The sequence below is a fragment of the Psychrobacter sp. Sarcosine-02u-2 genome, assembly GCF_002836335.1.
Lineage (GTDB): Bacteria > Pseudomonadota > Gammaproteobacteria > Pseudomonadales > Moraxellaceae > Psychrobacter > Psychrobacter faecalis.
This window is the reverse complement of record NZ_PJBX01000169.1, coordinates 1-46,874: the sequence shown is the minus strand read 5'-3', so window position 1 is coordinate 46,874 and position 46,874 is coordinate 1. Positions and strand designations below refer to the sequence as shown.

At 43.9% G+C, this 46,874-nt stretch carries 36 protein-coding genes and 1 pseudogene; 8 read left to right on the top strand and 29 right to left on the bottom strand.

All coding sequences use genetic code 11. The features are described from left to right. The first annotated feature begins 1,062 nt into the window (after nucleotides 1-1,062). Complete coding sequence (locus CXF58_RS09700) at nucleotides 1,063-1,683, top strand: septal ring lytic transglycosylase RlpA family protein (RefSeq protein WP_102077360.1); 621 nt, start codon at nucleotides 1,063-1,065, stop codon at nucleotides 1,681-1,683. Between the two features lie 166 nt (nucleotides 1,684-1,849). Here the strand turns inward: CXF58_RS09700 and radA are convergent, their stop codons facing one another. From radA to CXF58_RS09630, 14 genes are all read right to left on the bottom strand, one after another. Further along, the gene (radA, locus tag CXF58_RS09695; protein WP_068404223.1) at nucleotides 1,850-3,286 is read right to left on the bottom strand and encodes a DNA repair protein RadA; all 1,437 of its coding nucleotides are present in this window, start codon (nucleotides 3,284-3,286) and stop codon (nucleotides 1,850-1,852) included. Between the two features lie 288 nt (nucleotides 3,287-3,574). Further along, entirely contained in the window at nucleotides 3,575-4,285 is a 711-nt protein-coding gene (gene lptB / locus CXF58_RS09690) for an LPS export ABC transporter ATP-binding protein (RefSeq protein ID WP_180952568.1), read from the bottom strand. Between the two features lie 205 nt (nucleotides 4,286-4,490). Then, the gene (lptA, locus tag CXF58_RS09685; protein ID WP_180952567.1) at nucleotides 4,491-4,979 is read right to left on the bottom strand and encodes a lipopolysaccharide transport periplasmic protein LptA; all 489 of its coding nucleotides are present in this window, start codon (nucleotides 4,977-4,979) and stop codon (nucleotides 4,491-4,493) included. Between the two features lie 141 nt (nucleotides 4,980-5,120). Continuing rightward, the gene (gene lptC / locus CXF58_RS09680) at nucleotides 5,121-5,705 is read right to left on the bottom strand and encodes an LPS export ABC transporter periplasmic protein LptC (RefSeq protein ID WP_068404219.1); all 585 of its coding nucleotides are present in this window, start codon (nucleotides 5,703-5,705) and stop codon (nucleotides 5,121-5,123) included. After that, nucleotides 5,702-6,268: a KdsC family phosphatase gene (locus CXF58_RS09675; RefSeq protein ID WP_068404217.1), complete on the bottom strand. Its 567-nt coding sequence runs from the start codon at nucleotides 6,266-6,268 to the stop codon at nucleotides 5,702-5,704. The genes lptC and CXF58_RS09675 overlap by 4 nt, the downstream gene beginning before the upstream one ends. A 126-nt stretch (nucleotides 6,269-6,394) precedes the next feature. After that, complete coding sequence (locus tag CXF58_RS09670; RefSeq protein WP_068404216.1) at nucleotides 6,395-7,387, bottom strand: KpsF/GutQ family sugar-phosphate isomerase; 993 nt, start codon at nucleotides 7,385-7,387, stop codon at nucleotides 6,395-6,397. 249 nt (nucleotides 7,388-7,636) lie between these two features. Next, nucleotides 7,637-8,173: an RNA chaperone Hfq gene (gene hfq, locus CXF58_RS09665; protein WP_068404214.1), complete on the bottom strand. Its 537-nt coding sequence runs from the start codon at nucleotides 8,171-8,173 to the stop codon at nucleotides 7,637-7,639. A 372-nt stretch (nucleotides 8,174-8,545) separates the two neighbouring features. After that, the gene (miaA, locus tag CXF58_RS09660) at nucleotides 8,546-9,739 is read right to left on the bottom strand and encodes a tRNA (adenosine(37)-N6)-dimethylallyltransferase MiaA (protein ID WP_068404212.1); all 1,194 of its coding nucleotides are present in this window, start codon (nucleotides 9,737-9,739) and stop codon (nucleotides 8,546-8,548) included. A 61-nt stretch (nucleotides 9,740-9,800) separates the two neighbouring features. Then, nucleotides 9,801-11,564: a DNA mismatch repair endonuclease MutL gene (gene mutL, locus CXF58_RS09655; RefSeq protein WP_068404211.1), complete on the bottom strand. Its 1,764-nt coding sequence runs from the start codon at nucleotides 11,562-11,564 to the stop codon at nucleotides 9,801-9,803. 51 nt (nucleotides 11,565-11,615) lie between these two features. Beyond that, nucleotides 11,616-12,140, bottom strand: a complete 525-nt coding sequence (gene tsaE / locus CXF58_RS09650) for a tRNA (adenosine(37)-N6)-threonylcarbamoyltransferase complex ATPase subunit type 1 TsaE (protein ID WP_102077359.1) — start codon at nucleotides 12,138-12,140, stop codon at nucleotides 11,616-11,618. Next, nucleotides 12,133-12,768 carry a 6-pyruvoyl trahydropterin synthase family protein gene (locus CXF58_RS09645; protein WP_102077358.1) on the bottom strand — a complete coding sequence of 212 codons (636 nt, stop codon included), beginning with the start codon at nucleotides 12,766-12,768 and terminating at the stop codon, nucleotides 12,133-12,135. Before CXF58_RS09645 ends, tsaE begins: the two co-directional genes overlap by 8 nt. A 153-nt stretch (nucleotides 12,769-12,921) precedes the next feature. Continuing rightward, entirely contained in the window at nucleotides 12,922-13,251 is a 330-nt protein-coding gene (locus CXF58_RS09640; protein ID WP_102077361.1) for a YnfA family protein, read from the bottom strand. Between the two features lie 11 nt (nucleotides 13,252-13,262). Beyond that, nucleotides 13,263-14,069 (bottom strand): PhzF family phenazine biosynthesis protein, encoded by an 807-nt coding sequence (locus CXF58_RS09635; RefSeq protein ID WP_102077357.1) that lies wholly within the window; start codon nucleotides 14,067-14,069, stop codon nucleotides 13,263-13,265. Nucleotides 14,070-14,123: 54 nt separating this feature from the next. After that, nucleotides 14,124-14,585, bottom strand: a complete 462-nt coding sequence (locus tag CXF58_RS09630; RefSeq protein WP_102077356.1) for a methyltransferase family protein — start codon at nucleotides 14,583-14,585, stop codon at nucleotides 14,124-14,126. Between the two features lie 279 nt (nucleotides 14,586-14,864). Here CXF58_RS09630 and htpX point away from each other — a divergent pair, with 279 nt between their 5' ends. Then, nucleotides 14,865-15,779, top strand: a complete 915-nt coding sequence (gene htpX, locus CXF58_RS09625; protein WP_068404200.1) for a protease HtpX — start codon at nucleotides 14,865-14,867, stop codon at nucleotides 15,777-15,779. 86 nt (nucleotides 15,780-15,865) lie between these two features. On the opposite strand, the pseudogene CXF58_RS09620 reads toward htpX, so the two are convergent. The 3 genes and pseudogenes from CXF58_RS09620 to nspC all read right to left on the bottom strand — a co-directional run bounded on the left by CXF58_RS09620 (nucleotide 15,866) and on the right by nspC (nucleotide 21,051). Continuing rightward, nucleotides 15,866-17,751: pseudogene (locus tag CXF58_RS09620) on the bottom strand (BCCT family transporter). Between the two features lie 556 nt (nucleotides 17,752-18,307). Next, a complete protein-coding gene (locus tag CXF58_RS09615; protein WP_068404196.1) occupies nucleotides 18,308-19,579 on the bottom strand; it encodes a saccharopine dehydrogenase family protein in 1,272 nt (423 codons plus the stop codon). A 257-nt stretch (nucleotides 19,580-19,836) separates the two neighbouring features. Next, nucleotides 19,837-21,051 carry a carboxynorspermidine decarboxylase gene (nspC, locus tag CXF58_RS09610; RefSeq protein WP_102077355.1) on the bottom strand — a complete coding sequence of 405 codons (1,215 nt, stop codon included), beginning with the start codon at nucleotides 21,049-21,051 and terminating at the stop codon, nucleotides 19,837-19,839. A 90-nt stretch (nucleotides 21,052-21,141) separates the two neighbouring features. Between nspC and CXF58_RS09605 the strand changes: the two genes are divergently transcribed. Continuing rightward, nucleotides 21,142-21,807: a DUF924 family protein gene (locus CXF58_RS09605; protein WP_102077354.1), complete on the top strand. Its 666-nt coding sequence runs from the start codon at nucleotides 21,142-21,144 to the stop codon at nucleotides 21,805-21,807. A 163-nt stretch (nucleotides 21,808-21,970) separates the two neighbouring features. Here the strand turns inward: CXF58_RS09605 and CXF58_RS09600 are convergent, their stop codons facing one another. Both CXF58_RS09600 and lpxB read right to left on the bottom strand, forming a co-directional pair. Then, nucleotides 21,971-22,816 (bottom strand): ribonuclease HII, encoded by an 846-nt coding sequence (locus tag CXF58_RS09600; RefSeq protein WP_228706590.1) that lies wholly within the window; start codon nucleotides 22,814-22,816, stop codon nucleotides 21,971-21,973. 141 nt (nucleotides 22,817-22,957) lie between these two features. Continuing rightward, entirely contained in the window at nucleotides 22,958-24,268 is a 1,311-nt protein-coding gene (gene lpxB / locus CXF58_RS09595) for a lipid-A-disaccharide synthase (protein WP_228706594.1), read from the bottom strand. 611 nt (nucleotides 24,269-24,879) lie between these two features. On the opposite strand from lpxB, the gene CXF58_RS09590 reads away from it, so the two are divergent. Next, nucleotides 24,880-25,962 carry a 3-deoxy-7-phosphoheptulonate synthase gene (locus CXF58_RS09590; RefSeq protein ID WP_068404188.1) on the top strand — a complete coding sequence of 361 codons (1,083 nt, stop codon included), beginning with the start codon at nucleotides 24,880-24,882 and terminating at the stop codon, nucleotides 25,960-25,962. A gap of 109 nt (nucleotides 25,963-26,071) precedes the next feature. Here the strand turns inward: CXF58_RS09590 and pepN are convergent, their stop codons facing one another. Further along, the gene (gene pepN / locus CXF58_RS09585; RefSeq protein WP_228706593.1) at nucleotides 26,072-28,687 is read right to left on the bottom strand and encodes an aminopeptidase N; all 2,616 of its coding nucleotides are present in this window, start codon (nucleotides 28,685-28,687) and stop codon (nucleotides 26,072-26,074) included. A 395-nt stretch (nucleotides 28,688-29,082) separates the two neighbouring features. Here pepN and pal point away from each other — a divergent pair, with 395 nt between their 5' ends. Both pal and CXF58_RS09575 read left to right on the top strand, forming a co-directional pair. After that, nucleotides 29,083-29,601, top strand: a complete 519-nt coding sequence (gene pal / locus CXF58_RS09580) for a peptidoglycan-associated lipoprotein Pal (RefSeq protein ID WP_102077351.1) — start codon at nucleotides 29,083-29,085, stop codon at nucleotides 29,599-29,601. A gap of 95 nt (nucleotides 29,602-29,696) precedes the next feature. After that, nucleotides 29,697-30,494, top strand: coding sequence for a 4'-phosphopantetheinyl transferase family protein (locus CXF58_RS09575; RefSeq protein WP_102077350.1), 798 nt, complete (start codon nucleotides 29,697-29,699; stop codon nucleotides 30,492-30,494). Between the two features lie 114 nt (nucleotides 30,495-30,608). Here CXF58_RS09575 and CXF58_RS09570 read toward each other — a convergent pair whose 3' ends face one another. After that, nucleotides 30,609-31,490 (bottom strand): hypothetical protein, encoded by an 882-nt coding sequence (locus tag CXF58_RS09570; RefSeq protein ID WP_102077349.1) that lies wholly within the window; start codon nucleotides 31,488-31,490, stop codon nucleotides 30,609-30,611. A gap of 615 nt (nucleotides 31,491-32,105) precedes the next feature. Here CXF58_RS09570 and CXF58_RS09565 point away from each other — a divergent pair. Continuing rightward, a complete protein-coding gene (locus tag CXF58_RS09565) occupies nucleotides 32,106-32,864 on the top strand; it encodes an IclR family transcriptional regulator (protein ID WP_068404183.1) in 759 nt (252 codons plus the stop codon). A 285-nt stretch (nucleotides 32,865-33,149) separates the two neighbouring features. Here CXF58_RS09565 and mmsB read toward each other — a convergent pair whose 3' ends face one another. The 8 genes from mmsB to CXF58_RS09525 all read right to left on the bottom strand — a co-directional run bounded on the left by mmsB (nucleotide 33,150) and on the right by CXF58_RS09525 (nucleotide 45,108). Beyond that, on the bottom strand, nucleotides 33,150-34,124 hold the full coding sequence (gene mmsB, locus CXF58_RS09560) for a 3-hydroxyisobutyrate dehydrogenase (RefSeq protein ID WP_102077348.1): 975 nt from the start codon (nucleotides 34,122-34,124) through the stop codon (nucleotides 33,150-33,152). Nucleotides 34,125-34,220: 96 nt separating this feature from the next. Then, nucleotides 34,221-35,453 carry an enoyl-CoA hydratase/isomerase family protein gene (locus tag CXF58_RS09555; protein ID WP_102077347.1) on the bottom strand — a complete coding sequence of 411 codons (1,233 nt, stop codon included), beginning with the start codon at nucleotides 35,451-35,453 and terminating at the stop codon, nucleotides 34,221-34,223. A 57-nt stretch (nucleotides 35,454-35,510) separates the two neighbouring features. After that, nucleotides 35,511-36,293, bottom strand: a complete 783-nt coding sequence (locus tag CXF58_RS09550; protein WP_102077346.1) for an enoyl-CoA hydratase — start codon at nucleotides 36,291-36,293, stop codon at nucleotides 35,511-35,513. A 79-nt stretch (nucleotides 36,294-36,372) separates the two neighbouring features. Beyond that, on the bottom strand, nucleotides 36,373-37,533 hold the full coding sequence (locus CXF58_RS09545) for an acyl-CoA dehydrogenase family protein (RefSeq protein WP_102077345.1): 1,161 nt from the start codon (nucleotides 37,531-37,533) through the stop codon (nucleotides 36,373-36,375). Nucleotides 37,534-37,727: 194 nt separating this feature from the next. Then, the gene (locus CXF58_RS09540) at nucleotides 37,728-39,212 is read right to left on the bottom strand and encodes a CoA-acylating methylmalonate-semialdehyde dehydrogenase (protein WP_102077344.1); all 1,485 of its coding nucleotides are present in this window, start codon (nucleotides 39,210-39,212) and stop codon (nucleotides 37,728-37,730) included. 322 nt (nucleotides 39,213-39,534) lie between these two features. Next, nucleotides 39,535-41,631: a propionate--CoA ligase gene (locus CXF58_RS09535; RefSeq protein ID WP_227514919.1), complete on the bottom strand. Its 2,097-nt coding sequence runs from the start codon at nucleotides 41,629-41,631 to the stop codon at nucleotides 39,535-39,537. 312 nt (nucleotides 41,632-41,943) lie between these two features. After that, nucleotides 41,944-43,608: a fatty acid--CoA ligase gene (locus CXF58_RS09530; RefSeq protein ID WP_068404173.1), complete on the bottom strand. Its 1,665-nt coding sequence runs from the start codon at nucleotides 43,606-43,608 to the stop codon at nucleotides 41,944-41,946. A gap of 315 nt (nucleotides 43,609-43,923) precedes the next feature. Continuing rightward, the gene (locus CXF58_RS09525; RefSeq protein ID WP_068404230.1) at nucleotides 43,924-45,108 is read right to left on the bottom strand and encodes an MFS transporter; all 1,185 of its coding nucleotides are present in this window, start codon (nucleotides 45,106-45,108) and stop codon (nucleotides 43,924-43,926) included. Nucleotides 45,109-45,546: 438 nt separating this feature from the next. Between CXF58_RS09525 and CXF58_RS09520 the strand changes: the two genes are divergently transcribed. Further along, nucleotides 45,547-46,590 (top strand): dienelactone hydrolase family protein, encoded by a 1,044-nt coding sequence (locus CXF58_RS09520; protein WP_068404171.1) that lies wholly within the window; start codon nucleotides 45,547-45,549, stop codon nucleotides 46,588-46,590. Nucleotides 46,591-46,874 lie beyond the last annotated feature (284 nt).

Sequence of the window (46,874 nt, the reverse complement as noted above, 5' to 3'; positions counted from 1 at the left end):
GTGCTTGCCATAGCTTTTTTTGCCGTGTATCGAAAAACTGGGACTGTGACAGTCGGGGCAATTGATCTGTATTTGTGTCTTCATAACCTCAAATATATCATCTTGCTTTGGCTGTCACCCTCCTTTTATTTCCTCAGCATACTTTTTGATACACTACCCATTTTTAATAACCAATATTACATTCGATAATCACTATAAACTTGGGTTGAAATGTCTATATAACTCCCTTATATAGACAGGGTTAAAATGATACGTTAACAAATCAGCCTAGAAACTGAAGAAAAATGTACTGGGCTAAGTAATCGAATGTAACAACGAAATTGCTCAAATTAAATGAATATCTACTTTTTTAAGCCTTTCTTATTTGTCATTAATTCTACATAAATTACTATTAAAACCTTAACTTTCTTGCTTCAAAAATAACCATAAGTTGTTGTTATCTATAGCTATTACCCTCTTAATTTTTTGTCAAAACACTGGTAAAGCTCTATTAGTGACCGATTAGTACTGTTAGGTTTTATTCCTTGTTTTTTACAAATAATTGCGTTACCCTCGTTTTATTGTAGTTTGATACACAACGCGTACATAGCTACTAAGAAAGATATCATTTAATTATATTGCAGTTGTAGCTCGTCCGTATAGTTAGCAAATTGTAGATTTTGGGCTTGCAAAGTCACTACTTAATTAACGGTTTAATAACAAAGTAATACGCAACATACTTTAAACCCTTTATTAACTTAGCAATGCAAAAAAGTCCTTTATCGATTGGTGCAACCTTACTTTAGTTGTTTGATTACTATTGTTAACTATCATTTGAGCGTGTCATAAGTGGGTTTTGCGAGTCGTATATAACGATAATTCCCGAGCCACTTATGATGATATAAATGAAAATTACCATATGTTAGAGCTTATAAAAGCCCATCTTTACTATCATCGTGATAAAACAGATAGATGATAGAGCGGCTTTCGAGTTTGCGACACTGTTAGAGTGGTCTAATATTGTCTCGCTCCCTCTAAGAGGTTTTAGAGTTAGGTTCTAATGTATATGCTATAGAGGTATTTATGAATAAGCGTTTATCTGGTTTACTTACAATGTCAGCGGTTTTATTTGCTGGCTCTGCAATCGCTACTAATGCAAATGCTGTAGAATCAAAAACCTCCCTTGCAACGATTTCGCAAGATAACGCCTCCCGTATTGACCGTGTACTCGGTGAACTTAGTCGTCAACATGACGGCGCATCAAGCTTAGTTAAGTCTGCTCGTCAGCCTACTTCATTAGCCCTTAGCAGCTCATTGCTCGCCAGCGACACTGCCCAAGTATCTAATGATGAAGATGTTTTAGAGCGCTTAACGGCAGTAGCTTCTAACTCTGTAAGCAAATTTAAACAAACTGGTTTGGCTTCTTGGTATGGTCGTCAATTTCATGGCCGTAAAACTGCCAGTGGCGAAACCTTTGATATGAATGGCTTAACCGCTGCTCACCGCTCGTTACCCTTAAACTGCTACGTTAAAGTTACCAATAAAACCAATGGCAAAAGCGTTGTCGTTAAAGTAAACGATCGTGGTCCATTCCATGGTAACCGTGTGATGGATTTATCTTACGGTGCTGCCAAGCAACTTGGTATTACCAATAAAGGTGTGGGTAACGTCTCTATTGAGCGTGTTTCAGGCCCCTCTTCTTAAACCATTAACGTTTTAGACCATTCGCGGTTTAAACCTTTAACGGTTTTTTATCGAAAAGACTGCTTAACGTTAGTTTTAAAAAAAGCGCCTAACTCATTTAAAGTTAGGCGCTTTTTCGTTTTTAACGTTTAACGCTAAATAGTTAACATAGGATAGCTTTTAAAAACTATAACTCAAATGCGCTTTCAATCGCATCATCGAGGCGCTCGACCGCGATGACATTGATACCCTTAAACTGCGGCGCATCTTTGGCAGGCGCATTGGCTTTAGGGATAATCGCGTGTTTAAAGCCGTGTTTCATTGCCTCTTTTAGGCGCTCTTGTCCGTTAGGAACCGGTCGAATCTCCCCTGATAAGCCGACTTCACCAAAAACGGCAAGTGATGAGGGTAAAGGCTTTTCTTTGATACTAGAAGCACAAGCCAGTAGCACGGCCAAATCAGACCCGGTTTCAATCACCTTAACGCCACCAACGACGTTTACATACACATCTTGTCCGCTGGTATGAATACCGCCGTGACGATGCATGACCGCAAGCAGCATTGATAGGCGCTGAAAGTCGAGCCCTAAAGCCATACGCCTTGGTGAGCCTTGTGAGTCATCAACCAAGGCTTGTACTTCGACCAGCAGGGGTCTGGTGCCTTCACGGCTTACCATCACCACAGAACCCGCTACGGGCTTATCATAACGGCTTAAGAATATCGCTGAGGGATTGGCGACTTCTTTGAGTCCCATATCGGTCATCCCAAAAATGCCCAGCTCATTAACCGCACCAAAACGGTTTTTTACCGCGCGAATCATACGAAAGCGTGAATCGGACTGACCTTCAAAATATAAAACCGTATCAACCATGTGTTCGAGCACACGTGGCCCTGCCAGCGTGCCTTCTTTGGTCACATGCCCGACTAAAAATAGGGCCGTGCCAGTTTGCTTCGCATAACGGGTCAAAATGGCTGCCGACTCACGAATTTGACTAACGCCGCCTGGGGCAGAATTAATGGCATCGGTATAAATAGTCTGAATCGAGTCAATAATAGCAATCGCCGGCTGCTCTTGGGTTAAAGCCGCACAAATGGTTTCAACATTGGTCTCCGCGAGCACACGCAATCTATCCGCTGGCAAATCTAAACGCTTGGCGCGCATCGCTACTTGGGCGAGCGACTCTTCACCTGTCACATACAGCGCGCTACCTGCCAATGAATCAGCCTTTGCCATATTGGTCGCAGTTTGCAAAAGAATGGTTGATTTACCGATTCCTGGGTCACCGCCGATCAAAACGACCGAACCGGCCACCAGTCCGCCGCCCAACACTCGGTCAAACTCACTAATGCCCGTGGGCAGGCGTGTATCTAGCGTCACGCTTACCGCATTGAGTGGCATGACCGCACTGTGCGTACCCGAATAATTGCCAGCAGGTGCACCCGCACTACGAGAAACCGCTCGGCTAGCATTCGCTTTTGCGCTACTCTTATTATGGTGCGGCATACTGACATTTGGCGCTTCGACCAAACTGTTCCATTCACCGCAGTCTGTACACTGCCCCGCCCATTTGCCAAAATGCGCCCCGCACTGCTGACAGACATAACTGCTTTTATTTTTTGCCATAACGTATGAACCTTATTGAACTGGTCAATCGAAAGTAATAAATTGCGAATAATAAGTAGAATTTTAGAATGCTCTATACGAGCTTAGGTGTAAGACTAAGAGAAAGAATGAACGTGCCTTTTTTAATAACCAGGCATTAGATTATGAGAGGTAGATAGCAATTTATAGTGGGCATGGATGTTAAGAGAAAATAGCCAAATATCCGTTGCATCATGCAGTAATTAGATATTTGGCTAAAGTTTCAGATAAAGCTTTATACAGACTCACCTCTACTAAATAGCGAAGTACTTATACGCGAAAGTCTTTACCAAGATAGACAGATTTTACCAAGTCATTCTCTAACACTTCAGACGATGTCCCTTCCGCAATGATGGCGCCTTCTGAAACGATATAGGCTTTTTCGCAAATCGCTAAGGTATCGCGCACGTTATGGTCGGTGATGAGTACACCAATACCGCGATTTTTTAGGGTTAAAATAACGTCTTTAATATCACTAACAGAGATAGGGTCAACACCAGCAAACGGCTCATCTAATAGGATAAATTTTGGATTGGCCGCCAACGCGCGCGCAATCTCACAGCGGCGACGCTCACCACCTGAGACACTCATACCCAATGATTTGCGTACATGTTCTAAATGGAACTCGCCGATCAATTTTTCAAGCTCTTGACGCTGCTCAGCGGTACTTAATTCTTTACGGGTTTGCAGAATGGCTAAGATATTATCTTCAATGGATAATTTACGAAAAATAGAAGCTTCTTGCGGCAAATAGCCAATACCAGCACGCGCGCGCTCATGCATGGCATATTTTGATAAATCCATTTTTCCTAGAGTGACACGGCCCTTATCCATATTGACCAGTCCAACCACCATATAAAAGCTAGTAGTTTTGCCCGCGCCATTTGGTCCTAATAACCCAACAACTTGCCCTTGCTCAACAGAAAATGATACATCTTTTACCACCCAGCGTTTGCCGTAGCGTTTGCCTAAATTTTGCATCGTTAAACGGGCGACAGGCTCGGAGCTATTGGTTGCCGCTACAGAACCATTATTAGGCTCGTTGCTATTAATTTCGTTGCTATGAATTTCATTAGTCTTAACAACGTTGTTTTTAATATCGCTCATCACTTACCTGTCAATTACTGTTAAAGTTGCAAAGTTTTTAGTATTACTATCGCTTACTTTTATATTAAAAATACTGTGCTTAGCGTATGCTGCTTCGGTTGCTGCCGCTATTGGGCGGGAAGACCAATTCTACGCGCTGACTGCCACCAGCAGTTGCTTCTACATCGCCAGCTTTTAAGCTATAACGAATGACGTTACCGGCAAAACTGGCGCCATTTTGTACCAATTTTGCATTACCCGTAAGCGTCACTATACCCGTGACCGCATTATAATCAATCTTATTGGCCTGCCCTTTTGCCAAGCCCTTTTCTTGCGTCACTACCTGCTGCATAGTGGCTGGACGGCCGGTGGCGACTGCCGAGTTGATACTACGGCCTTGCGAGAGATTGACCGTAATATCATCGGCGGTCATTTTGAACGTACCCTGCGTAATCACGACAGTGCCTGAATAGCTGGTGATACCTGTACGTTCACTATAAGTAGCCTTATCTGCTAGCAGCTTAATGGGCTGATTGGCATCTGATGGCAAGGCATGGCTGTATAACGGCAATGCTAACAACATTAGCATCGGTAGCGTTCGCAAACCGTGTGTTACTTGGATAGAGCGTGTCGATAGCAAGCGTAAAGTAGGCAAAAAAGTAGATTTCATAAAAGTTACTCGTATCATTATGGGTAGTGGCGTTTGCAAACTTCCTGCTAGGTGCTGCTGTTAAAATAAAGCTTTATCTTGGCGTTTCGCGGGCGTAAATGCAACCGCGACTTGACCAAATTCATAGTCCCCAGTTTCAAGGTTGGCTTTCATGCTTGACGCCTCAAAGCGGTTCATCCCTTGTTCAACTTTTACTGGCGCATCACTATAGACTTGACCTGTTTTGGTATTGCCTTTTAAGGTAGTGCCCATGACTTTAATCGGCTCAATATCAGACTCGCCCGCTTTGCCTTCGCTAACTAAAGTAAAACCACCTGATAAGCTCATCTCACCTGTCTGTTGACTGATGGCGGCGCTGCCCGCTTCAACACGGTAACGCTGCTCGTCTGATGGCTCCCAATTCATGGTGATGCCTTTCATCTCATCTTTATTGGTCACAGGATTATGGGTCAAGGATTCTGCACTCAGCTCGTACTCGGTCTCACCTTTTTCATTAGTCTGTACCGCCTTAATGTCAGTGGCTTCATAATCCACATCCGTCGGTTCCATACTAACGGGCGGCGTAATCTCCCCTTGCTGCTTAAAGAACCAGCCAGCAATCACAGCAATAATTAATGCCAGAACGATTAAAACACGAGTATTCACGATAAGTTATCCTCAGGTTTCGCTGCATCAAGCGTATAGTGCGCGATAAAATCTTGATAGTGACCATGACCTTTTAAAATAAGATCACATATTTCCCGTACTGCGCCGGTACCACCTGCGCGGGTGGTCACCATATCACTGCGCTTTATCACCTCTTGATGGGCATTTGGGACAGTGGCCGCAAAGCCTACCGTTTGCATCGCTTTAATATCTGGTAAATCATCGCCCATATAAGCACATTCAGCAGCGGTAATATTAAGCTCAGCATCAAGCGTCGCTAATAGCTCATTCAATGCAATCAGCTTATCATCACGACCTTGGACGATATAATTGACACCCATTTCAGCAGCACGCTTGTCTACCATAGGACTGCTACGACCAGTAATAATAGCGGTCAAAATACCATAGCGCGCCAACGATTTGACGCCGACACCGTCCTGTACCGAAAAGGCTTTGGTTTCAGTACCGTTGGCATCATAAATAATTTGACCGTTTGACAAGATACCATCAACATCCATGACCAATAACTTTACTTGTCCGGCCTTTTTTATTAAGTCTTGCATCAATTTTCTCTTATTAATGATTTTATTATGAGACGTATTCTTATTAAATACTCTTTTATTAAGGCTTTTTTAATATGTTACTTCTTAATTGTGCCCATTATTAATACATTGTTTATTAAAATAGGGCTACTTAACACCGGCTTGTAATAAGTCATGTACCGTAATAATGGCCTCCAAACGCTGTTCCTCATCGATAATCAGCAGCTGGCTAATGCCATTTTCATTCATCACACTTAAAGCATCGGAAGCGCGCATATCTTTACTGACGCGGCGTGGATTGCTGACCATCAGCTCACGCATCGGGGTTTGCAAATCAATGCCTTTTTCTAAGCCGCGGCGCAAATCACCATCGGTAAATACGCCGACGACTTTTTGTTCGTCATCAGTTACCACTGTCATTCCTAAACGCCCAGAAGACATGGTAAATAAAGCGTCTTGTAACGGTGCTTGTTGATTAATAAGCGGTAAATTTTCTGAATTGGTATGCATTAAATCTTCGACCCGCGTCAGCAGCTGGCGTCCTAAGGCGCCTGCAGGATGCGATAAGGCAAAGTCTTCTGAAGTAAAATTACGCGCATGTACCAAAGCCACAGCCAATGCATCGCCCAATGCCAAGGTCGCTGTGGTACTAGAAGTCGGGGCAAGGTTGAGCGGGCAAGCTTCTTGTGATTTACCTAGCGTCAAAATGATATCCGCCGCTCGTGGTAGCATACCGCGTTTGTCTCGGCTAATACTAATCAGGGGAATATTTAGACGCTTAACCACGGGCAGCAGCATTCTAATTTCATCTGACTCGCCCGAGTTTGAGATAGCCAGTAGGACATCGCCCTGTACCAACATCCCCAAATCGCCATGCCCCGCTTCCCCAGGATGCATGAAAAACGCTGGCGTGCCCGTAGAAGCAAAAGTCGCCGCTATTTTACGACCAATCAGACCCGATTTGCCCATCCCGGTCACGACAACACGTCCTTTGCAGGCTAGGATAATATCGCAGGCTTGAGCAAATCTATCATCGATTTGTTCCGTTAACAATGCTAGCGCCGCCATCTCCGTATGAATTGCTTCGATAGCAGTGCTAATAAATTGTTGATGGGTCAGGTTGCGGTGCGGATTACTCATACGTTAGCTCTATATTTTCCGTGAATCAATGAAACATTTTACTATACTATGGCTGATATTAATAATATAGGGCAAGACGTCGCTTTCATCATTGCCTACTTACTAAGTAGGGTAAATAGTCGCTTGCTCAGCCATGATTATACGTCTATTTATACAAAAAAAACCCACTATAATTAATAGTAGGTCTTAATCAGCTATACAACATTTTAATAACATACTTTCAATCAAATACACACCAGATAGCGTTGTTTATTGATTGCTATCGTCTATATCATCGTTTGATTTGTTTTCAAACATAGCATTGTCTGAAGAATTGTCAAAGCCACGATCTTGACCAAAGCCGCCGCGCTCAAAGCCGCGCTCTTGACCTTGTCCAAAGCTACCTCGCTCAAACCCACGATCTTGACCTTGACCAAAACCGCCACGATTAAAGCCACTACGATTGGCAAAGCCGCGCTCTTCAAAACCGCCACTACCAGCAAGGTTACTACCACGCTCAAACCCACTACTCATACCACCTTGGTAACCAGCAGGTGCGCCCGTTGAGGTTTGCGTACCCGTGCCAGTCGTCGTGCTGCTTCTAGGATTACGAGCTGGCACAACTGTGGAAATGGCATGTTTATAAACCATTTGACTCACTGTATTTTTTAACAACACCACATATTGATCAAATGATTCAATTTGACCTTGCAGCTTAATACCATTAACTAAAAAAATAGAAACAGGAATGCGATCTTTGCGCAACGAGTTCAAAAACGGGTCTTGTAAAGTTTGTCCTTTTGACATGACATCTCTCCTAAATATTATATAATTATTTTTAGTGCCAATTATTATAAGTATTTCTTTAATTATAATGGCTAAGGGCAGATACAATAATAAGTTTTATTTATAAAACGTATCTAAATAAGCACTAATTCTTGTTAAATAATTTCACTTTACCGTGAATACGTTATTATTGTAAATAATTAAGTAACCGCTTATTTTTTAAGACTTCCTACCAACAAAAGTTAATTAACGACCGTTAAAAAAGCAATGATACCGATATAATTCACACTATTTTACTATGATTTAAATTATAGCAGTTATCCAACCTTTATTTTGAAACTAATTGTCATTATTTTTTACGGGGCTAATTAACGCGCTTTATATGATTTGGTTTTAATATAAATACTCTCTTACTTGGGTCATAGTAGCAAACGTTTTTATTTTGATATCACCGCGCATAAGCTTGTCATCGTTTTCATTTAGCTTTATTGCAATATTTGCCGCATTATCAGGCAAATTGGGCAACTGAGTAAGTTTGCGCAGCCAAGTATATTGACGCTTCGCCAGCTGTCTGGTCGCATATAATGCCTTATTTTGCATTTGCTGACAAGCAAGTGCCTCGGTTTGAGCGCTGAGCGTCAATGGCTGATCGAGCGCTTGAGTAGTGGTGTCTTGTGGTCGTTTACTTGCACTCGCCGCTTCTACTTCTGAAAAGGCCTCATAAAATTGCGCTTTATCCAAGTGCGGCTGTTTAAATATTGGATGCTTAATATGGACTAGGTATTCTAACACTTGGCGATAACCGACGCAGCGCATAGAGGGTAAGTTTGGTGTCAAAGGGTACTGCTCAAGCAATCCGATCACTTCCGCCACTAGCCCATCATGCCACATTATATCCAAACGTTGCTCGATACGCTGATGTAGCCATGAACGTTCTGGCATCACCGCCAGCGCATGCCATTGCTGATTGGGATTATGCGCCAAGGCTTGTTTGGGCTTTTGCTGCCAGTCACTGATGGGTATATTGGTTTGCAGATAAACTTCAACCGCGCGCGTGATACGCTGAGTATCGGTCGCATTAAGACGCTCGTGGCTTATCGGATCTATTTTTCCTAGATAATCATATAGTGCACCAATACCTTCGTCTTGCCGCCACTGCTCCACACGCGCGCGCACGTCATCATCACTGTCAGGCACGGGCGATAGCCCATCAATAAGCGCCATGTAATACATCATAGTACCGCCAACGAGCAAAGGTATTTTACCTTTCTTATGACAGCTATCAATTAAACGAGCAACATCATTAACGAATTCAGCGACGCTATAACTTTGCATCGGGTCAATGATATCAACCAAATGATGCGGATAGCGTGCCAACTCTGCAGCGGTTGGTTTGGCTGTACCGATATTCATATCACGATATATCAATGCTGAATCGACCGAAATCAGCTCATAACGCCCAGTATCGTATAGCTCATACGCTAGAGCTGTCTTGCCACTCGCCGTCGGTGCCATCAAGCACACCACGCTATTATATGCCAAATTGGGATTGAGGCGATAAGATGAGCTAGCAGACGAGATTTGCATAGGATTACCTTTATTTTTTATAGGACTACTAAAACGTGTCCTCAATCTAATCAATGGACATCTAAATGGCTGTAGATGATAGCATCAACGCAATTAAAAGCTGGTTATTTATAGACTTAAAAGCATGTTTAGCAAGTAAGTCTTCGATATCTGCGTTAAATGCCCATAAATCTTCTGTAGGCATTTTTGTGGCTAAGTCAGTAAGCTGCTGATTGACAGCATTCGCATCATTAAATGAAACCTGCTCTCTAAATATATCCGACTCAAACAATAAGCTTAATTGCGCCTGCCATATTTCAGCGCCAATCAGAAAAAATTGGCTGCAACTATAAAACAGCAACCACGGTAGCGTTTTATCACTGACATTTTTAATTGCATCTAAATTATGACTCGTATTTAAAATAACCTCCAAACAATATGGTAAAGGAGCATTTTTTATCGATAGATTTTGTGACGTATTGGCCGTGCTTATTAATGTGCTACCCGGATTTATATTTTCAGTAAAAGTAGCCTGTTCTGATGATTGCGCATTATCGGTATTTTCTGACAACTGATATGGCTGTTTGGGCGCTTGTACTTGCTGACTTTTCGCTGAATAAATGGCTGATGACGTCTGTTGCCTTACAGTAGCAAAGGCGTTATTGATAGATAGATGATTATCTAATACCTGACTACTTTCATCAGCGGAATTGATGGTCTGATTGATGTTCTGTTTGGTAGCAACCGTTTTAAGCTTTGCTTGAATCGCATGACTAAGATGCGCCATGATGTTATTTAGCGGGCTGATTTTGATACGCTGTTTGGACGGATGGACATTGATATTGAGCCAATCAGTTGGTAAATCAAAATACAGCGCGTAGCCAATACCTGATAACTGCGCACTTTGGGCAAGTTGACGCAGCTGATTGCTAATCAACGCTTCTTTTACCAATCGTCCATTCACATAAATTAATTTTGGAAAAGTACTTTGAGAGTCATTGCTAAGCCATAACCAACCGTTAATGCTCACTTGACCAGCAAAGTTATTATTCACATAGTCTTTAGGCAATTGCATCAAACTGGTAAGGTCGATGGATATTTCTAAAGCGTTGTCCGTTAATGTCAACCCAGTCGCTTGCTCAAGACGTGATAAAGGCAGACGATGAGCGTTATTATTGCTGCTATTGGTATTATCGTTATCATTTGCAGACATTGCTCTTGAAGACAGCGATAACCGCTTTTTATTGTCATGAAACAAGGTTAGCGCCACATCTGCACGCGCCAAAGCCACTTCGCGGACAATGGTTTCGATATGACCGAACTCGGTCGCAATAGATTTTAAGTTGCCGCGGCGTGCGGGCACATTAAAATATAAATCTTTAACCGTGATAGTCGTGCCGCGTTGATGCACAACTGGCAACAATTTTGGCACCTCGTCCAATACACCGGCAACTTGCAACTGGCGACCAATCCCACTGTCGTCATGACTACTAGTTAAAGTCAAACGAGAAACTGCCGCCGTCGCTGCCAACGCTTCACCGCGAAAGCCCAGTGTGGTAATACCATGCAAGTTAGCCACATCGGCCACTTTACTGGTTGCATGGCGAGTAATGGCCATGACCATATCATCAGGATGAATACCCGTGCCGTTATCCAGCACTTCAATCATACCCATGCCGCCTTGGGTAATACGTATTTCAATATTGCTCGCACCAGCGTCTATCGCGTTTTCAAGCAGCTCTTTGACCACAGCGGCAGGACGCGTCACCACCTCGCCCGCTGCCAATTGATTGATAAGCAGCGGCGATAGTTTTTTGATGCGGCTATTGGAGGGATTATCTGGCATTAATGAGCGTCATACTTTTATAAAACCTCAGTGGCTGTGATGCGGTTTAACCTAAAGGTTAAGAGAAGACAAATCTAAGCCTTGCGCTTGGCCCGCCTTCGATAGTCGCAGCTCAACCTGACGCGCTTCTTTATCATTATCATCGCGATCGGCTTGCGTCATATCAATAAACAAACTCGGTGGTGGTAAATAGCTGTCCGCACGGCTGGCCCATTCAATAATAACTAAGGCATTTGCTTCATCCAAATATTCATCAAAACCAATAAAGGACAGCTCTTCTGGGTCTTGCAGACGATATAAATCTGCATGATAAACAGGTTTAATTGAACCATCTTTTTGCTCAATACTATAAGGCTCGACTAAGGTATAAGTTGGGCTTTTGACCGCACCTGTATGGCCGAGCGCCTGCAACCAATAACGCGTCAAGGTGGTTTTACCAGCGCCTAGATCACCCGACAGCCAAATACTACCCGATAAGGGCAACGCTGCCAATTGCACCGCCAAGCGCTGGGTATCTGCTTCAGAATGCAGCGTCAAGGTTTTCACATGTTGGTCTTGTTTTATATTATTAGGCATCAAACTTACCTTCCTTTACTTGCGTCTGTACTTGCGTCTGTACTTGCATAGTCACGGATGGATTGATAAAGCTTCCACCGCGAATCAATTTGGCATATAGCTCGGGGTCATGCCATTCTGCCTTCACTTGCTCACTAAATTCAAAGTCTTCTAGATGAAGCTCACCCATTTGCGCGTTTGCCACATCGTCTGCAAAGCACTGTGCGTAACCGGTTGCGGTTTCGTGGGCAATCACCGAGTAAACGCTGACATCAGACTCACCGTTTTGCATTTGGGTTTGTTTGAGAATTTCTTGTGCCCAAAAGAAGATAACGCGTGAGAACTGCTCTGCTGATGGCGATACCGGCAAACTGATCCAGCGCGCGCTGAATTTTTTACAGGCGGTGATATATTCAGGGTCGTCTTTATTCCAAAAGCAAATCGCATGATCAAAGCTATCAATAATGTCTTTAATAGACGATTTTAATAGACCAAAATCATATACCATCTGCCCATGGTCTAATCGCTTAGCTTCAAGAATCAGCTCAATCTGATAGCTATGACCATGAATAGAATGTTTGCAGCGCTCAGAGCTACAATTACGCACGATATGCGCATTTTCAAATTTGAACAGTTTACGAATACGCATAATAATTGACCAAAACAGTAAGCTTTACTGTGTTAAAAATGAATATTATAAGGGTTTGCCGCGACGACACATCGGCGTGCGGCTCATTATAGCAAATCGTAATGACTGCGTAAGTAGTCACTTACTAATAGCAATATTGGCAAAATCCATTCACTAATGACGTGGTGCAAACATAATAATTGCCATGCCTAAGAGCGCGACGATAGAACCCAAAATATCCCACGTGGTTGGCCTGATGCCGTTCACTGTCCAAAGCCAAATAATAGCCATCGAGATATAGACACCGCCGTAAGCGGCATACACTCGACCAGCGGCGGTGGGATGTAAGGACAGCAGCCAAACAAAAGCGACCAAGCTTAGTGCACCTGGAACCAGCAGCCAAATCGACTTACCTTCCCGCAGCCATAAATAAGGCAAATAACAACCGATAATTTCAGCCAATGCAGTCAGCGCAAACAGTCCAACGGTTTTTAATTCAGTCAAACCAACCACTCCTAAACCGTGATAAATCCTGTCATATATTGCACGGCATTACCAGAAATTAGCACCCTATCGCCTGCAACGACGCAGTTTAAAATACCGCCTCGTTTTGATGCTTGATAAGCTATTAATTCATCTTTACCCAAACGCTCTGCCCACAGTGGTGCGAGCCCCGTATGAACCGAACCGGTCACTGGGTCTTCATCGCCACCATTGGCAGGCCAAAAATAACGTGAAATAAAATCGTAATCCTTATAGTCAGCGGAGGTGGCCTGACAGGTGACCACCACATTTAACGGCGCAAGTTGTTTTAATTGCTCGTTATCGCGCGCTACGTTTAAGACATCGGCTTCAGCATTATAAATCACAAAATAGGCTTGGGTGTTTTTATAAACTTCGACTGGTGCAACAGACAATCCTGCCAGCAAGCTATCGGGAATATCTTTAACCTTTTCAGGCTTAGTATTAGGAAAGTCCATTTGTATTTTGCCATCGTCTGTTTGCACGATGGTCAATATACCAACCGCTTTTGCGTAAAATTTAATGGTTTCTACATCAGGGTTTTTGTTAAATAACACAAAGGCTGACGCCAAGGTTGCGTGCCCGCAAAACGCAATCTCAGTCAAAGGAGAAAACCAGCGGATATGATAAATGCCATCATCGTCACATACAATAAAAGCTGTCTCTGACAAATTATTTTCAAAAGCAATAGACTGCATTAACTTATCGGAAAGCCAATTATCTGTGATAATAACGGCTGCTGAATTGCCTTTAAAAACGGTATCCGTAAAAGCGTCGACGACATTGATTTCTAGTTGCATAGCATGCTCTTCTTTTTTATTAACATTAATTTTGGCTATTTTTTATCCCGCTGTTTATACCCAACGTCTGACTTTTGCCTTATGAACCTGATAAGCCTTGCCAAATTTCTGTGCCAACATCCGCTCTTCTGGTTGGATTTGAAAACGAGTCATATAAAGTATAAAAATGGGCAACAACACAAAGGCAAGAAAGTGTGACAGATATAGTGCCCAGCTAAATAATACAAGCACCAAGCCTACATACATAGGGTTGCGGCTATATTTATACACACCACTAGTCACTAAGCTTGAAACTTTTTCAAGCGCTTGCGGATTGGGTGTGGTCTGCGCTTTTTTAAATTGAGTAACACCTAAAATGGCGCTACCCACTCCTATGGTGCCCAAACCCATTGCCAATGCCGCAGAACCTTTCAAAGAAAATTTCAAAGCAGGTGCGACTTTAGAGACACCAGCCATGGTCGCTGCAGTAACGATAACTTGCGCGACTGGCGGTACTTTTAGTTCTAGAGATTTCATAATGAGACCTTATATAGAATTAAATAATAAATGAGCGCTTAATTACTTATTATAGTATTCAGTGTTTATTTAGCTTTTCGCCTTTTATTCTTCATTAGTTAAACACTTTACGCCGCTGTTGTCCCTACTCTACAAGTTTTAAGTGACGATTGATATTAGAATGAGCGGCTTTATTATCCATAGAAGGTTATAATTGCCATTTGTTTCATTTTTACCCTTTACTCTAGTGAAGGTGTTGTTTCTAAGATGTAGTTGAACTTAAATGAGGAAGTTAGCGTCATGATGCGTATCGGATTGTTCTTATTAACCAACTTAGCGGTGATTGTGGTTTTTAGCATCGTGTTTGGTATTTTATCCAGATTTTTTGGGATTGGCGGCGTCCATGGCGCAGGCGGGCTAAATTATACTAGCCTTGCCATTATGTGCGGTATATATGGCATGGTTGGTTCGATGGTCTCGCTGTTTATCTCAAAATGGATGGCAAAAAAATCAACGGGCACAGTAGTCATTGAAACGCCAAGAAATGCTACGGAAAAATGGCTGGTTGATACTGTCGCCAAACACGCACAGGTGGTAAATATTGGTATGCCGGAAGTAGGAATTTTTAATAATTCTCAGCCAAACGCCTTTGCAACCGGTTGGAACAAAAACCAAGCATTGGTCGCGGTCTCCTCAGGGCTACTACAAAGCATGACACCCGATGAAATAGAAGCGGTGCTCGCGCATGAGATTGGTCATGTGGCCAATGGCGATATGGTGACCCTTGCGCTCATTCAAGGGGTGGTAAACGCCTTTGTGATGTTCTTTGCGCGTATTATTGGTAGCTTCGTCGACCGTACTGTCTTTAAAAATGAAGGGGACGGCCCGGGTATCGGTTATTTCATCACCAGTATCGTGATGGATATTTTGCTGGGTTTTTTGGCGTCTGCCATCGTCATGTGGTTCTCGCGCCTACGTGAATTCCGTGCTGATGAGATGGGGGCAAAGCTTGCCAGCCGTGAAAAAATGATTAGCGCACTGGATGCCTTGCGTCCTTCTGAGCAGCGTCCAGACCAGATGCCTGAGAGCATGAAAGCGTTTGCAATCTCGTCTGGGCAGTCTACGGGCTTTAGTATCGCTAACCTTTTCCGCTCACATCCAACGCTTGATGAACGTATCGCGGCGTTGAGAAAGTATAATCCTAGCAAGGCTTAAGCCGCAGCCCTAACATACATGACAGATGATAGCGGATGGCTAGAACAGCGCCGCTATTATCTGCATCGTTTGACCGTTATAAACAATCAACCTTTACCTGTAATTCCTACTGCCGCGGTGGCTGTGTTCACATCTGTCGCTGGCGGACTGGTAATAAAAGTCAGATACGCTTCATATTGTTCAAGCACATCATCAATCACTTGCTGCTTGGTCAAGCCTATCAAATCATAACCGCCGGAGCCGGTTTGCGTCGTTACTTCTAAACGATAATAAACATCGCTAACTGGTGACATCTTGCCACTAAAGGTCGGTGACGGCGTCTCGACCATAGACACTTGATAGTAAAAGTCGTTTTGCGCGTCAGTAGATACCTTTAATAATGGCCCACCAACATCAATATCGCCCGCTATATGAGGAATATTATCACGATCAATCTTATAACCTTGGCGCTCAAACTCATTGGCGAAATCGTTTAGCGCCGGACGAACGACACGCTCAAGAAATTGCTCTGTTTCTCGTTTGCTCGGATAAGCCAGCATTTGTCCCAAGCGCTGCTTCCAAGAACGCTCCGGTATATGCCCGCCACTTGGCGTAACAGAAGGACGACGCAGCACCGTACCTTCGCGCTCAGCCCGTTCTATTTTTAACGCTTTAGAAAAAGAGAACATCACCAGATAAACAATAATCGTCACAGGAAGAGCAAAGATAAGCGTGGCATATTCCATGGTAATGACGCCGCCTGCAATCAACATAGAGATGGTCAATACTGCCGTCAACACCGCCCAAAAAATACGTAGCCACTTTGGGCCATCTTCGCTTGGATCAGGGATAGAGGTTGAAAAGTTCGACATCACCATCGCCCCTGAGTTAGCACTGGTGATATAAAACAGCAATCCTGAAAGCGTCGCTAACGCTATCAAAATAGTCGCCCCCGGAAACAACTCAAGTAGCGCGTACCATCCGCGCTCTGGGCTTTGAACCGCAAGCTCGGCAAAGGCGGTATTTCCTTGTAATACCTCATAAAGGGCGGAATTACCAAAGAAAGAAACGATGATAAAGTCACATAATACCGGCACTGTAATCGCGGCAATGACAAACTCACGTAATGTGCGTCCACGCGAAATACGCGCTAAAAACACCCCAACAAACGGCCCCCATGCGAGCCAAAACGCCCAAAAGAATAGCGTCCAACTGCCCATCCAATCGCTACTACCGGGAACATAGGCAAAGGTTTTAAACATCCGAGCAGGTAGCGTGACAAAGAACTGACCCAAATTTTCAACTAAGGCATTTAACAAAAACGCCGTCTCGCCAGCGATTAGGATAAACGCCATCATTGCCACCGAGCTCCATAGATTGAGCTCGGAGATCCAGCGGATACCGCGATCAACCCCCGAAGTGGTGGCCAAAATGGTCAAAACAACCGCACCAACCACGAGGGCAATCTGTAACGTTAAGCCTTCTTCAAAACCAAATAACTTTGAGAAACCAACGTTTAAGAGTACCACGCCGATACCCATGGTCGTCGCCACGCCGAACACTGTGCCGACCAAGGCAAGAATACTAATACCATGGCCGATAGGACCTTTTACCCGCTTACCGAGCAGCGGATAAAGCGCCGCCCGAATGGATAAAGGCATGCCCCAACGGTAGGCAAAATAACCCATTGCCATACCAAGCAGTGCATAAATAGACCAGCCGGCGGGGTCAAATACTGTACGACGGGGCCAGTGACTGAAAAAAACAGCATGTCAATGCCTACCCCAGCGGCAAATAACATCGCTGCCCACGTTCCCAGTTTATACTGTGGCCGCGAATCATCAGGCCCAAGGCGTATGCTACCTGCTTTAGACAGTGCTACCCACAGCACAAAACCGATGACCATCACCATGGTAATCACGTAATACCAGCCAAGATTGGTCGCAATCCAATCAACGACTGTTTTCATCGTTGTACTGGCATTGATAGGCATCAAAATTGCCCATATCGAAAACGCCACAATCACAACTGATGAGACAATCAGTACGCTCCAATTAATATGAGCCACACTGTTTTCTGACAGCTCCTGTGCTCCTTTTTTCAGATCGCTGCGGGAGATTGGCACATCTTCATCAAACGGTTTTGATTGGCGTTCTGTACCGCCAAACTGCCTGCGCTCAAACGGCGGGCGCGAGCTTTCGCTAGGCTCATTTACTGATGGATTATTTGACTCGTCAGCCTCCCTTAAGCCATCGTCATTCGGTTTGTCGCTCATTTATATTCCTTATTTTTATATGACTGTCCGTATTAGGTTCACTATATTCTACCCCTAGTTTAATGTCATTATGCTGAATGTGTTTATCCAATGATGATATAGGCTTAGCGTCAGTAGTAAAGCATCGTGAGAGAAAATCATACGTATGAAACTATTTAAAGCTAAAGTAATGAAAAAGGGCACTTTCATTCACTATAAAGTTTGTTGCATAAAAAAAGCCCACCTAACGCTCTTATCGAGAAATTAGACGGGCTTTTTTATGGCTTAAGATATATTACATATCAAACTCAAGCGCTCTATCACCGTTGGCGTCTTGGATACGCGTTGGCAAACCAATCTCATTTAGCAAGTTGATAAATGGCTTTGCATCAAGTTCTTCAACGTTGACCATTTTGCCCGCATCCCACTCGCCCGTCGCGACCAACATTGCAGCAGCAACGGGTGGCACGCCTGCAGTATAAGAGATGCCTTGGCTACCGACTTCGTTATAAGCGTCTTTATGATCGGAGATATTGTAGATAAATACCTCGCTATCAACGCCGTTAATTTTGCCTTTAACCTTGTCGCCGATGCAGGTTTTGCCCGTATAATTTGGCGCAAGCGAACTTGGATCCGGCAGTACGGCTTTCACCACCTTAAGCGGAATCACTTCTTGCCCTTCAGCAGTCATCACCGGCTGCTCAGACAATAGACCTAGGTTTTGGAGCACAGTAAACACATTAATATAATGCTCACCAAAGCCCATCCAAAAGCGAATATTTGGCACATCTAGGTTAGCCGATAAAGAATGAATCTCGTCATGACCACTTAGGTAACTGTTTTGCTCGCCAACGACTGGCAAATCATCGGTACGTTTGACTTCAAACATCTTATTCGACTGCCACTTACTGTCTTGCCAAGAATAAACCGTACCGGTGAACTCACGGAAATTAATCTCAGGGTCAAAGTTGGTGGCAAAATACTTACCGTGGCTGCCAGCGTTGATATCGATAATATCGATATCCGTCACCGAACCTGCATCCATCATGTCATAGCCAAGTCGCGCATAGGCATTGACCACACCAGGATCAAATCCAGCACCCAAAATCGCCGTGATGTTCTTGTCGGCACAGCGCTGTTTACGCTGCCATTCATAGTTGTCATACCATGGCGGCGTCTCGCAAATCTTGCGCGGATCTTCATGAATGGCGGTATCAATATAAGCCGAGCCTGTTTCAATACAAGCCTCTAAAACGGTCATATTGACAAATGCCGAACCGACATTGATAACGATTTGAATACCCGTCTCTTCAATCAGCTGTATCAGCGCTTGCGTATCCATCGCATCGACTTGATGGGTATGTAATACCGCAGGCAGCTTAAAGCTATTCTTCTCTTTGACACTTTGGGCGATGGCATCACATTTATCTTGCGTGCGTGAGGCAATATGAATCTCGCCAAGGACGTCATTATGCATCGCACATTTATGCGCGACCACTTGCGCCACACCGCCTGCACCGATGATAAGCACGTCTTTTTTGCTAGGGTTGGTTTGATTTGTGTTCAATGAACAATCCTCCTTTGTGTCCCTGTCGATACCATCGATGGTGGCGAGTCAAAACAGAAACGAGTGAATGATATGCGTGAATTAAAAAGGAAGACCGAGGAAAACCCACACACCCGTCGGGCAAAGCAGTATTTGGCTACTTGCTTTTACCCGCGGCGATTATAACAATTTTTACCCACCTTTCGGCAATAATTAATCGATAAGATGACATGCAATTTTATTATTCAAATCTTACCAGCTTATTATTAATAGCAAAATTAAGACAAGCTGGCCTTATAATCTTGATAATCAAACTCACGCTGCACATCTATCGACCCATCTAAACGGCGGATAACGATTGCAGGCATGCCCACACCATTGAACCAGTTTTTCTTGACCATGGTATAACCGGCAGCATTGCCAAACGCAATGGTATCGCCAATTTTCAAATTACTCGGTAAGGCGTACTCACCAAAGATATCGCCTGCCAAACAAGAACGACCGTAAATAATAGTATTGTCTGCAGCGCCCTCTTTTTGATCTTTATTTACCGGCATCATATCTATTGATTCTTCATTAATGGACACAATGGGAGCAGACTCGCGATAAATCAGTAAATCAAGCATATGTGCTTCGATAGAGGCATCGACGACGGCGAGATTTTTTTCATTGTGCATGGTATCTAAGACGGTCGTGACTAATGAGCCAGCACCATGAATACTTGCTTCGCCCGGCTCAAGATAGACTTGTACGCCGTATCTCTCGCTAAAGCCTTTTAATCTATCAGCCAGTTTTTCGAGTGGATAATCAGGCGCGATAAAGTGAATACCACCGCCCAAGCTCACCCATTCAAGCTGCGCCAGCACCTCACCAAACCTGTTTTCGATATCGGCTAAGCTTGCGCTAAATGCTTCAAAGCTATCATTTTCACAGTTGTTATGAATCATGACGCCTGTGATATCAGCAAGTACGGCGGTAATCTTATCTTTATCATGCTCACCTAAGCGGCTAAAGGGACGCGCAGGATCAGCAATAATAAAGGACGAATTACTGGTCTTTGGATTTAAGCGTAGCCCTACTGGTATATTTTGTGCTTTGGCTTGGTCTTTAAAAGCATTCAGCTGCGAGATGGAATTAAAGATTATTTTATCGGCATAGCTCAATACTTCGTCGATTTCATCGGCGCTATAAGCAACGCTATAAGCATGGGTTTCTTTTTTATTATCACCGCCTTTACCTTTACCAAAGGTCTCATAGCCCAACCGCACTTCATTCAATGAAGACGAGGTTGTACCATGCAAATAAGGCTGCATGACATCAAACACGCCCCAAGTGGCAAAACATTTGAGCGCGAGCAAGGCTTTGGCGCCAGATAGCTCGCACAGACGCGCGATAATCTGCATATTGGCAACGATTGCCGCTTCATCAAGCAGATAATAGGGCGTTGCAGGCAAGGATGAGTGACTGGTTTGTAACGGTAAATTTGTATTCATAAGAGGTTACCTAATAGCTGCGGTCGGTATCATGACAGACCTAAATAATTGCGCTATAGTAGACTAAATCCATCATAAATAGAATATCTTATGGCACTCTCGACCGATTATTCTACGGCTAAAAACCCAGCCAATCTATCCCAGCTAGATCCACAAAACATCAGCTTAGAACATCTTGCTGCGGATGCGCGTGCGGTATTGGATTTTTGGTTTGATAAAGACAATGAGCAGTACTGGTTTGCGCAAAATGATGCTTTTGATAAACAGATAAAAAACAAATTTTATAATATTTGGCAGGCAGCAAAACAGGGTGAATGCGTGTCGTGGCGTATCGCAGATGCAGCGACTGATAGCAATAGCTCAGTCACGGCGCTAGCAGGACGCTTGGCAGAAATTATTGTGTTAGATCAGTTTTCGCGTAATTTATGCCGTGAGCAAGCGTGCGCTTTTGCCCAAGATGGCATGGCGCTAGCATTGGCACAAGAAGCCATTGGACAACCATATTTTGATACGCTGCCAGCGCAGTGGCGGAAATTTATTATCATGCCATTTATGCATTCTGAATCGGCCATGATTCATGAGCGCTATCTGCCGCTGTTTAAGCAATTAAATGATGCAACAACCTTAGAGTTTGAAGAGCGTCATAAAGAGATTATCGATAAATTTGGACGCTATCCACATCGTAACGACACGTTGGATCGTGAAACGACTGACGAAGAAGAAGCGTTTTTAAAGCAGCCGAACTCATCGTTCTAAGTATTTTTGGGACTTTGAAGATTTCTGTTGTTAAAGGTTTAAATAAAAAAACCATCTGTTGATTATGAACAGATGGTTTTTTTATGACTGAAAGCATTTTCTTATTTAATTTTGCTTAGGCTATTTCATTAAGCAGTCTCATTCTGCTAGCTAATGATCATTTTTAGGTCAGGCAATATTGGCTTTCGAGCACTTTTCTTACCGGTGCAAAGCTACGTCTATGCGCGGCTAATACGCCATGAGCTGCAATCGCTTCCATATGGGCGCGCGTTGGATAGCCTTTATGCTTGGCGATGCCATATTCAGGATGTTCAGTATCAAGTGCATACATGGTTTGGTCACGGCTGACTTTTGCTAAAATACTGGCCGCCGCGATACTGGTATGTCGGCCATCGCCTTTTACCCATGCTTGGCAGTCAATCGCTGACCCTTGAATACCAAATTTAGTGAGACTGGCATAATCTAAATCTGGACAACGATTGCCATCAATTAATATCTCAAACAGTGTTTTGTCACCCGTATTCAGGTGTTTAGCAACTACCGCCAATAAAACCTCAGTACATAAGCGCATCCCTAGCATGGTCGCTTGCAAGATATTGACTTGGTCGATAACCGCTGGCGGTATATCAGCGACGATGTGCGCGACTGCATGCTGCTGAACCAACGGATAAAGAATATCGCGCTTTTTTTCACTCAGCTGCTTTGAGTCCGTCAGTATAGACAATGGCGTATTTTTTAGTGGCTCATTTTCAATTAAACCTGCCCACGCCGCAGGTAATATTGCCGCAGCGGCATTCACACTACCCAGCAGCGGTCCACGCCCTGCTTCGTCAACGCCAATTTGTATGGCTGTTGGTTGCAAGTTTTCTAAACTTAATGAGTATTGCGCAATCAGTTCTGAGATATTGACTTGCCCTGATAACTGTATAGGCGCTGCCAATTGTATATATTGTCCTTTAATATCAATTTGCTCAATAACTCTTTCAATCTGAACGCTATGCTTAAGCATAACTGAGCTTTTTATATGATTATTTTCTGTAGAAGACATAGTACTCATAACTTTATTATTTCTTAACTTTACGGTTTAATAAATTTTTTGCGTGCCTAACATAATTAGCGCTTGATTATTGAGCTTAGTTATTAATCTTGATTACTGAGCTTGATAATTGTCTTGGCTGTCGTAATTTTCTTGACTGACATGACCGTCTTGTCCATTAAAATCATGATTTTGATGACTGGCACGGTTTTGAATAAACCACTGTTCGATGACGCTATGCGCAGGGTCATGATTGCTTTGTTGTTGCAATGCATACTTGGTATCAATCAGCGCTTTTAATTGTTCTGCATACGCGCGCGGCTGCAACAAACGCATCACGGTACGACAGATATTATCGCCACTTGCCTGCTCTTGGATAAGCTCAGGCACGATTGCGCTATCTGCCAAAATATTAGGCAAACCGACATAAGGGACTTTGACCAAACGTTTTGCTATCTGATAAGTCAGCTGATTTAATTGATAAATCACCACCATTGGACGCTCAAGCAGCATGGCTTCTAAGGTTGCAGTACCCGATGCCAGCATCACCATATCTGATGCCGCCATCGCCTGCTGACTAAAGGCTGGCTGACTTTCATCATAGACCACCGCAATCGCGGCCCGCAGCTGCTCTGAGCGCTTATCGATCACATCTTGCACAATATATTGATGGTTTTGATCCACCGTTGGAATGATAAAGCACAGCTTAGGATCTAGCAGTAGCAGCCTTTGGATACCATCGAGCATAAGCGGCAAAATAGCCGTTATCTCGCCCCGTCTTGACCCTGGCATGACGCAAATAAGCTGACTGACCTCATCGAAACGATCGATGAAAAACTGCTGCAAGCCATCATTATGCCAGACCAATTCGCTACGGCGCTGATTGATGGGCGTCTCAAGTAAGGTCTGATCAATGGTTCGTAGTAGCGGATGACCAACGCAAATCGCGGGATGATTATAACGCTCGTAGACGGGTAGCTCAAATGGAAATAGGCACAGAACCAAATTGGTCGCTGCCATAATATTATGAATACGCGACTCACGCCACGCCCAAATAGAAGGGCTGACATACTGCACGCAAAACACGCCCTGCGGCTTTAATTTCTTTGCCACTCTAAGGTTAAAATCAGGCGCATCAATGCCAATAAACCAATCAATGCTTGCGGCTTTAAATGCCGTCAGCAGCTCTTGACGTGCTTTGAGTAAATCCGGTAACTGCGACACCACTTCGACCAAACCCATCACAGCTAAGCGCGATAACGGAAAAATACTTTGCAGCCCTTGCGCCTGCATTTTTGCGCCGCCAACCCCAACCCAAATAATATCATCACGCAGATTATTCATCTGCTTCATAAAATCTGCACCCAAACTGTCGCCTGACACTTCACCGGCGACAATGCCTATCACCAGTGGCGAACACGTCATTTCAGGCAATTTATCAAAAGCACCATAAGTATCTGGTGCTGGCGTTGTATCAGCAGGTTGGTGAGGCGTAGCAGGATCTGTCATGATAAGCTCTCAATATTAAAGTGGTACAATTTAATTGATGCCATTTAAGTAGCACAGTTAAACAAAAAAAGATAAAATGCGTCTATCATAAGAATGATTATATAAAATATAACATAGCTTAGCCGTAATAAGATGCCCATTAAAACGCATCTTGATAGCATTCCATGATGCTCGAACTTAGTCGTTTATATCGCCATCATACGTGACAGTGTTGGAAATAGCTAAATTAGTGCACAAAATCCAGTCAGTATCACTCATTTATATCTGCCTATAAACGTTGTGTTTAATGCAAATTTGGACTTAGGTTAGCGATAAAGCGTCATTTTCCCTATGCTTTACATTGCCTTATCATTCTTATACACCTATGAATGACAGCATGTTAAGACGGGTTGCAGCGATAAGGTATAACAAAGTTTTGGTCGCCACATTCCAGTTAGCAGTCAATTAACTGTACGACTGCCCTTGTCAACCAGCGCTTTTGTCCGCATAATGAATATCCCTATAAATCAGCTAGACGATATATAATCATGACAACACCAGCTACTCATAATGCAGATATTGACGACGTGAATATTGAAAAATTCATTCCTTTAATCACACCCGCTGAGCTAAAGTCTGAGCTACCTTTGTCAAATGACGCCTATAACACGGTGCTAAAAGGTCGCAATACCATCCAAGATATCCTTGATGGCAAAGACAAGCGTTTATTTGTGGTTATCGGCCCCTGCTCTATTCACGATATTAAAGCCGCCCACGAATACGCCGATCGCTTAGCCGTATTGGCCAAAGAGATTGAAGACAGCATCTTCGTTGTGATGCGCGTTTATTTTGAAAAGCCGCGTACCACGGTTGGCTGGAAAGGCATGATTAATGACCCTGATATGAACGACAGCTTTGATATCGAAAAAGGTCTGCGCACCGCTCGTAAGCTACTGCTTGATTTAAATGAAAAAGGTCTGCCGTGCGCGACCGAAGCATTAGACCCAAATACGCCGCAGTACATTCAGGATTTGATTAGTTGGTCAGCGATTGGCGCGCGTACCACCGAAAGCCAAACGCATCGTGAAATGAGCTCAGGTTTATCGTGCCCAGTTGGCTTTAAAAACGGCACCGATGGCGGCATGACCGTTGCGGTTAATGCCATGCAAGCGGTCAAAGAAGGTCATAGTTTTCTTGGCTTATCAGCAGATGGCAAAGTTTCTATCATCAAATCAAAAGGTAACCCCTACGCACACGTAGTACTACGCGGTGGTAATGGTAAGCCAAACTATGATGAAACTGCTGTTGCACAAGTTGAAAATGAGCTGGCAAAAGGCAAAACCAATAGTAAAATTATGATTGACTCAAGCCACGCCAACTCAGGTAAAGACCCGTATCTGCAACCAATGGTCATTCAAAACGTTGCCGAGCAGATTAAAAATGGTAATAAATCTATCATCGGTTTGATGATTGAGAGTCATTTAAAAGGTGGCAATCAAAAGCTAACGGCAGATTTGAGCCAGCTTGAATATGGTAAATCTATCACCGATGGTTGCCTAGATTGGGAAAGCACCGTTAGCGCTCTACACAATCTACGTGATATGGTTAAAGACGTTCTGCCGAATCGTTAAAAGCGCTTGGTGGTAATGAATACTGATTGACCACTCACTAAAAGGCCCGTTTGATAACAGATATCAGACGGGCCTTTTTTGTGCTTTTTAACTTATAAAGTACTGCTCTTTATGCACTTGCAGAACCTTCATTTGCCGCGCCTAAAACACTGTTTAAGCTTTCAATTACATGCTTAGAAGTCGCTTGCTTTTGTAGTTCAAGCAACTGCTCATGCGCCATTTGACGACGTGGTTCAGCCAAAGTATTCCAACGTGCCAGCACTTGCAATAAGCGTGACGCTAACACCGGATTGGCGTCATCCAGCTTTTTAATCGCAGCGATATAAATATCTAAACCCTCTGGTGTCCACAACACCGTAGGCTGCGAGGTAAAGGCGCTGATGACCGAACGTACACGATTGGGCGTATTCCAATCAAAATCGTTATGCGCAAGTAAGGATTTAATAGTATCGGGCGTAACCGCATCAGCAGAGGCTTGCACACTAAACCATAAATCGATGACCAAATCATTATTTTCAAAACGATGATAAAAATCAGCTAGATACTTATCAGCATTTGCCAGTTGATGATTGACCATCGCCTTTAACGCGCCAAAACGCTCGGTCATACAGCTGGCGTTATCATACTGCTGCTCTGCCCATCCAGTAGCGCCATCGACGTTAGCGGTCAGTGCCATATCAAGCACCACATTACGTAAAGCGCGATTGCCACGAGCTTCCGCACTGTCTTCATAAGCCTGCATCGGTAGCTGTTTATAAAGCTCAGACCATTGATCTTTTAACGCTAAAGCCAGCTGTTGATATAAGCCTTCACGCTGTGCTTTTACCAGCTCTGGATCGTAATCTTTATGAATGGCAGATGCCAGCTCTTGTGCTGACGGAATATCAAGCAAACGCGCCGCCAACATCGCATCATTAGCAGCCAGTTCAGGTAAGGCCTGCGCCACTACTTGCAAATATATCTCAGGACTGCTTTTCGCGCCGTGACCTTGCAGTAAAATGCGATTGACCAGCATTTGCGTCACTTGCCAGCGGTTAAAACCATTGGTTTCATATTTGAGCAAAAACGCCAAGTCTTCATCTTGATAATTATAATTGAGCTGAACGGGCGCACTAAAATCACGTAGCAAGGATACGACTGGCTCGTTCATTATATTTTCAAAGGTAAAGGTTTGTGTGACTTGATCGAGAAGCAACATACGCTCGGCGATGATATGACCAGAATTTTTATCAAATAGTGCGGTCGCTACAGGAATCGGCAAGGGTTTTGGTGCATCAAAACCTGCAACCTGACGAGTTTGCTGACTCAAAGTAATAGTCAATGTCTGCGTCACGCTGTCATAATATTGGTAACCAGACACCACAGGCGTACCGGGCTGACGATACCAGTCGATAAAGTCTTCAATTTTGCTATCGGTAATACTAAGCGCCGATAAAAAGTCCTCAACCGTTACCGCTTGCCCATCATAACGGCGGAAATACTCGTCCGTACCTTTACGGAAGTTATCACGCCCTAGCGTATTGGCAATCATACGCACGATTTCAGCGCCTTTTTCGTAGACGGTGGTGGTATAAAAGTTGTTAATCTCAACGAAACTCTCAGGACGTACAGGGTGCGCTAGTGGTCCGGCATCTTCAGCAAATTGATGGGCGCGCAAGGTTGCCACATCGTCGATACGCTGGACAGCACTTGACTGCTGATCGGCTGAAAATGATTGATCCCGATAAACGGTAAAACCTTCTTTTAGGCACAGCTGAAACCAATCACGGCAGGTAATGCGATTACCCGTCCAGTTATGGAAGTACTCATGGGCAATGATAGATTTGACACTAAAGCTGCGCGCATCTGTGGTCGTTTCAGGGCTAGACAAGACACAAGCGGTGTTAAAAATATTTAAACCCTTATTTTCCATCGCGCCCATATTAAACTGACTGACGGCAACAATCATATAACGGTCTAAATCATACGCACGGCCATAATTAACCTCATCCCACTGCATCGAGTCTTTTAAAGCTTGCATACCGACAGCACATTTATCGATATCTTCAGATTTTGCATAGAGCTCAAGCTTCACCTCACGCCCTTCGCTCGTCGTATAGCTGTCAGTTAATACGTCCAAATCAGCGATGACACAAGCAAACAGATAACTTGGTTTATTGGTCGGGTCTTGCCAAATCGCATAATGACGCTCAGGCGCGTCCGACACTTCACCCGCTTCGAGCAAATTCCCATTACTCAATAGCGTCGTGAAACGCTTATCGGCTTCAAGCCGCGTTGTAAATCTCGCCAGCACATCGGGACGGTCTGGATAAAAGGTAATCTTGCGAAAGCCCTCAGGCTCACACTGAGTGACGAACATAGTATCGTCACCACTACCGGCGATATATAAGCCTTCAAGCGCGGTATTGGTATGCGGATGGATACGTACTTGTAGCTGTAATTTGCTATGCGCTGGCGCATTAGTAATGATTAATTTACCATCCGTTTGCGTATAGCACTCACTGGTAAGCAGCTCATCATTGAGCTTAATAGATAACAGCTCAAGTCCTTCACCATAAAGCACTAAGTCGCCGTCAGTCTGACGTTGCATCATCAAAGTGCTATCCACAATAGCATGGTCATCGAATAACTTAATATCCAAATCAACGGTTTCGACCGCAAAGCTTGGCGGTTGATAGTCTTTCAAATGAATTTTACTTGGCGCATGTGGCGGCACATCTGGCATGTCAGGATTGATAATTTGTGCGTCAGTTTCAGTAGTAGACATGGAAATTCCTATTATTATTCATGTTTTAAACAGTTAATTGATTATTTTGCAGCGCCCTATTAATTAGCACGGTGTTCGTTATAAACAGAGTTTTTAAGATAGTTACATTGACCTAAACTATGAAATTTCAAGTACGATGAGTAATTAAATTGGTCAAGGTAGAAATCAATTCAAAGGTTTTAATCAGAATGCTACATATCTTTAGGTAAACTCTCGAACTATTTACAGTAATACTACTTACATAAAGTAACATTTAGTATATGATAGATAGTAATTACCTAAGTTTTACCGTAAGCAGTTCAAAAACAACAAATGCCATTAAAACTAATGTTATTAAAATTTTAGGAGCTTATATGTCTACCAGTATTGCAAAAGTTGCTGCCCTCGCAGTATTATCAAGCGCTGTCGTATTTGCGTCAGGTTGTGCTAACAAACGTGCGACATCAGAAGTGGTCGTTGCCCCACTAGGTATCCCAGGTGGTCAAGTTGGTTATAACGGTGCGGTTATCGTTGATAATTCAAATGCCGTTATCACTGGTGCAGAAAATCTACAAGCCGTGGTTTACTTTGCTTTCGATAGCAGTGAAATCACCTCAGAAGCTGCCAATGTATTAAACCAACACGCTAGCCTCCTAAGCTCAAATCCAAACGCTGGTGTCGTTATCGCAGGTCATACCGATGAGCGTGGTAGCCGCGAGTACAACATGGCACTAGGTGAGCGCCGTGCCCAAGCGGCTCGTAATTATCTTGCCGCTCAAGGCGTTGCGGTAAACAACGTCCGTATCATCAGCTATGGTGAAGAGCGCCCTGCTGTTGCTGGTACAACTGAAGATGCTTATGCCCAAAACCGCCGTGCTGAGTTGTCTTACTAATAGCATTTAATAAGCGTTAATCAGCCGTAATTTAAAGAAGCCCAGCAATCTATTGCTGGGCTTTTCTTATTCTATTCACATTCTACAGATAAATTATGTCAACTTTAAAATTACGTGATATTGACTACCAACAACTTGACGCTACTACTTGGTATGCGTCAGCTCAGATTATCACGCCTTGTTTTTTAAATTATCCCGTTTTACTCAGCGATTTACCGCTGTTATTTAATCCCAGTCTATTTTTAAATACGAGCGTGGAAAAATTGCGCCACATGCAATGGCAATATCGCATTCCTACCGTGTCTCTATCCACACGCGAGATAGCTCATCGTCAGCGCCAACAGCAGCGCACTGGCGTACGATTATTATTACAATCACTACTTAATAAGCTAGAGATGATTGATACCTTGGATGATGCAAGTTTTCCATATCGACTTGCCAATAGTCAATACTACGTCTGCTTTAGTCATACTGGCGCCCATAACAAAATTATTTCTAATCAGCATAAAAAAAATAAACCTTTCGATTATTTAGACAATAAAGTCGCGGTTGTTATAAGTGCTCATCGTCCTATAGGTATTGATATAGAAATAAATGCCGTTAAATGGCAGGTCGCGCAGCGCTTCTTCCATGCCAATGAGATGGCTATCTTGCAGACCTTACCACCCATGCAAAGAAATGTAATCGCCAAGCTACTATGGCAAATAAAAGAAAGTTTTATTAAGGTTTTTCAGTATAAGCTGGCACAAGGATTAGGAAAGGACTACTCTTACCTTATTGCTGATTTAATAAAAGGGGCTACAAGCAACTCACCTTTACTGGACATTAACGACAATAAAAGCAATTACCGTATCGCTCTTTTACGTCATCAGCAAACCGTGATTGTTTATTAAATATTTCCTAATGCTTTTAAAAAAATGAGTGAGAACTATATTTTAGACCAAAAAAAACGACCCTAAAAAGGGTCGTTTTTTTGTTCTAATGACAGTATTTACACTGTGATTAGATTAGAAACGGTAAGTTGCACCAAGTTTAACGATTGGCATCCACTCAAGATAATTCTCGTCTTCTAATTCTTTCTTGATTTGCTCTTCAGCACGTGCACCGTTAGCACCGTTAGCATTAACAGTTGCTGTTGTCTTACCAAGATACGCAGCACCTAGCTCGCCAAATACACCGAAGTTGTTAGTGATGTTAGGACGGAAACCAATAGTTAAGTAAGGAGCTAGCTTGTTACGATGCTCAAGATCAGCTTGCACGCCACCAACTTCTGTAATATCGCCACGCGTTAAATCAACTTGATCAGCATCAGGCGTACCTACGAAGTAACGAGCGCCGTCAACTGGATAGTAGCCATTATCGCCTGCATCTTTAGCATTAGCAGTCGCTGTGATTTCGTTATCAGGAACGATGATACCAGCACCCATAGTGAACCAGTTACCAGCAGGACGCAATTGCACACCTAGATACGGGTTGCTAAAGTCAGTGTCAAGATCATAGTTTACATCGTTTGCATCAAAATCACCGCCGAATAAGTCAGCAGCGTCGCCACCTGCCCAACCAGCTTGTAATTCAGTTTTCTCGTTTAGAGACCAACCGATGTTAGCACCATAACCTAGAGTACCAACTTCAGCACTAACAGATGCTGGGTTAACAGCTGTTTGGAAGAAAGTTTTAGTACCACCAACTACAGCACCAGTAGTATTGCGTACGATACCAGCATCAGAGTTATATGCGTAAGCAGGTTCTGCTTGGTAGGCAACAGCCACTGGCTCAGCTTTGTACACTACTGCATCGTTGTTATCAACAACGATAACTGGTTCAGCTGCTAGTGCAGCAGTAGATGCTAATACAGCAGCAGAAATTGCTGTTAATTTAATAAGTTTCATAAATACTCTCCTAAAGTGTGAAATAACTCGCCCGTAAAAAAATGATAATTTAACTTTTTTATAAACAACCATTTTGTTGAGCAGATTAAAACAATTTTGGCTTAAAAAGTCACCCCCATGAATGCGCTTTTTATTTGCCGTTATGTAAAGATTGCATAGATATTGTAATATTTACTACACCAACCTGCAAAACTTCGATTTCCTGTTACACAATACTCTCAAAGCCACTGAATAGTCAGAACATGAATATTGAATCGCTTAACGCTCATGTAAAGGTATTACAAAACATGTCAGTATAATGGCCTACCTCCCCCTTTAACTCAATTACAGTTATAGAGTTTATTACTACAGTTTGTTGTGGTTTGTGAGCTAACGTATCTAATGCTACCCAAAATAAGATCTAGAACAGAAGTGCGGGAAATTAGTCTGAACTATAAAAACGTAAATATATCGTTTACATCTAATAAGATAGCTTGTTTGAGTGCGTTATTATGCTAAATTAGAGCTATTAATAGATGTCTTTTTAGTATTTGCATTTTTGGACTTTTCATTAGCGTATTAATGATTTTTTTCTACTTTTCGCTTTACCTTTATTATTCTTATTGAGCCATTTTTATGCCAAAAGTTTCGTCGATTACCCGTGTTTTAGAGATTATCGAAGCGGTGTCTTATGCGTCAAAACCCCTCTCACCACTTGAACTGTCGCAAGAGCTTGATATCCCAAAACCTACTATCCATCGCTTGATTCAAAACTTAGTCGATGAAGGGTTTGTGACCGTCGATATTGGCGGCGGTATTATTCCTGGCAAGCGGGTGCGTAATTTGAGCGTTGAGCTTTGGCAGCAGCGTCAATTTTTTAATGAGCGGCAAATTATTTTACAAAAATTGGTTGACGAGATTAAGGAGACTTGCGGTATCGCCATTCCTTACCAGATGGACATGATGTATACCAATCGCGCTAACACCTCGCTGCCTTTGCAAATATATCTGCCTGTCGGCGCGAAATCACCGATGTGGTGTACGGCTACGGGTAAGCTATATTTAAGCCAGTTGTCTGCAACCAGCCGCGCTAAAATACTACAAGGCCTACCGTTAGATAAATTTACCAAAAATACGATTACTGATATTGATACATTAAATGCCGAGCTTGATCGTATCGCAGAGACAGGCATTGGTATCGATAATGAGGAATTTATCTCAGAGATGGTAGGGGTGTCAGTGCCTGTGCTAGACAAAAAATCTCGCTATCTGGCGTCGCTATATATCCACGCACCAACCATTCGCGTGTCATTAGATGAGCTAATGGAGCATGTGCCGCGCTTGCAAAAGGCAGCGCATGATATTCAAGCATTGGTGTATGAGCTACAAAACTAGAGTGTGTAACATTAAGAAGAATGTGACTGAATAAAAAGGTCTGCGTTATAAAACTAGCGCAGACCTTTTTTATGCTTTGTTAATAACATGATGATAAATATAGTGAGTGAAAAGTAATATCGATACATCACGCACTGCTGATATCAATTTTTCTTGCTTGCTGTGCCTGCGCAGACAGAGGCTACAAAAAATTGATATCAGCAATACCGTCGCGTTTTTAGGATATTTTGACTATAGAAACACACTCTATGCAAAACTGATTAAGGATTTGAAACGTTTCGTACTTTAAGACAATACCGAACTGTCATGTCGCGCCATGATGCTAGAAAAATCTTTATCGCCATTTTCTACTGTGTGAGATTCATAAAGCTCAGTAGCTTTCGCTCCCATCGGCGTTTCAACATCGGTATCCTTAGCCGTTTGCATCGCAAGGTTAAGGTCTTTTTGCATGAGCTTACTCATAAAGCCGCCTTTATAACCGTTGCTAGAGGGCACATTTTCCATCACCTGCGGATAAGGGTTATAGACTTCTAGTGTCCAGTTACGGCCCGAGCTTTGGAGCATGATATCTGAGAGTACTTTTGGGTCTAGGCCGTTTTTTACGCCTAAATTAATCGCTTCTGCCGTTCCTGCCATGAGAATGCCTAACAGCATATTATTGCAGATTTTCGCCACTTGTCCGGCACCATGCTCGCCTGCATGAAAGATGTTTTTGCCCATAACGGCGAGTATTGGTTCGGCTTTAGCGAATGCATCGTCACTACCACCGACAATAAAAGTTAAAGTGCCAGCAATGGCGCCTCCTGTACCACCGGAGACTGGCGCATCTAAGAAGTCGATACCAACCTTACTTGCTGCTTCTGCCACCAATCTTGCATCAGCTGCTGCGATGGTACTGCTATCGATGACCAACGTACCCTTAGGTAATTCTGCTAGTAAACCATCAGCGCCATTATTTCCTAGATAAACAGAATGGACGTGCTTGCCCGCAGGCAACATGCTAATGATAACTTGTGCATTGCTCGCCGCATCTTTAGGACTATCAGCCACACTGGCACCTGTTTGCTGCAAGCGCGCGGTTGCCTCTTCAGATAAATCATAAACCGATAGCGTATAACCTGCCTTTAACAAGTTCTCTGCCATCGGTGCGCCCATATTGCCAAGCCCAATAAAGGCTATATTTGGCTTAGTAGTATGATTATCGCTCGCAGCGGTATTACTTGTGTCTTTATTACTTAAATTCAAATCCTTTGTACCCATCTCATCGCTCCTTGATGATTGCTTATGCAGACAGTGCTACACATAGTTTTACGTTTTTTAATTTATACCTGATTCTTATAATGAGCCGATAAGCTCTTAGCGTACAAGCTGGCTGCCTAAAGCGTCTTCACCCAACCAATCGCCTAACGGATGCTCACCTTTAGCATAAGGATTCACAAAGTGCTGATGTATATACGCCTGCCCTTCGCTATTGAGACAGTCTGCCAGTGAACGTGACCACTGCGGATTGCGGTCTTTGTCAATCAGTAGCGCACGTACGCCTTCTTTAAAATCAGGATTGGCGGCACAATGCACAGCTACGTTGGTCTCTAAATACAGGACTTGCTCAAGCGATAAGTCGGTGACTTTGTGGTAAAGCGCATAGGTCAAAGCGGCAGTTACAGGGCAGCCGTGACGATAAGTAGCTACTGCGCGCTGCGTCCAGCTATCTGCTGCAAAGTCTGTATCTAATTTTTCAAGCGCTTCGTCACTTTGTAGAAGTGCATCAATATCTCCTAAGCCGCCGCTGTTCATTAATTGCTGGATAGGTTTCCAATATATCGCAAGCTTACTTGCAGGCAACTCAGCAACAGGCTGTGCGGTAAGCGCACGACTAACGATACTATGAGCGCTATTATTATGATATTTATCATTGTTGTCAGCTGCTCCTTGCCAATTACTCTGTTTTAAACGTTGTATGACAGCATCGTAATCACTACTGGCAACAGCATACTCTGCAAGATTGGCTAATAAAGCGTCACTGCCATTACACATCGCACCTGTTAGCCCTAAGAACAAACCTGTTTTAGCAGGCATGCGCTGCAAGAACCAACTACCAGAGGCGTCAGGGAACAGTCCAATGGTCACTTCTGGCATGGCAAAGCGCGTGCGCTCGGTGACTAAACGATGACTACAACCTGCCATCAGACCCATGCCGCCACCCATGATAATGCCGTCACCCCAGAGGATTAATGGCTTTGGATAAAAATGCATCTGCCGATACAAACGGTATTCATGACCAAAAAACTCTGTCGCATAAGGATTCGGTAGCGGCACACTGCTGGACATGCTGTCATACAGCTTACGGATATCACCGCCAGCACAAAACGCCTTGTCACCTGCCCCTTTTAACACCAATGCCACTACCTGATCGTCGTTTTGCCACTGCTCTAGCTGCTTGGCTAATAATTGACACATCTCAACGCTGAGCGCATTGAGAGACTTTGGCGTATTTAACATCATTATGCCAATCAGGTGACCGCACTCTGTCGGCTCAGTATTGAATAGGACCGGCGCTTCTTGTTCTATGTTTTCTGTTACTGCTGTCATAAAAGAGACCTACCAAAATTAAAATGAGTAAAGTAAATATTAAGACATCCCTACAGGCTATTTATTTTGCCAATTGGGTGTGCGCTTCTCTAAGAATGCTTGTACGCCTTCGCGCTGATCGTTGGTGTCGAATAACTTAACAAAAGCTTCACGTTCATGGATAAGGTTTTGGGCAGGCGGGGTATTTCTTGCCGCTTGGATAAGCTGTTTCGAATAACTGACCGCCACAGGTGATTGCTTAGCGACTTTTTGCGCTAAGGCTTGCGCCGCTAATAAACCGCCACCCTTTGCCGTGACTTCTTCGACTAAGCCAATGCGCAATGCTGTCTCGGCATCGACGCGCTCACCGCACAATATCATCCGTTTTGCCCAGCCTTCACCAACCAGTAAAGGTAGGTTTTGCGTACCGCCTGCACAGGGCAATAAGCCCACGCCCGTCTCTGGTAACGCCATCTGTGCATGCGCTTCTGCGATACGAATATCACAGGCCAGCGCGCACTCAAGTCCACCGCCCATCGCATAACCATTGATAACCGCGATGCTAACGCCGCGATACGCTGATAGCGCTTCGAACGCTTCACCAAACGCGATAGCCATACTTATCGCACGTCCTTTATCACCGTCTGAAAAATTATTTAAATCCGCACCTGCTGAAAAGAACTTTTCCCCATCGCCATGGATAATTAAGGCATAAACAGCATCATTGGCATTGAGGTCAGTGACCAGTTGCTTGAGCGCTGGCAGACTGTCCATCGTCCAGGTATGGGCTGGTGGGTTATTCAGTGTGACGGTAGCAATATGGCCATCGATTGAGAGCTTTAAATTGGTATAATCGGTCATGGAACATCCTTGTTATTATCTTTCTATAAAACGGCTTTATTCAAAACGCTTAATAAAGCAGTTTTATAATATTGTTGGGCTAGCGTAATTGACTCAACGCATCATCTTGCATAAGCTGGCGCGAAACAATCACCCGCATAATCTCATTGGTGCCTTCCAAAATCTGATGCACGCGTAAATCTCGCACATGGCGCTCAAGCGGATATTCATTGAGATAGCCATAACCACCATGCAGCTGTAAGGCTTCATTGGCAACATCGAAACAAAGATCAGTAGACAGACGCTTTGCCATGGCACAGTAGGTAGAGGCTTGCGCGTCATTATTATCGATTTTGCTAGCCGCTAAATACAGCATTTGCCTTGCAGTAATGGTTTGGGTGAGCATATCAGCAAGTTTAAACTGTACTGACTGTAAGCTGGCAATCGGGCTGCCAAACTGGCTACGCTCTTGCACGTAATTGGTCGCGGTCTCTAGCGCCGACTGCGCCGTGCCAACTGCACAGATACCGATATTGATACGACCGCCATCTAAGCCTTTCATCGCAATACGAAAGCCTTGGCCTTCCTCGCCGATGAGATTTTCTGCTGGTACTTTGACATTTTTAAAACTAATCGTTCGCGTTGGTTGCGCTTTCCAGCCCATTTTATGCTCGTTTTTGCCATATTCGATACCAGCGCTGTCAGCGTCTACCACAAATGCAGAAACCCCTTTTGGTCCTGCGCCGCCTGTACGCGCCATGACCACTAACACGTCAGTCGAGCCTGCGCCTGAGATAAAAGTTTTTTCGCCATTGAGTACATAATAGTCGCCTTGCTTGTCGGCTTTGGTGCGTAATGAGGCGGCGTCAGAACCGGCATTCGGCTCAGTTAAGCAATAGCTACCAAGCCATTCACCGCTGACCATATTGGGCAAATACTTTTTACACAAAGCATCGCTACCATATTCACCAATCATCCAGCTCGCCATGTTATGGATACTCATATAAGCAGCGACTGCCGTATCACCCCAGGCCAGCTCCTCAAACACCATGGCAGAATCTAAGCGTGGTAGCCCTAAGCCATCATATTCTGAATTGGTATATAAGCCCAAAAACCCAAGCTCGCCGGTTTTTTTGATGACATCGACTGGAAAGTGCGAAGTACGATCCCATTCAGCCGCGTTGGGCTTTAACTCTTTTTGTGCAAACTGTCTGGCAGTTTGGCGAAAGGCGATTTGGTCTTCGGTCAATGAAAAATCCATAGGGTCATCCTTGTGCATGTATAGCAAATATGGGAAAAAAGGTTATAAGCCGTCAGTCTACCGTGGTTTAAACCGTGCTGGTTATACAGTATAGCAGCGCTATAACGACAATCATAAATCATGCTTTTGCTAAAAAACACTGAGCAAGAGTGTCGCTATGTTGCTTGGACGCTGCAAATATAGTCGATTGACGACTACATTGAAATAGTGGTATTGACGCTGCGGCTTGCCTCGTCATCAAACCAGCGGGCAGTGACCGTTTTGGTTTGGGTATAGAACTGTACCGCTTGCTTACCATAAGGACCCAAATCGCCAAGCTTACTGGCACGTGAGCCTGAGAATGAGAACATCGGTAGTGGCACAGGAATTGGCAAGTTAATGCCGATTTGACCGACCATAATATCCTGTTGAAATTTATGCGCAGCAGCGCCTGACTGAGTGAAGATAGCCGTACCATTACCATTTGGATTGGCATTGAGCAGCTCAATCGCTTCATCAAGGTCGGCTGCACGCATGATACACAGAACAGGCCCAAAAATTTCTTCTTTATAAATTTGCATATCCGCGGTGACGTTATCAAAGATAGTCGGCCCTACAAAGTTGCCCTTCTCAAACCCTTCAACCGTGATGCCGCGACCATCAAGAAGTAGACTGGCGCCCTCTTCTACCCCCGTACCAATCAGATGCTCGACACGCGCTTTTGCGGCAGGTGAAATGAGCGGACCTAAATCCTTGTTGTTTTTGCCTGCTGAAACCACTAAGCCTTCTGCTTTGGCTTTGATATCGTCAATCCATTCATCTGCTTCACCCACTAGCACCACGACCGACAGCGCCATACAACGTTGACCGGCTGCACCAAAGGCGGCACCCGCTAGCTGATTGAGCGTTTGTTCTTTATTGGCATCAGGTAGGATAACGCCATGGTTTTTCGCACCCATCATACACTGGGCACGTTTGCCAGATTGACTAGCGCGCTCATAGACATGCTTGCCGACGTTGGTTGAGCCAACGAATGAAACTGCTTTGATATCTGGATGATCGCAAATGGCATCAACGGTTGCTTTACCGCCGTGCACGACGTTTAACACGCCTTCAGGGACGCCAGCTTCAACTGCCAACTCAACCAAACGCATGGTTACCATCGGATCTTGTTCAGAAGGTTTAAGGACAAAGGTGTTACCCGTCGCAATCGCCATTGGGAACATCCATAGTGGAATCATCGCGGGAAAGTTAAATGGCGTGATACCAGCACAGACACCAAGTGGCTGCCAGATACTATAGGTGTCGACGCCTGTTGCGACGTTTTCAACGAAGTCGCCGATTTGCAGATTGGCAATACCTGCGGCATGCTCGACCACTTCTAAACCACGAAATACATCACCGCGCGCATCAGCAATGGTTTTTCCCTGCTCTGCGGTTAAGATTTCTGCCAGCTCATCCATATGCTCGCGAATCAGTTCTTGATACTTTAAAAAAATACGCGCACGTGTGGTGATAGGCGTTTTACGCCATGTCTGAAACGCTTTTTGGGCGGCAGCGACGGCTTGATTGATTTCATCGTCAGTCGTTTGCGGAACTTTGGCGATGACTTCTTGGGTGGCGGGATCTGTGATATCAATCCATTCGCTGGTATTAGAATCAACAAATTGACCATCGATAAGCTGCTGAACGTGATGCATAAGATATCCTTATCTTGTTTGTTTGCTCACCATTTAATGGTGGGCCAGTATTTATAAAAAAGTATTCATACAAGTATATTGTTAAAAGGGATAAAAACTGTCCATTATTACCCTTTAAATATTTTTTTAAAATGATTTATTTCGTATCGTTATTGACTATAGCAATAAATCAATTTTAGGGTCAAGCGCTTTATCAAACTTTTATTTGCGATAATCGCCATCTATGAAATTTATCGGTCTAAAAACCAAAAAGCCCATGATGGTACATGAGCTTTTCCCGATATTAAGATGACTGAATTTTTTCAATTAATACGCTATTAGATTAATAATCTTTCATCGATTTTTTAATCGCATCAATCGCCGTTGGATTGTCAAGCGTTGACATATCTCCCGTTTCATTACCTTCCGCTAAAGCACGAATAGCGCGGCGTAAGATTTTGCCAGAGCGCGTTTTGGGTAATGCTTGCGGGAAATAAATCGCCGCTGGACGAGCGATACCGCCCAAGGATTTTACTACTGCACCAATCACTTGCTGCTCAATACGGAAACGGTTTTCGGTCGTCGCCACTTGCTCATGGTCTTTTAACACACAAAAAGCAATCGGCAACTCGCCTTTTAATTGATCTTTGATACCCACGACCGCACATTCAGCCATCTCTGGATGAGTACTGATGGCCTCCTCAATCTCTTGCGTGCCAATACGATGACCGGCGACATTAATCACATCATCGGTGCGTCCTAAAATATAAAAATAGCCGTCGTCGTCGGTCACTGCATAATCTGATGTAGAGTAGTGCTTGCCATCAAACAGACCAAAATAGCTGCTGATAAAGCGCTCGTCATTACGCCATACGGTCGTGAGACAACCAGGCGGCAGTGGTGCGCGAATGGCGAGCAAGCCCTTTTCGCCAGCTTTACAAAGCTCGCCGGTTTCTTCATTGATGACGTGCGCATCATAACCATACATTGGATAACCGGGCGAGCCTTGTTTGTGCGGTTTATGATTAAATTTGGGCGTGTTACTTAGGATTGGCCAGCCAGACTCTGTCTGCCAATAATGATCTAAAATCGGCACCCCTAAATGCTTGGTCAACCAATTGGCCGTTGATTCATCGAGTGGCTCACCTGCCAAAAAGAATGATTTAAGGCTAGAGACATCATAGCGCGTCATCCACGTTTCATCTTGTTTTTTCAGCATACGTACACCCGTAGGTGCAGTAAATAGAATATTTACCTTATTTGCTTCGACAATCCGCCACCAAATACCTGGGTTTGGACGATGCGGCAAGCCCTCATACATAACACTGGTCATGCCAGCGAGCAATGGCGCATAAATGGTATAAGAATGCCCAACTGCCCAGCCGATATCTGATATCGCCCAAAAAGTTTCGCCGGCTTTGCCATCGTAGATATAATCTATCGACGTCGTTAGCGCCACTGCATGACCGCCGGTATCGCGCTGCACACCCTTTGGCTTCCCAGTGGTGCCTGAAGTATACAGAAGATACGACGGCGTATTGGACTCTAACCAAACTGGCTCAACAATGGCGTTGGCCTCACAACTGATACGGCGCTGGGATGCATAATCGACATCGATAGATTTTTTCTCGAACGGCAACACGCCACGATTGACCACTAGTACATGCTCGGGCTTGATTGTCGCTTGCTCAACACCTTGATTGACAAGGCTTTTATAATTAATCACTTTGCCGCCGCGTAGACCTGCATCGACAGTGATGACCATTTTTGCCTCGGCATCATCCATACGGATGGCCAAGTTATAGGCAGCAAAACCACCAAATACCACCGAATGTACCGCACCGATACGCGCACAGGCTAGCATGGCATAAGCGGCTTCTAAAATCATCGGCATATAAATGATGACGCGATCGCCCTTCTCGATACCATGACGCTGTAGCACATCGGCGAAGTAATTTACTTCTTTATAAAGGTCGTTATAAGTCAGGCGCCGCTTAGTATAATCGGTATAAAGCTCAACGTTATTGCCCAAATCTTTAAAGGCATCGACTACGGCAGGAAAAGTTTCTATCAACTCTTGGTTAATCTCAGAGGATAGCCAAATAAAAGCATCTTGCTCGGCGCGCTCTGCAAGGTGGCGATCGACACAGTTGTAGCAAAGATTGGTTTCACCGCCAACATACCATTTAGCAAATGGCAGATTGCTGTCGTCAAGAATTTGCTCAGGCTCTTTATGCCAATAAATCCGCTTGGCTTGCTCCGCCCAAAACTGCTCTTTATTATCAATAGAGGACTGATAAATATCAGCAAAGCTTTGCGCGCTATTAAATGATGGGGGAGAATCTTGGCTAGAGGATTGATTAAGGTTTTGATTATTATTGTGATTTATAGCTGGCTGGCTAGTTTGTTGAGAATTTTGACGAATGGCTTGCTCGTTCATAATGGCTGTCCTTAGCGTAAACGATGGGTAATGCTGTACGTTTTTATAAAAAACAAGGTTATAAGAAGCGATGTTATAAAAAGCGCTTTTATAAGAAATTATTTTATAATATGACGCTTTATAAGATACGCTCTTATTCAATACTATCATAATATAAAACTGGCTGTCCCTGCCAAAACTGAAAAACCGATACGTTATGTATCGGTTTAAAATGTAGCAGAGCTAGGGATAAAGGTCAACTACTACGCATGTCAGCCATTTGATATTTTGCTTAACGCAAGCGTTTTAGACAGCTGACTATTTAATGAAGTCTTATTTCTGCTCATCATACATTTCGCGCATGACTTTTTTATCATGTTTACCAACCGAGGTTTTTGGTAGCTCATCGACAAACTTAAACTGACTTGGCACGCCGTATTTAGGAATAATTCCCCGCGCTACCGCCTGTTCAGCAAGCGCTTTGATGTCATCGGCGTTAGTATCTTGGCAATTAGGTTTGAGTACAATCAAAGCTAGCGGACGCTCGCCCCATTGCTTATCGCGGATGCCAATCACTGATACGTCAGCGACTGCGGGATGCAAGGATAAAATCGTTTCAATCTCTAACGATGATATCCACTCGCCGCCTGACTTGATGACGTCTTTTAAACGATCGGTGATTTTAATATAACCATCGGGGCGCATATAGGCGATATCTTGGGTATGCATATAGCCATTTTCCCACAGCTCTTTACCAGCATCGTCATTTTTTAGATAGCTTTGGGTTAGCCAAGGCGCGCGCAGCACCAACTCGCCGGTATTGTCTTTGCCCGTACCGACGGACTCATTATCAGTATTCCATATTTGCGCATCGACCATCAGTACTGGCTTACCCGTCATACAGCGGCGGGCAATATCTTCGTCCTCAGACATCTCAGGCTCATTGAGACTAAATTCTGTCAAGCTAATCAGCGGCGCGGTCTCAGACATACCGTAGCCAGTATAAACCTCAATATCTTGCGCCAGTGCGGCTCTTGCTAAACCTTCAGTCAGTTTCGAACCACCGATAATCATTTTTAAACCATTAAAATTGGCATCGCGCTCTTGTGCTTCTTTGAGTACCATCTGCAAAATCGTTGGTACGCAGTGGGTGATACTGACCTTTTCATTGATAATCAAATCCATTAACACGTCAGGTGCGTAGCGTCCGGGATAGACTTGTTTTAAACCAACCATGGTGGCGGTAAACGGGAAGCCCCACGCATGAACGTGGAACATCGGCGTCATCGGCATATAAACATCGCCGTAACTGACGCCTTGTTTATTGGGCAGCATACCCAAGGTCGCGGCTTCCGTCAGACTGTGCAAGACCAGTTGGCGGTGGCTAAAAAACACCCCTTTTGGATCGCCTGTTGTACCTGAAGTATAAAAAGTCGTGGCAATAGTGTTTTCATCAAAATCTGGGAAATCAAACTCGCTACTGGCGGCCTCTAACAATGCTTCATATTCTCCAGTGACGCGATTTTGATTACCGCCAAAGACGCCTTCATGTGACACGCCATTGTCATCAAGCCAAATAATATGCTCAATGCTAGAGTTTTCAAACTGATAGTCTTTCACCAATGGCGCAAATTCAGAGTTTAGTAGCAATACTTTTGGCTTAGCATGATTGATGGTATAGAGGATTTTTTCAGGTGATAGGCGGATATTGACGGTTTGCAAAATATATTCTGACATCGGTACGGCGAAATACGATTCTAAGTAACGATGACTGTCCCAATCCATCACCGCAATCACATCACCGGCATCAAGGTTTAAGTCGGCTAAGACATTGGCTAAACGATTGATACGCTCAAACAACTCTTTATACGTGAGGCGTTTTTTATCGGCATAAATAATTTCTTGCTCTAGCGACACTGTTTTGGCACGGTTTAAGAGTTGCTTGACGATTAAGGGATAATCGTAGGCTGACGGCGCGCTATGATAAATATTTGACATAAATTTGACTTCCTTGTGGGTGATTTTAATTATTTTAAAGCACTTTTAATAGGGTTTAAGAAACATATAAAAACAGAGCATTTTTATCGGTATACGCGTGGCTATTATTGATGGCAATACTTATCGTCATTCTTGATAAGCTTCATTGATAGTAAGAAAAAACCTAGGCTATGTAAAGCGTGCTTGCGTAAGTCGCTGACGACTATAGGTTCTTTGATTGACGTTTAAATACTTGGGTTATTGTGTTATGGCAAGTTAGGTTATAGGGTCAAGTAATGTTAAAAATGTGATGTTAAAGGGTAGTAAAAATCTATATTACTCCGCGCGAGCCGCTGTTTTGACCATCCCAATACTAGCGACCAATAACGCTAGCACTTGTACAAACAATAACAACCAAACCGTCAGCGACCATTGCCCACGCGCGTAAGCGATGCCGCAGAGCCACGCACCCATCGTGCCGCCCGCATAATAACCCATATAATATAAGCCTGAGGCCAATGAGCGTCCTTTTTTGACATTGACCGCAATATAGCTGATGGTGGCCGCTTGGGTAATAAAGACGCCACTGGACATGATGGCAAGCCCCAGTACGATGCCCCAAAGCGGTGTCACGAGAGTTAAGAGCACGCCAAACATCGAGATAATAACTGCCACGCGAACCGTACGTGCCGAACCAAAGCGGCGCAGCAACGTCGTCGATAATGGCGTGATGACAACGCCAATTAAATACACCGCAAAAATATTGGCAAGCGCACCTGTGCTTAATTCATAAGGTGTATCGGCCAAATGTAAATTAATAAAGGTAAAACAGCCAACCAACGAGAACAACACGCAAGCACCAAGCAAACAGGAAGTGACAACATAGCGATTGACCAAATGCTCACCGAGGGTCTGCATGGCTGAGCGAAAATTAGGATTAGCAACGAAGTGCCGTGATGCGGGCAGCATTTTACCCACCCATAGCGCCCCGATCAGCGTCATACCTGCCATCACATAGTAGCCAGCGCGCCAACCGATAAGCTCGTGCAAGTGCCCAAGTAAAAAGCGCCCCATAAAGCCGCCGAGCACCGACCCTGACACATAAAATGACATCAGCTCAGTGAGCGCCCGTCCCTCAAACTCTTCGCCGATATAAGCAATCGTCACCACCGTAATACCGGGCACAGACAATCCCTGCATAAAGCGCCACATGCCCATCCAGCCGATATTTGGACTTTGGGCAATTAACGCAGTGGGTATCGCTAAAAACAATAACGCCCCAACGATAAATGACTTGCGTCCTACTGCATCAGACAGCATGCCCAAAAATGGGGACATGATAGCAATTGCCAATATGGTGGCACCAACAATCATGCCCGCCTGCACCTCAGTTGCAGTGAAATCCATCATCAAGACCGGTAAAATAGCTTGAATAGAATAGACCTGCAAAAAAGCAAACATCCCAATCAAGCCAATCGTCAGCTTAAGTACCCATGAAGGCGCGGCAAAGGGTGTGTTGATACGGCGATTGCTGACGCTATTATCTTGGCTAATACCAGCGGCTTTGCCATTAACATCGCTATCATTATTTATACTGTTATTTATATGATTGTTCAAAGTATGACTTACTATATTGAGTGCTTTTTTAGCTAGAGCTGACTTTTGTGCTAGCTCGTACTAAATGACGCATGGGTGATAGAAATAAGTGGTAGCAATTACATCATGCCTACCATAAAACTTATAACGGACTATAAAAAGATGCCTGATTGGTGATTTTATCATAGCAAATACCAGACTCAGGTTTCGGTATGTTATTCACGCCAGCTTTTTAAATGCGGCTTTATAAAAGCCGTTTTAGCACTGGAGAGGTGACTGTTATTTTTGACAGTGAATAGATTACTGTCTACTATTATTTTGCTTTGCTATTAAAACCAACCATCATCTAACAGACCCTTTATCATGTTAAACAACCCTTTTTATCTAAGATTGATTACCCTAACCGGCACACTGATTATTTCTGTGAATATGACAGCAATCGCAGCACAACCAACAGACTCAATTCAAACCCTTTCAATTAAAGAGCAATCAACCGTTACCTTACCAACCACAGCAACCAAAGCGACTTCAAACGAAACATTATTAACCCCTGCATCATTAGCCAAAGTTCCTGCAAGTAAAGCAACTTTAACCACCACAACATCTACAGCTTCCAGATCAAACTGTATCGCTGATAGTGTCATTACCGCAGCTGAGCTGTCAGCTACGCGTGATAACGGTCCTTTTACTGTGGCGAGTAAAGCCGTTCCCCGTCAGCTGGCCAATGGCTTCGGCGGCGGCACCATTCATTATCCTACCAATGCTGGAGACTGCGGCCTGTTAGGCGGCATCGCAGTGATTCCCGGTTATGTGTCTTATGAAGCGTCTATTAAATGGTGGGGTCCGCGTCTGGCATCTTGGGGATTTGTGGTGATTACTATCGACACCAACTCTATTTATGATGACCCAAATAGCCGTGCAACGCAGTTGAGCGTCGCCCTCGATCATATTCTGAGCGATAGTACGGTAGGTGCGCAAATAGATAGCACACGTTTGGGCGCCATCGGTTGGTCGATGGGTGGTGGTGGCGCGCTGCAGTTAGCAACCCAGCGCAGTGACGTTCGCGCCATTATTCCGCAAACGCCCTATCATGATGAAGACTACGGCATTATGGACACGCCCGCGTTATTTATTACCTGCCAAAATGACCGCATTGCCTCTAATAAAAAGTACAGCAGTGCGTTTTATAATCATGCTGCTGGGCCAAAAATGAAGCTTGAGATAAAAAACGGCAGCCACTTTTGTCCAAGCTATCGCTTTAATGAGATATTACTCAGCAAACCGGGTATTGCTTGGATGCATCGCTACATCAATGGTGATACTCGCTTCGATAAATTTTTATGCCATAACGAAAACTATGGCAACAGCCCTCGTATATCCGCTTACGATTATAAAGATTGTGGATAAGCACTGCTCTTAAATCGCCTTGCATTTAATACTTTTCCTCACTTATCTTTTTTAAACTTACATATTTATAGTGCTGATATCCTTTTGCTTACAGACTTTGCATGCTCAAAAAATCATAATCAAAAACTATGCATATTTATTGCTATAGTCAAGGAATTTTAGAATCGCTACAAGGTGACCGACCGCAGATAGTACATTGAGTACATCTAGGGTGGGCAACACCGTAGCGGTTTAAAAGTGCTGTGACTATATGACTAACAATTAAAAAAACTCATAAAATAATG

Coding starts and splice junctions, on each gene's coding strand:
- CXF58_RS09555 (WP_102077347.1), bottom strand. CDS start 35,453: ATGACAGCAGTAACAGAAAACATAGAACAAGAAGCGCCGGTCCTATTC.
- pal (WP_102077351.1), top strand. CDS start 29,083: ATGTCTACCAGTATTGCAAAAGTTGCTGCCCTCGCAGTATTATCAAGC.
- CXF58_RS09530 (WP_068404173.1), bottom strand. CDS start 43,608: ATGTCAAATATTTATCATAGCGCGCCGTCAGCCTACGATTATCCCTTA.
- radA (WP_068404223.1), bottom strand. CDS start 3,286: ATGGCAAAAAATAAAAGCAGTTATGTCTGTCAGCAGTGCGGGGCGCAT.
- CXF58_RS09540 (WP_102077344.1), bottom strand. CDS start 39,212: ATGCATCACGTTCAGCAGCTTATCGATGGTCAATTTGTTGATTCTAAT.
- htpX (WP_068404200.1), top strand. CDS start 14,865: ATGATGCGTATCGGATTGTTCTTATTAACCAACTTAGCGGTGATTGTG.
- lptB (WP_180952568.1), bottom strand. CDS start 4,285: ATGCAAAATTTAGGCAAACGCTACGGCAAACGCTGGGTGGTAAAAGAT.
- CXF58_RS09670 (WP_068404216.1), bottom strand. CDS start 7,387: ATGAGTAATCCGCACCGCAACCTGACCCATCAACAATTTATTAGCACT.
- nspC (WP_102077355.1), bottom strand. CDS start 21,051: ATGAATACAAATTTACCGTTACAAACCAGTCACTCATCCTTGCCTGCA.
- mmsB (WP_102077348.1), bottom strand. CDS start 34,124: ATGGGTACAAAGGATTTGAATTTAAGTAATAAAGACACAAGTAATACC.
- miaA (WP_068404212.1), bottom strand. CDS start 9,739: ATGCAAATCTCGTCTGCTAGCTCATCTTATCGCCTCAATCCCAATTTG.
- CXF58_RS09700 (WP_102077360.1), top strand. CDS start 1,063: ATGAATAAGCGTTTATCTGGTTTACTTACAATGTCAGCGGTTTTATTT.
- CXF58_RS09545 (WP_102077345.1), bottom strand. CDS start 37,533: ATGGATTTTTCATTGACCGAAGACCAAATCGCCTTTCGCCAAACTGCC.
- tsaE (WP_102077359.1), bottom strand. CDS start 12,140: ATGCCTAATAATATAAAACAAGACCAACATGTGAAAACCTTGACGCTG.
- CXF58_RS09570 (WP_102077349.1), bottom strand. CDS start 31,490: ATGAAACTTATTAAATTAACAGCAATTTCTGCTGCTGTATTAGCATCT.
- CXF58_RS09645 (WP_102077358.1), bottom strand. CDS start 12,768: ATGCGTATTCGTAAACTGTTCAAATTTGAAAATGCGCATATCGTGCGT.
- CXF58_RS09575 (WP_102077350.1), top strand. CDS start 29,697: ATGTCAACTTTAAAATTACGTGATATTGACTACCAACAACTTGACGCT.
- pepN (WP_228706593.1), bottom strand. CDS start 28,687: ATGCCAGATGTGCCGCCACATGCGCCAAGTAAAATTCATTTGAAAGAC.
- CXF58_RS09520 (WP_068404171.1), top strand. CDS start 45,547: ATGTTAAACAACCCTTTTTATCTAAGATTGATTACCCTAACCGGCACA.
- lpxB (WP_228706594.1), bottom strand. CDS start 24,268: ATGACGTGTTCGCCACTGGTGATAGGCATTGTCGCCGGTGAAGTGTCA.
- CXF58_RS09535 (WP_227514919.1), bottom strand. CDS start 41,631: ATGAACGAGCAAGCCATTCGTCAAAATTCTCAACAAACTAGCCAGCCA.
- CXF58_RS09550 (WP_102077346.1), bottom strand. CDS start 36,293: ATGACCGATTATACCAATTTAAAGCTCTCAATCGATGGCCATATTGCT.
- lptA (WP_180952567.1), bottom strand. CDS start 4,979: ATGCTAATGTTGTTAGCATTGCCGTTATACAGCCATGCCTTGCCATCA.
- CXF58_RS09675 (WP_068404217.1), bottom strand. CDS start 6,268: ATGCAAGACTTAATAAAAAAGGCCGGACAAGTAAAGTTATTGGTCATG.
- CXF58_RS09590 (WP_068404188.1), top strand. CDS start 24,880: ATGACAACACCAGCTACTCATAATGCAGATATTGACGACGTGAATATT.
- CXF58_RS09630 (WP_102077356.1), bottom strand. CDS start 14,585: ATGAAATCTCTAGAACTAAAAGTACCGCCAGTCGCGCAAGTTATCGTT.
- mutL (WP_068404211.1), bottom strand. CDS start 11,564: ATGCCAGATAATCCCTCCAATAGCCGCATCAAAAAACTATCGCCGCTG.
- hfq (WP_068404214.1), bottom strand. CDS start 8,173: ATGTCAAAAGGACAAACTTTACAAGACCCGTTTTTGAACTCGTTGCGC.
- CXF58_RS09600 (WP_228706590.1), bottom strand. CDS start 22,816: ATGCTTAAGCATAGCGTTCAGATTGAAAGAGTTATTGAGCAAATTGAT.
- CXF58_RS09635 (WP_102077357.1), bottom strand. CDS start 14,069: ATGCAACTAGAAATCAATGTCGTCGACGCTTTTACGGATACCGTTTTT.
- CXF58_RS09565 (WP_068404183.1), top strand. CDS start 32,106: ATGCCAAAAGTTTCGTCGATTACCCGTGTTTTAGAGATTATCGAAGCG.
- CXF58_RS09605 (WP_102077354.1), top strand. CDS start 21,142: ATGGCACTCTCGACCGATTATTCTACGGCTAAAAACCCAGCCAATCTA.